Raw genomic sequence first — 51,813 nt, forward strand, 5'->3', positions numbered from 1 at the left:
TGGACGGCCAGCAGACGCCCGACCTGTTCGTCACGGCCCGCGGGGCCGGCATGACGCGGGTGATGTTCTGGATCATCGTCAAGAAGCATGCGCAGGCGGCGGGCATCCACGTGCCGCTGTCGCCGCACACGCTGCGCCATGCCTTCGCCACGCACCTGCTCAACCATGGCGCCGACCTGCGCGCGGTGCAGCTGCTGCTCGGACATGCCGACATCTCGACCACCACCATCTACACGCACGTGGCGCGCGAACGCCTGAAACAACTTCACGCCCAGCACCATCCCCGTGGGTGAGAGAGTGCCAATGCCCCGACGCCGGCAGCCGGGATGGTGTCGCGCCAGAATCGCAGGCTGTCGAAGAACACCCGAGTGCATGAAGGACACATGCCCATGACCTGGACGTTTTCTTTTCGCCTGTGCGCCGCGTTGCCGGCCCTGGTCTGCTGCATGGCGCTGTCGGCCGCCCACGCGCAGTCGGTGCCGAAGACCATCCGGATGGTGGTGGCCTATCCGACCGGCGGCGTCAGCGACCTCGTGGCCCGCGCGCTGGCCGAGAAGCTGGCCGCGCAACTGGGCAGCACGGTGGTGGTCGAGAACAAGGGCGGTGCGAGCGGCACCATCGGCATGGACGCGGTCGCCAAGGCGGCGCCCGACGGCGCCACGCTCGGCTTCTCGGCCATCAGCCCGCTGGTACTGAACCCGCACATCGCCAAGTCGCCCTTCGATCCGCTGAAGGACATTGCGCCGGTGGCGAGCGTCATGTACTCGCCGGTGCTGCTGCTGGCGACGGAAGCCACCGGCACGCGCGATTTCCGCACGCTGCTGGATGATGCGCGTGCCCGCCCTGGCGCGGTGCGCTGGGCCACCTCGGGCCGGGCCTCGCTGGGCCATATCGTGCTGGAGGAACTGCGCAGCGGGGCTGGCGTGGACATCACCCACATCCCCTACAAGGGCGGTGCACAGCAGCTGAACGACGCGCTGGGCGGCCAGTTCGAGATCCTTTCCATCAATCCGGGCCCGGCGCTGGCGCAGCACATCAGCTCCGGCAAGCTTCGCCCGCTGGCGGTGGGGGCGCCCGCGCGCCTGGCGAGCCTGCCGAAGGTGCCGACGCTGGCCGAGCTCGGGTACCCGGCCGCCAATCTCAGCTCCGTGTTCGGCATTTTCGCGCCGGCCAACACGCCCGCCATCCTGATCGCGAAATACAACGTCGAGATCAACAAGGCACTGGAGAGCCCCGACCTGCGCGCGAGGCTGGCTGCCGCCGGCAACGTGCCGACCGGTGGCAGCGCCGATGCCTTCGGCGACGAGATCGCCAGCGAGTACGAGAGCAACGAGCGCATCGTCAAGGCGGCCGGCCTGAAGAGTGATTGAGGGGCGTTGCAAGGTTGGAGAGACTACCTTATAGTAGGTAGATGGCCATTGTTTCCGCCGAATCCCTCAGCACGCGCGAGCAAATCCTGCGCGTCGCGCGCGAGCTGATCCAGACGCGCTCCTACCTGGGCTTCAGCTTCCAGGACGTAGCCGACCAGGTCGGGATCCGCAAGCCCAGCCTGTACCACCATTTCCCGACCAAGGAGGCGCTGGGCATCGAGGTGCTGCGGGCGTCGACGCAGGCCTTCCGCGACTGGACCGGGGCCAAGGTGCGCACGCCGCAGGCCTCGCTTGACGGCTATTTCCGCATGTACCGCGACGGCCTGGGTGCGGGTTCCAGTGTCTGTCCGGCGGGTGCGCTGGCGCCGGGGTGGGAGGTGATCAATGACGACCTGCGCCAGGCGGTGCGTGAGCTGCGCAGCACGCAGGTGCTGTGGCTCACGGGTGTGCTGGGCGCGCTCCTGCCGCAGCGGCAGTCCGCCGTGCCGGTGGGGGAACTGGCCGCCTACGTGTTCGCGGTCTGCCAGGGCGCGCTGCTGTCAGCGCGCATGACGGGCCGGGTGGAGGACTTCGATGAGTGCATCGCCCAGTTGAAGCGGTCGATCGAAGCGTGAGGGACATCGCGTGGCACCTGCGGGTGCCATTTTTTTGAGCCAAAGTATCTACCAATAGGTAGGTAGTTTTTGATCCAGGAGATTTCCATGAAAGCCGTCATTGCCGGATATGCCCGTTCCCCCTTCCACTTTTCCAGGAAGGGCGCCCTTGCCGAAGTGCGGCCCGACACGCTGGCCGCCGAGGTGGTCAAGGGTTTGCTGCAGCGCGCCGATCTCGACCCCGCCCTGCTGGAGGACGTGATCCTCGGCTGTGCCTACCCCGAGGCGGCGCAGGGCAACAACCTCGCGCGCATCGTCGGGCTGCTGGCCGGCCTGCCGCACGAGGTGGGCGGGATGACGGTCAACCGCTTCTGTGGATCGTCCATGCAGGCGGTGCACATCGCGGCGGCCCAGATCGAGGCCGGCATGGGCGAGGCCTTTCTGTGCGTGGGCGTGGAATCGATGACCATGGTGCCGCAGGGCGGCTTCAACTTCTCGCCCAACCCGGAGCTCAAGGCCGACACCGCCACTTACATCTCGATGGGCGAGACGGCCGAGAACGTGGCCGAGCGCTGGAAGGTAAGCCGCACCGACCAGGAGGAACTGGCGGTGCAGTCGCACCGCAAGGCCGCGGCCGCGCGCGAGGGAGGTCGACTGGCCGGCGAGATCGTGCCGATCCGCACGCCGTCCGGCGAGCTGGTCAGCGCCGACGGCTGCATCCGGCCGAGCACCTCGCTGGAGGCGCTGGCCGGCCTGAAGCCGGCCTTCCGGCCGGATGGCGTGGTGACGGCGGGTACCTCCTCGCCGCTGACCGATGGTGCCGCCGCGGTGCTGGTGGCGAGCGACACTTTCGCCTCGCGGCACGGCCTGCAGCCGCTGGCGCGCATCCGCTCCTTCGCGACCGTGGGCGTCGACCCGGCCGTGATGGGCATCGGTCCGATCCCGGCCACGCGCAAAGCGCTGGCGCGCGCCGGGCTGACGGTGGCCGACCTGGACGTGGTCGAGATCAACGAAGCCTTTTCCTCGCAGGCGCTGGCCTGCATCCGTGACCTGGGCCTGGACATGGCCACGGTCAATCTGGACGGCGGCGGCCTGTCCATCGGTCACCCGCTGGGTGCCACCGGCGCGCGCATCACCGGCAAAGCGGCTTCGCTGCTGGTGCGCGAGAAGGGGCGCTATGCGCTCGCCACGCAGTGCATCGGCGGCGGGCAGGGCATCGCCACGGTGCTCGAGCGCATCTGAGCCCTGCGTGCCAAGATCGCAGCTCCCGACGAAAGGAGAAGGCCATGGCTGCCCAGCTGTACCTGGAAGACCTGACGCCCGGCACCCGCTTCACGAGCGGCGAGCATGCGCTCGACGAGGCGCAGATCGTCGCGTTCGCGAAGGCCTACGATCCGCAGCCCTTCCACCTGGACCCCGAGACCGCGAAGAGCACCTTCTTCCAGGGGCTCGCCGCCAGCGGCTGGCACACCGCCGCGATCACCATGCGGCTGCTGGTGGAAAGCGGCCTGCCGCTGGCCGATGGCGTGATCGGCGCCGGCGGCGAGATCGAGTGGCCGCGGCCGACCCGGCCGGGCGACGTGCTGCACGTGGAGAGCGAGGTGCTGGAAGTCATCCCCTCGCGCTCGCAGCCCCATCGCGGCATGGTGGTGGTGCGCAGCGAGACGCTCAACCAGCGTGGCGAGGTCGTGCAGCGCCTGACGCCCAAGCTGCTGGTCTTCAGGCGGCCTTCCGAGACTGTTCCGAAGTAGCGGGTGAGGAAAGGGCGTCCAGCTCTTCCTCGGTGAAGCCCGCACGTGCGCGGGCTTCGAGGTTGAAGGGCGCGCGCAGCCTCGGCGCCTCGTAGCGCCTGTAGAGCACCCGGTAGTGCGCGATCGGGTCCTGCCCGTCGCGCTCGCAGAGCCAGCGATACCAGTGGTTACCGATGGCCACGTGGCCGATCTCGTCGCGCAGGATGATGTCGAGGATGTTGCAGGCCTTCATCGCGTCCGGCGTGGCCACGCGTCGCAGCTTGGCCTGGATCAGCGGCGTCGCATCCAGGCCGCGTGCTTCCAGCGTGCGCGGCACCAGCGCCATGCGGGCCAGTACGTCGTGGCGGGTCTTCTCGCACATGGACCACAGGCCGTCATGGCCCGTGAAGTCGCCATAGCGCCACCCCATGCCCTGCAGATGCGCGTGCAGAAGGGTGAAATGCTGTGCTTCCTCGTCGGCCACGCGCAGCCAGTCGCGGTAGTAGGCCTCGGGCATGCCATCGAAGCGCCAGGCGGCGTCCAGCGCGAGGTTGATGGCGTTGAATTCGATGTGGCAGATCGAGTGGACCAGGGCCGCGCGGCCCTCGGCCGTGAAGGGCGAGCGCTTTTCCACCGCGGTGGCGGCCACGCGCAGCGGGCGTTCCGGCCGGCCGGGGACGCCGGCCTCGTCGCCGTCGACACGCACCGGCTCGGCAGGCGCCGGATGCACGCGCATGCGCGCGGCGGCGGCCTGGGTGGCCGCCACCTTGGCATCCGGTTCGGTGAGGCGCAGCGCGGCCAGGGCGTCGAGGCGAGGGTGCTGCATCCCTACAATTCTAGTTTTCCCCACTCAGCAGCAGGAGCAAGGCGATGGCCCTCTACGAACTCGACGGCGTGGCGCCGCAACTCGGCCCCGGCGCCTATGTCGCCGACAGCGCGCAGGTCATCGGCAGCGTGATCATGGGCGAGAACGCCAGCATCTGGTTCGGCGTGGTGGCGCGCGGCGACAGCGACACGCTGACCATCGGGCGCAACAGCAACATCCAGGACCTGTCCATGCTGCACGCGGACGCGGGCGTTCCGCTCACCATCGGCGAGAACGTGACCGTGGGCCACCAGGTCGTGCTGCACGGCTGCACCGTGGGCGACAACTCGCTGATCGGGATCGGCGCGGTGGTCTTGAATAAGGCCCGGATCGGCCGCAATTGCATCGTCGGTGCCGGCAGCGTCGTGACCGAGGGCAAGGAGTTTCCCGACAACTCGCTGATCATCGGCGCGCCGGCCAAAGTGGTGCGCACGCTCGACGAGGCCGCCGCCGAAAAGCTCCGGCACAACGCCGAGCACTATGTGAACAACGGCCGTCGCTTCGCGAAGGGCCTGAAAAAGATAGGTTGATGCCTTGAGCGAGTTGCACAAGTTCCTGTTCGACGGTCTGCCGGTGCGCGGCATGATCGTGCGCCTGACCGACGCCTGGCAGGAGATCCTGGCACGGCGCGCGTCGAACACGGGCACGGGTGCTTATCCCGCGCCGGTGGCCGAACTCCTGGGTGAGATGACGGCGGCCGCCACGCTGATGCAGGCCAACATCAAGTTCAACGGTGCGCTGATCCTGCAGATCTTCGGCGATGGGCCGGTCAAGGTGGCGGTGGCCGAGGTCAAGCCCGACCTCAGCCTGCGCGCCACCGCCAAGGTGCTGGGCGAGATCCCGGCCGATGCCCACCTGTCCGAGATGGTCAATGCCGGTGGCAAGGGCCGCTGCGCGATCACCCTCGACCCCAAGGACAAGCTGCCGGGGCAGCAGCCCTACCAGGGCGTGGTGCCGCTGGCCGACGGGGAGGGCCGCAAGCTCGAACGCCTGAGTGAGGTGCTGCAGCACTACATGCTGCAGAGCGAGCAGCTCGACACCGCGCTGGTGCTGGCTGCGGACGACCAGGTCGCGGCCGGTCTGCTGATCCAGCGCCTGCCGGTCAAGGGCGAGGCCAATCTCGAGGGCACGGGCCGCGGCACGGGCGACCCGATCCACGTGGACCAGATCGGCCACAACGAGGACTACAACCGCATCGCCATCCTCGCGTCCAGCCTGACGCGCGAGGAACTGCTCACGCTGGATGTCGAGACAATTCTGCGCCGCTTGTTCTGGGAGGAGAAGCTGTTGCGCTTTGAGCCTCAGGCGGGGATGCTGGGCCCGCATTTCGCCTGCACCTGTGGGCGCGAGCGCGTCGCGCAGATGATCCGCGGGCTGGGCCAGGAAGAGGCCGAGTCCATCCTGGTGGAGCGTGGCGACATCGAGGTGGGCTGCGACTTCTGCGGCAAGCAGTACCGCTTCGATGCGGTCGATACGGCCCAGCTCTTCACCTCGCCGGGCGATCAACAGCCGGCCAGCCCCGTGATGCAGTAGCGTCTTGGCGCCTCGACGCTCAGCGCGAGGCGCCGGACCGGAAGTCGCCGAAGCGGATGTCGGGTGCGCTGGTGTTGTGGCGCGAGGGGATGCTGCGGCCGAAGCGCACATCCGCCGCCTCGAGCTTCGAGACTTCGGGCAGGGCGCGTGTCCGCGGCGCGGCATCCGGCGTCGTCTTCCACCAGACCTCGCTCATGTCGGCGTTGTCGGGCTCGACGTACATGGAGCGCAGCACCGCGAAGCGCGCGCCCTGCCGGCGTCCGGGCTTGAGGCTGACGTCGAGCGTCGTGCGTGCCTCGCTGACCTCGCGCACGTCGACCCGGGCCTGGCCGCCGTTCGCGAACTTCAGCGTGAAGCGCAGCGGCTGCGTGTCGATCGCGATCGACGTGATGGTCGCCACCGGCCTGCCTGCCTGCTCGACGGGACCCATCACGAAGGACGAGCCGTACACGCCGTCGCCGAAGCGCGGGGCCGGCAGCGGCTTGAGGCGCCAATAGCCGTCGGAGGGATACATCACCAGCGCTTCCAGCGGCTTGGCGCCGGTCTTGTCGAAGAGCTGGATCATGTGGAAGCCCCGGTCGCGGCGGCCGTCGATCCGCACCGGCACGCGCTGCGGGCGCCAGAAGGAAGGCAGGGTGATGCCGACGATCTGCCAGCGCGGACCGTCATGCAGCACCGCGCGCCGTTCCTTGAAGGTGTAGCGCGGGTCCGTCGGGTGCGCGCCGCCGTCGAAGTTGCAATTGGAGAAGTCGGGCGCCGTGCGGTCCTGCTCGATGGAAGCGAGGTAGGCCGGCGGCAGCGCCTCCACGCGGAAGCGGCGGATGGCGGCGCCGGCCAGGTTCAGCGAGACGTTGTCTTCCTCGGCGCAGCGGGTCGGGTGGGTTTCGTTCTCGATGGTGGCCCGCGCCGGCGCGGCCGAGGCGGTGATGCAGGCGAGGCCAAGCAAGGCCGGGGCGACGAGGGAGCGGTGCATTCGGTTCCTGGTGGGATGAAGCGCTTCCGGCGCTCAGCGGCGCTGAGCCAGGAGCTCGGTGAAGAGGCGATGCTCGCAGGTCGGGTCGGAGCACTTGTCACAGGCCCAGGACCATGTGGCGTTGGCCTCGGGAGGCGCACTGCCGCGGTCATCGGAATCCGCCGGGGCGCCAATCGCGTTCCAGGCATTGGCCAGTTGCTCTGCGCCGTCGCCGTGCACGACCGCAAAGCCCAGTTTCGCGCCGATCAGCGCTGCCCGTAGCGCGTCATCGACCGGCGTCGGCGAGGCCGATGCAACCAGCAGGATCAGGGCGTTGCGATACGCCTCGAGCGCAAGTGCATGGGGCGAGCGTTCCGACAGAGGTGCGACCACGAGCGTGGCGGCGACGCCGCGCTGTTCGAGCCGCTGCGACAGCGCTTCGGCGAGGACGGCCTTGCCGCTGTTGTCTGCGCCGAAAAGCGCGATCACTCGCACGAGGGCAGCCCTCAGCGCGTGATCTGTACGAACACTTCGTTGGGCTTGACCATGCCCAGCTCCTGGCGGGCCCGCTCCTCGACCATCTCCAGCCCTTCCTTGAGGTCGTTGACTTCGGAGTGGAGCCGCTCGTTGGCCAGCGCCGCCTTGGCGTTGGCGTCCTTCTGCTCGGCCAGCTTGTCCTTGAGCTGCGCGACGTCGCGCACGCTGCCGCGCCCGGTCCACAGCTGCCACTGGAGGATCAGCAGCAGCAGGACCAGGATGATCGGAACGATGCGCGAGCGCATGGTGCGCTGTCCGGCGGGTCAGCGCAGGTTGTAGAAGGCGGCGCGTCCGGGGTAGCTGGCGACGTCGCCGAGGTCTTCCTCGATGCGCAGCAGCTGGTTGTACTTGGCGATGCGGTCCGAGCGCGAGAGCGAGCCGGTCTTGATCTGGCCGGCATTGGTGCCCACCGCGATGTCGGCGATGGTGGAGTCCTCGGTCTCGCCCGAGCGGTGGCTGATCACGGCGGTGTAGCCCGCGCGCTTGGCCATCTCGATCGCGGCGAAGGTCTCGGTCAGCGTGCCGATCTGGTTGATCTTGATCAGGATCGAGTTGGCGATGCCCTTCTCGATGCCTTCCTGCAGGATCTTGGTATTGGTGACGAAGAGGTCGTCGCCCACCAGCTGCACGCGCTTGCCGAGGCGTTCGGTCAGCAGCTTCCAGCCGTCCCAGTCGCCTTCGTGCATGCCGTCCTCGATGCTGATGATCGGGTACTTGTCGACCCAGGTCGCCAGCATGTCGGCCCAGTTGCCGGCCGACAGGGTGAGGTTCTCGCCGGCGAGAACGTACTGGCCGTCCTTGTAGAACTCGCTGGCGGCGCAGTCCAGGCCCAGCGCGATCTGCGTGCCGGCGGCGTAGCCGGCCTTGTCGATGGCTTCCAGGATCAGCTGGATCGCGGCCTCGTGGTTCTCCACGCTGGGCGCGAAGCCGCCTTCGTCGCCGACGGCGGTGCTGATGCCGCGGTCGTTCAGGATCTTCTTGAGGGCATGGAAGACCTCGGCGCCGTAGCGCACCGCCTCGCGCAGGCTGGGCGCGCCCACGGGGATGATCATGAACTCCTGCAGGTCCAGGCTGTTGTTGGCATGCGCGCCACCGTTGATGACGTTCATCATCGGCACCGGCAGCTGCATGCCGCCCATGCCGCCGAAGTAGCGGTACAGCGGCAGCCCCGATTCCTCGGCCGCGGCGCGGGCCACGGCCATGGAGACGGCCAGCGTCGCGTTGGCGCCCAGGCGCGCCTTGTTGTCGCTGCCGTCGAGGTCGATCAGCGTGCGGTCCAGGAAGGCCTGCTCGCTGGCGTCCAGGCCCAGCACGGCCTCGGAGATCTCGGTGTTGATGTTCTCCACCGCCTTCAGCACGCCCTTGCCCAGGTAGCGGCCCTTGTCGCCGTCGCGCAGCTCGATGGCCTCGCGCGAGCCGGTGGACGCGCCCGATGGGACGGCGGCGCGGCCCATGGTGCCCGATTCGAGCAGCACGTCGCATTCGACGGTGGGGTTGCCGCGGCTGTCGAGGATCTCGCGCCCGACGATGTCAACGATTGCACTCATTCTTGCTTTGCTCCAGATATCAAAACTTGCTTGCTTGGCCTTCGTCGCGGCAGCGCTTACACGCCCTCTACGACGATCATGCGCATGATCGCAGCTCCGGCACGTGCTTCGCGTGCCTTTCCATATTCCGGCGAGGCATTAAACTTATTCGCCGCCTCCAAGCTTGGGAACTTCAGCACCACCAGTCGCTGCGGATGCCAGTCGCCTTCCAGCACCTCGACCTTGCCGCCGCGCACGCAGACTTCGGCGTTGTGCGCCTTCATGGCTTCGGAAGACCATTTCTTGTACTCCTCGTACTGCGTCGGATTTGTGACTTCGACGTTCGCGATGATGTAGGCGCTGGTCATGCTTGAAAACTGTCCTCTAGGAATGCGTTCTTCTTTGTGACGGTGTCGAGCGCCAGCAGCGTCTCGAGCAGCGCTTTCATGTGCTTGAGCGGCACGGCATTGGGTCCGTCGCTCAGGGCCTTGGCCGGATCCGGGTGCGTTTCCATGAACAGCCCCGCCACGCCCACCGCGACCGCGGCCCGCGACAGCACCGGCACCATCTCGCGCTGACCGCCCGAGCTGGTGCCCTGGCCGCCTGGCAGCTGCACCGAGTGCGTGGCATCGAAGACCACCGGCGCGCCGGTCTCACGCATGATCGCGAGCGAGCGCATGTCCGACACCAGGTTGTTGTAGCCGAAGCTGGCGCCGCGTTCGCAGGCCATGAAACTGTCCTCGGGAAGGCCCTTTTCCTTGGCGGCCGCGCGCGCCTTGTCGATCACGTTCTTCATGTCGTGCGGCGCGAGAAACTGGCCCTTCTTGATGTTGACCGGCTTGCCCGACTGCGCCGCGGCGCGGATGAAGTCGGTCTGGCGGCACAGGAAGGCGGGGGTCTGCAGCACGTCGACCACCTGGGCGGCGGCCGTGATGTCCTCTTCGGTGTGCACGTCGGTCAACACCGGCAGGGCGAGTTCGCGCTTGACCTTGGCCAGGATCTCCAGGCCCTTGTCCCGCCCCGGGCCGCGAAAGCTCGTGCCCGAGGAGCGGTTGGCCTTGTCGAAGCTGCTCTTGAAGATGAAGGGAATGCCGAGCGAAGAAGTGATCTCCTTCAGCGTGCCAGCGGTGTCCATCTGGAGCTGTTCGGATTCGACCACGCAGGGCCCGGCGATCAGGAAGAAGGGCTTGTCCAGCCCGATGTCGAATCCGCTGAGCTTCATAGATCCCCCCACGCTTGCCACTTCGTGTGCTGCGCTGCCCCCGAGGGAGCCTTGGCGGCTTGGAGCGGTCCTGCGCCGCTCATGCCACCACCTTCAATGCCTGCTTGTCCGTGCCCTGGTGTTCGAGTGCTGCCTTGATGAAGGCGTTGAACAGCGGGTGACCCCCCCACGGCGTGGACTTGAACTCGGGGTGGAACTGCACGCCGATGAACCAGGGGTGCACGTCCTGGGGCAGCTCGACGATCTCGGTCAGGTGCTCGCGCTGCGTGAGCGCCGAGATCACCAGCCCGGCGCTGCGCAGCTGGTCGAGGTAGTTGACGTTGGCCTCGTAGCGATGGCGATGGCGCTCGGTCACGACGTCGCCGTAGATGCTGTGGGCCAGCGTACCCGGCGCGACGTCGGAGCTCTGCGCGCCCAGGCGCATGGTCCCGCCGAGGTCGGACTTCGCATCGCGCTGCTTGATGGTGCCGTCGTGGTCCTTCCACTCGGTGATCAGCGCGATCACGGGGCAGCTGGTGTCGGGGTCGAACTCGGTGCTGTTGGCGTTCTTCAGGCCCGCCACGTTGCGCGCGTACTCGATGGTCGCGACCTGCATCCCCAGGCAGATGCCGAGGTAGGGCACCTTGCTCTCGCGGGCGAAGCGCGCTGCCGAGATCTTGCCCTCGACGCCGCGCTGGCCGAAGCCGCCGGGCACGAGGATGGCGTCGTACTTGCCGAGCCTGGCCACGTCCTGAGGGGAGATGGTCTCGGAGTCGACGTAGTCGATCTTCACGCGGGCGTGGTTCTTCATGCCGGCGTGGCGCAGCGCCTCGTTGAGCGACTTGTAGCTGTCGGACAGGTCGACGTATTTGCCGACCATCGCGATGCTCACTTCCTTTTGCGGATGCTCGACCTCGTAGACCAGGTCGTCCCAGCGGCGCAGGTTGGCCGGCGGCGTGTTGACGCGCAGCTTGTCGCAAATCAGGCCGTCCAGGCCCTGCTCGTGCAGCATGCGCGGCACCTTGTAGATGGTGTCCACGTCCCACATCGAGATCACGCCCCACTCGGGCACGTTGGAGAACAGCGAGATCTTGGCGCGTTCGTCGTCGGGGATGGGGCGGTCGGCGCGGCACAGCAGCGCGTCGGCCTGGATTCCGATCTCGCGCAGCTTCTGCGCCGTGTGCTGGGTGGGCTTGGTCTTGAGCTCGCCGGCCGCGGCGATCCAGGGCACGTAGCTCAGGTGCACGAAGGCCGAGTTGTTGGGGCCCATGCGCAGGCTCATCTGGCGCGCGGCCTCCAGGAAGGGCAGGGACTCGATGTCGCCCACCGTGCCGCCGATCTCGACGATCGCCACGTCCACTTCGTGCGGCGTGCCGATGCCGGCGCCGCGCTTGACGAATTCCTGGATCTCGTTGGTGATGTGCGGTATCACCTGCACCGTCTTGCCCAGGTAGTCGCCGCGGCGCTCCTTCTCGAGCACGGACTTGTAGATCTGGCCGGTGGTGAAGTTGTTGGCCCGGCGCATGCGCGTCGTGATGAAGCGCTCGTAGTGGCCCAGGTCGAGGTCGGTTTCGGCGCCGTCGTCGGTGACGAAGACCTCGCCGTGCTGGAACGGCGACATCGTGCCGGGGTCGACGTTGATGTAGGGGTCCAGCTTGATAAGGGTGACTTTGAGGCCGCGCGATTCGAGGAGCGCAGCCAGGGAGGCGGAGGCGATTCCCTTGCCGAGGGAGGACACCACACCACCGGTGACGAAGACGAATTTGGTCATGCCATGTTCCGGACCTGCGGGTCCGGGCAGTGGGAAATTGGAATTATAGGTGGGGCTCCATGGCCTCGAAGGCGAAGGGGCACCCTGCGGGTGTGGGGCTGATACATTGCCGGCTTATGCAAGACCTCGCCGGCAAACACATCGTCATGGGCCTCACCGGGGGCATCGCCTGCTACAAGTCGGCCGAGCTGTGCCGGCTGCTGGTGAAAGGCGGCGCGACCGTCCAGGTCGTGATGACCGAGGCGGCGACCCAGTTCATGACGCCGGTGACCATGCAGGCGCTGTCGGGCAGGCCGGTCTACCTGTCGCAATGGGATGCGCGCGAGCCCAACAACATGCCGCACATCAACCTGAGCCGGGAGGCCGACGCGATCGTGCTGGCGCCGGCCAGCGCGGACTTCATCGCCCGGCTGGTGCAGGGCCGCTCCGACGAGCTGCTGAGCCTGCTGTGCCTGGCGCGACCGATCGACCGGGTGCCGCTCCTGATCGCGCCGGCCATGAACCGCGAGATGTGGGTGCACCCCGCCACCCAGCGCAACCTGCGGCAGGTGGATGCCGACGGCGCCCGCGTGCTGGGCGTGGGCAACGGCTGGCAGGCCTGCGGCGAGACCGGCGATGGCCGAATGCTCGAGCCCGAGCAGCTCTACCAGGAGATCGTGGCCCGGTTCCAGCCCAAGGTACTGGCGGGGCGGCAGGTGGTGGTCACGGCCGGGCCGACCTTCGAGGCGATGGACCCGATCCGCGGCATCACCAACCATTCCTCGGGCAAGATGGGCTTCGCGATCGCGCGTGCGGCGCGCGAGGCGGGGGCCGACGTCACGCTGGTGGCGGGGCCGGTGCACCTTCCCACGCCGCGCGGCGTCGTCCGCATCGACGTGCAGTCGGCCCGGCAGATGCTGGAGGCCAGCCTGCAGGCCACGCAGAATGCATCGATCTTCGTCGCCACGGCGGCGGTGGCCGACTGGCGGCCCGCCGCGCAAAGCGAGCACAAGATCAAGAAGGACGGCAGCGGCCAGGTGCCGGTGCTGCACTTCGTGGAGAACCCCGACATCCTGCTCACCGTGGCGCAGAGCGAGCGCGCCCGTGCGGGCAGGCTCTTCTGCGTGGGTTTCGCCGCCGAGAGCGAGAACCTGGTCGCGCATGCGCGCGCCAAGCGCGAGCGCAAGGGGATTCCGCTTCTGGTCGGCAACATCGGCCCCCTGACCTTCGGGCAGGATGACAACAGTCTGCTGCTGGTCGATGCGCAGGGCGAACGCGAGCTGCCCCGGGCGCCCAAGCTCGCGCTGGCGCGTGAGCTGGTGGCCGAGATCGCGGCGCGGCTGCCCGGGAGTGCCTGATTGGACCATCAGCAATGGAACACGCCGCCGAACGGCGATTTCGCGCGCTATGTCGAGCAACTGAGCGCGCGGGCGGCCCAGTCCCGGAGGCCGGGGCAGGAGGGTGACCACCAGCTCGACGTCGGCATGACGCCAGCGCCAGAGGTCCAGGCCCAGCCCGGGGCCGTGCCAGGGATGCAGGCGCCGGTGCGTCCGGCGGCAGCCGTCGCGGGCCTGGGCCGCAACCTGATCAAGGGCCTGGCCCTGGCGTGGCTTCTGGTGCTGGTCGTGCTGCTGGCGGCCGGCGCGCCCCTGAGCATCGTGATCCTGTTGTTCGGCGGCGGCCTCTGGCTGGCCCACAAGCTGCGCCGCGTGCTGCTGCCGCCGGGCATCGAGAACTGGAAGCAATGGCTGGAAGAAGCCGCGAAGAAGCAGCAACAGTTGCAGCAACAACGAAAGAACCATTCCAAGTGAAAGTCGACGTCCGAATCCTCGATCCCCGCATGCAGGACCAGTTGCCTGCCTACGCGACCCCCGGCAGTGCCGGCCTGGACCTGCGCGCCTGCCTCGACGAGCCCGTCGCGCTCGCGCCCAACGGCTGGCAACTGGTGGGCACCGGCATCGCCATCCACCTGGCGGACCCGGGTTACGCCGCGCTGATCCTGCCGCGCTCGGGGCTGGGCCACAAGCACGGCATCGTGCTGGGCAACCTGGTGGGCCTGATCGACAGCGACTACCAGGGCGAGCTGAAGATCAGCGCCTGGAACCGCAGCGACACCCCGTTCGTGCTGCAGCCGATGGAGCGGCTGGCTCAGCTGGTGATCGTGCCGGTGGTCCAGGCGCAGTTCCGGGTGGTGGCCGAATTCCCGCCCAGCGAACGCGGCGAAGGCGGCTACGGGTCCACCGGCAAGCATTGATATCGAACCCGAAACGCCGCCTGTAGGCCCCCTCCTGCGGGGCCTCCGGTGTGTTGCTCACAGGTAAAGATCGGGAACCGGCAACGGGTGCTTCGCGTCGAAGATTTCAACATGGGGTCCCTGGTCATCTGGGCCGGCGCGCAGCGCGTTAGTGGGGCACATGGAGAGCGCGTCCCCGCGCCGAGCCTGTTACGAGGAGTACACACACCATGAAAATCCCGACTCGTCCTTTCGCCATTGGCGCTTCCGTTCTCGCGCTGGCCGCGCTGAACGCCTGCGTGGCACCCCAGCCGGTCTACCAGACCTCGCGCTACCCCTACCAGCCCACTTATCCGGTGAGCCAATCCGCCTACGTGGAATACGGCCACGTCGCCAACATCGAGGTGATCCGCAGCCAGACCTCCGGCGCCGGCACCTCGGGCGGCGGTGCGGTGGCCGGCGGCGTGATCGGCGGGGTGGTCGGCAACCAGATTGGCCATGGCAGCGGACGGGCCGCCGCCACGGCCCTCGGCGTGATCGGCGGCGCCCTGCTGGGCAACAGCGTGGAGGCGAATGCGAATGCGCCGCGCGTCTACGAAAGCTACCGCGTCTCGATCCAGACCGACAACGGCGCCTACCGTTCGTTTGACGTGCCGAGCCCGGGCGACCTGCGCATCGGCGATCGCGTGCGCATCGACGGCGGACAGATCTCTCGCTTCTGAACGGCGAGTGCCAGAAAAAAGCCGGGCATTGCCCGGCTTTTTCGTTGTCGATGCCGCTCAGTGCAGCGTGTCATTGCCCGGCGCCATCGTGGATACCTTGAAGAATCCCGTGCCGGCCGTGCCGCGGCCGATCTCCTCTTCAGTGGCTTCGCGAACGGATCGCACCGTCAGATCCAGCCGCAGCGCGATGCCGGCCAGCGGATGGTTGCCATCGAGCACCAAGTGCTCCGGATAGATCTCGCTCACGGTGTAGATCGTGTCCTTGGGCATGTCGGCGTTCACGCCCGCCGGTAGCGCGGCGCCGTCGAAGGTCATGCCTTCCTCGACGCCCTCGGGGAAGAGCGAGCGCGGCTCCAGGAAGAGCAACTGGTCGTTGAAGTCGCCGAAGGCCTGCTCCGGCTCCAGCTGGATCTGCACGCGCGCACCCGGCCCGTGACCCATCAGGGCGGCTTCGATCGCGACGAAGAGGTCGTCGCCGCCGACCAGGAACTCGACCGGTTCCTCGAGCACGTCCAGCACGTCGCCGAGGGTGTCCTTGAGCGTCCAGGTCAGGCCGACCACGCATTGTTCAGTGATTTCCATACGAGAATTCTCCCATGGAGATCGATCGACCGATGGCTTTGCTGGGTGGCCTCAGCGCCTCGCAATTCATGCGGCGGCACTGGCAGAAGAAGCCCCTGCTGATACGCCGGGCCATTCCCGACATGGTGCCGCTGCTCGCACGCGAGGAGCTGTTCTCGCTGGCCGGCCGCGAGGAGGTGGAGTCGCGGCTGATCCGGCACGGCAAGACGGGTTGGACGCTCAGGCACGGGCCGCTCCCACGCCGAGCCCTGCCTTCGCCGAAGCAGCCTGCCTGGACCCTGCTGGTCCAGGGGGTGGACCTGCACCACCAAGGCGTGCATGAACTGTTGCAGCAGTTTCGTTTCGTGCCCGATGCGCGGCTTGACGACCTGATGATCAGCTACGCCGGCGACGGAGGCGGCGTCGGCCCGCACTTCGACAGCTACGACGTGTTCCTGCTGCAGGCACAGGGGCGTCGGCGCTGGTCCATCGGCAGGCAGCGCGACCTGCGCCTGGAGCCCGGCCTGCCGCTCAAGATCCTGGCGCACTTCGAGCCCGAGCAGAGCTTCGTACTCGAGCCTGGCGACATGCTCTACCTGCCGCCGCGCTACGCGCACGACGGCGTGGCGGAGGGTGGCGATTGCATGACCTATTCGATCGGCCTGCGCGCACCGGCGGCCGCCCCGCTGGGCGCTGACCTGCTGGCCCGCATCGCGGAGGCCCAGGCCGAGGCCCTGCAGGACGCGCCGCCGGGCGCGGCCGTCCACTACCGCGACCCGGCGCAATCGGCCGTGTCCGGCCCGGCCGAGATGCCGGCCGCGCTGCAGAACTTCGCGCGCGAGGCCGTGCTCGCCGCGCTGCGCGATCCCGATGCGATCGCCCGGGCGCTCGGCGAATCGATGACCGAGCCCAAGCCCACCGTCTGGTTCGAGCAGGGCGCGGCACCTGCCGAGCTCCACGGCGTGGCGCTGGACCGCCGCACGCGCATGCTCTACGACGCGCGCCATCTCTACATCAACGGCGAGAGCTTCCGCGCCTCGGGCCGCGATGCGCGGCTCATGCGCCGCCTGGCGGACCAGCGTGCGCTGGACGCGCGTGATCTCGCCGCGGCGAGCGAGGACGCGCGCGCGCTCCTGGAGGACTGGTGCGAAGCGGGGTGGCTGCATGCCGAATGACGAATCCGTGGCCGATGGACTGCCCGATGGGGCCTTCGACGGACGCCGTGCCTTCGAGGCACACGTGCACGCCGCGCTGGCCGCCGCCGCGCGCGAGAACTGGCGCGAGATCGTGTTGGCGGATGCCGACTTCGCCGACTGGCCGCTGGGCGAACGGGCGACGGCCGAGGCCCTGCAGGCCTGGTCGGGCGCCGGCCGCGGTTTCGTGATGCTGGCGCAGCGCTTCGACGTATTCGAGCGCGAGCATGCGCGTTTCGTGCACTGGCGCCGGATGTGGAGCCACATCATCGACTGCCGGGCCTGCGACGGACCGGGACTGCCGCAGGTGCCTAGCGGCATCTGGACGTCGGGCTGGTTCCTCTCGCGCATCGATGCGCAGCGCGTGCGCGGTGTCTGCGGCCGTGACCCGGGGGGCCGCCGTGCATTGCGCGAACGCCTGGAAGAGTGCCTCCGCCACGCGAGGCCCGCATTTCCGGCAACGACATTGGGCTTGTAAGCCAATGCCGCGAATCGCAAGGGAAGAGGCTGTGCAGTCAGGGTAGAGGTCTAGAATTTTTTCTTTGAGACCTTCGTCCAGATCAAAGGAGCCCTGTAATGAGAAAGTCCGTCCTGCTCGCCTCGTTGACCGTTGCTGTGGCGCTCGCTGCCTGCGGCAAGAAGGAGGAGGCCGCGCCGGCCGTCGTGACCCCACCGCCTGCTGCCGTCACGCCCGCACCGGCACCCGCACCTGCTGCGCCCGATACGTCGTCTGCGGCACCTGCTCCATCGCCCGGCGCGCAGTCGGCGCTGGACGCGGCGAACGCTGCCACCGATGCGGCCAAGAAGAAGGAAGAGACCAAGCAGTAATCTGCGAAGCCCGAAGGCCGCCCTCGCGAGGGCGGCTTTTTTCATTGCAGGTTCACTGCAATGCAAGCCACGGCGACCCCTCGGCCGCGGTCGCGGTCAGCATCTCGTCCTCAGCGGCGCAAAGCGCTTCGGCCATCGCACGGCGGACAATCTCGGGCCGGTTGTTCTGCAGGCTCAGGTGTGCGGCCAGCACGTGCCGCATGCCCCCATGGTGCAGTGCGCGCGCGATCGCTGCAGCCGCATCGTTCGACAGGTGCCCGTAGTCGCCGCCGACGCGGCGCTTGAGGACATAGGGGTAGGCCGAACGCGACAGCATCTCGCTGTCGTGGTTGAACTCGAGCATGAGTGCATCGAGTGTCGCGAGGCGGGACAGCACGTATGGCGTCGCATGCCCGAGATCCGTCAGCACCCCCAGGCTGTGCGCGCCGTCGCTCAGACGCAGCTGCAGCGGCTCGCGCGCATCGTGCGGCACGGTGAAGGGCTGGATGAGCAGATCGCCGACCACGATGTCCACGCCATCGCGCGCGAAATGCACGCGCCCTTCGAAATTGCGTTCGCCGTTGGCCCGCCAGGTGCCTTCGCTCATCCAGACCGGAATGCGTTCTCGTCGCGACAGCGCACGCGCGCAACCGATGTGGTCGCCATGCTCGTGGGTGATGAAGACCGCATCGATGTCGCAGGCCGCAAGCCCTGCGCCTGCGAGGCGCACGTCCAACTGCTTGAGCGCGAAACCGCAATCGATCAGGAGCCGCGAGACGCGGCCCCCGCTGGTCGCCTCGACCAGCGTGGCGTTCCCGGTGCTGCCGCTGCCCAGACTGCGAAAACGCAGCATGCCCGGGCGGCGCTCAGCGCAGGTCGTCCGCGATGACCTGGACGATGCGCTGCGCGTTCGCGGACGTTTCCGCTGCGCCGCTGTCGCTCTGCACCGACACCGTGCTCGCCTCGCCCTGGCCCTTGACCAGGATGCGGTACTTCAGCGGCGCCTCGGTCTTGCTGGAGCTGAACATCTTGGCGAAGAAGCCCGGCTCCTTCTTGTCGGGGTTGGGCGCCACGTAGCGCACGAAATAGACGCCGGCGGCGCGGTCGCGGTCCTCGACGGTGAAGCCGGTGCGGTCCAGCGCCAGGCCAACGCGGCGCCATGCGCGGTCGAAGTTCTCATTGATCTGGACCACAGGCTGGCCCTCGACGGTGGCCACCCGGGCCGTGCGTGCCGGCGCGGTGGTTTGCGCGATCAGCTTCGACTGCTCCTGCGAGACGCCCAGCTTCACCATCAGGCGGCGCAGGAATTCGGTCTCCAGCTCGGGATCGCTGGGGCGCGGCTGCCAGACGGTCTGGTCCTGGCGCGCGTTGTTGTAGACCTCCTGCATGCCGCGGTGGCTGACGAAGATCTCGGTGCCGCCGCTGGCGTTGCGCTCGATGCGGGTGCGGAAGCGGTCGAGCTCGCCGGTGGAGTAGATCGCGTCGACCAGCTTGCCCAACGTGCCGCGGATGATGTCCTGCGGCAGCTTGGCGCGGTTCTCTGCCCAGTCGGTTTCCATGATGCCGAGGTTGCGCTGGTCGGTGGTCAGCAGGAAGCCGTTCTCCTGCCAGAAATCCTTCACCGGCTCCCAGAGCTGGTCAGCCGGGCGGTTGACCACGATCCAGCGCTGCGTGCCCGAGCGCTCCATCCGCACGTCGCCCATGTTGAGCACCGCCGTAGGAATGCCCGGTGCGTTCGCGACGCCGGCCTGGTAGGCATTGGCCGAGACCGCGTTGCCGGGGATGGCGTAGCGGTTCTCGCGCGACAGCTGGGTCAGGTCGGGCGGGACCTCGAGCGAAGGGGCCTTGCCGGCGCTCTTGTAGTCGATCTTGTCGCTCTCGAGGACCGAGCAGGCGGCGAGGCTGGCGACCAGGGCCAGCAGTGCAAGTCGCGGAATGGTTTTCAACGTCGTCTTCCTAGGGGGATGTTTGGCGCAATCGTCGGGCCGCAGCGCCGTCCATCAGAGCGCCGGCCTTGCAAAAGGTTTGCCGGAGTTCGTGTACGGCAGGTAAAGATGAAGAAGGTCAGTCCTTGAGCAGGCCGCTGGCACGCAGGGCGGATTCGACCACGGGGCGGGCGGACTCGGCGAGTTCGGTCAGCGGCAGCCGCAGCGCCCCGCCGCACAGGCCCATGCGGGCCATGGCCCACTTCACCGGGATGGGATTGGGCTCGACGAACAGGTGACGGTGCAGCGGCATCAGCTCGAACTGGATCTGCATCGCACGCTTCACGTCACCGGCGATGGCCGCCACGCACAGCTCGTGCATCTTGCGTGGTGCCACGTTGGCCGTGACGCTGATGTTGCCCTGGCCGCCGCACAGCATCAGGGCCACCGCGGTCGGGTCGTCGCCGGAATAGACGGCGAAGTGCTTCGGCACGTCGCGGATCAGCCACTGGGCGCGCTCGATGTTGCCGGTGGCCTCCTTGATGCCCACGATGCCGGGCATCTGCGCCAGGCGCAGCACCGTGTCGTGCGCCATATCGGCGACCGTGCGGCCGGGCACGTTGTAGAGCACGATGGGCAGGTCGCCCACCGCCTCGGCGATGGCCTTGAAGTGCCGGTACTGGCCTTCCTGCGTGGGCTTGTTGTAGTAGGGCACCACCTGCAGCTGCGAATCGGCGCCCACGCCCTTGGCGAACTTGGCGAGCTCGATCGCTTCCTGGGTGGAGTTGGCGCCGCAGCCGGCCATCACGGGCACGCGGCCCCGGGCCTGTTCGACGGAGACGCGGATGATCTCGCAGTGCTCCTCGACGTCGACCGTGGGGGATTCCCCGGTGGTGCCGACCACGCCGAGGCAGTCGGTGCCTTCGTCGATGTGCCAATCGATCAGCCGGCGCAAGGCGGGATAGTCGACGCTGCCGTCGTCGTGCATCGGCGTGACGAGCGCGACGATGCTGCCTGTCAGTTGCTCCAAGGGGGTCTCTTCGTAGGTTGCCGGAAAGCAGTCATTCTACTAAGTGGCCCAGCCCCGGCTCAGAGGGGGTAACGCGGAGGTGCTAAGTCGGCTCCCGACGCCTCCCGGACCGCCGCGATGCGCTGCACGAAGCGATCCGGCGCTGGCAGGAACCCGTCCTCGTAAGCGACCACCCGCAGGTGGGTGCAGGCGGCCAGCAATTCGCCCGGTTGCAGCAGGAAATCCGGCCGGGAGGGCTTGCCGACGCTCTCGTTGCCCGCCGCGAAGGTTTCGTAGAGCAGGACGCCGCCCGGGGCAACCGCCGCCACGATGTCGGGCAGGCGATCGCGCCACAGGTAGTTGGTCACGACCACCACGCCGAAGGACTGGCCGGCGAAGGGCCAGAGCCCATCCTCGATGTCGGCAAGCACGGTCCGGCCGAAGCGCGACGCGGAGGCCAGCGCTTCGGGCGACCGGTCCACCCCGGTCGCCGAAAGGCCGCGCTCGGCGAACCAGCGCATGTGGCGGCCGGCGCCGCAGGCGACGTCGAGCACGCTGGCGCCCGGGGCTGCCAGGTGCGACCAGCGGGCGATCCACGGGGAGGGCGAGAGGTCGTGGTTCAGAAGCAGGCCCAGAGCTGGTCGACCAGCGTCACCAGGAAAGCTGGCCGGGTGTAGAGGGCGAACACGGCCAGCAGCGCCAGCGTTGCCGCGCTCAGCCATCCGGCCCGGACGAGGTGATGGCGGATGCGCGGCTGCATGGAGGCTTCCTCAGGCTGGTTGGGCGGCAGGGCGCGCGATCGCGCCTTCCTTGACCGGCAGGTTGACCAGGGCGGCGAACACGCCCAGCGCGATCGCGATGTACCAGACGATGTCGTAGCTGCCGGTGGTGTCGTAGAGGTAGCCGCCCAGCCAGACGCCGAGGAAGGAGCCCACCTGGTGGCTCAGGAACACGAAGCCGCCCAGCATCGACAGGTGCGCCACGCCGAAGATCTGGGCCACGATGCCACTGGTCAGCGGCACGGTGGACAGCCACAGGAAGCCCATCACGGCGGCGAACAGGTACACCGACAGCGGCGAGATCGGGGCCAGCAGGAACACCGCGATGGCGACCGCGCGTCCCAGGTAGATGGCCGCCAGCAGCTTGCGCTTGGCCAGCCGGGCGCCGAGCTCGCCCGCGATGTAGGTACCGAACACGTTGAACAGCCCCACCAGCGCCAGCGCGTAGCTCGCCACTTCGGGCGAAAGCCCCCGGTCGCGCAGGTAGCTCGGCAGGTGCACGCCGATGAAAACGACCTGGAAGCCGCAGACGAAATAGCCGGCCATCAGCAGCACGAAGCTGGGATAGCGGAAGGCCTCGCGCAGGGCCTGCATGATGGTCTGGTCGCGGTGCGCGAGCGGGGTGGCGCCGTGACGCGGCTCGCGCAGGCCGAAGGCGAGGGGCACGATCACCAGCACCATCACGGCGAGCACCAGCAGCGCGCTGTGCCAGCCCAGTCCGGCGATCAGCCGGCCTTCCACCGGCACCATCAGGAACTGGCCGAAAGAGCCCGCAGCGGCAGCCACGCCCATGGCCCACGAGCGCTTCGCGACCGGGACCTGCCGCCCGATCACGCCGTAGATCACCGCGTAGGTGGTGCCGGCCTGCGCCGCGCCGATCAGGATGCCGGCGGTCAGCGCGAACGTGAAGGGCGTGGGCGACAGCGCCATCCCGGCCAGCCCGAGCGCGTAGAGCACGGCACCCGCCACCAGCACCCGGAAGGCGCCCCATTTGTCGGCCAGCATGCCGGCGAAGACACCGATCACGCCCCAGGCGAGGTTCTGGATCGCGAGCGCGAGCGAGAAGCTCTGTCGGGTCCATCCGTTCTCCTGCGTGATCGGCTGCAGCCAGAGCCCGAAGCCGTGGCGGATGCCCATTGAGAGCGTAACGATCATGGCGCCGCAGAAGAGGACTTGCTTGAGGGACAGCGGCTGGTGCGAGGGGTGCATCCGGACGAATGTATCCAAAAGAGCAAGCCCGCGTCGGCAGGGTGCGACGGGCATTGTTGATATTTCGGCCCGCCGCTGATGCGCTCCGGTCATCAGCGTGGCTCTGTATGCCCATACAGTTTTTTGCGCGTGCCACGCATACAATCCGCCCCCATGGCGACTCCCAGCAAGACTCCCCCGGCTTATTCGGAAGGCTCGATCCGCGTGCTCAAGGGCCTCGAGCCCGTCAAGCAGCGCCCGGGCATGTACACCCGCACCGACAACCCGCTGCACATCATCCAGGAAGTGCTGGACAACGCCGCCGACGAGGCGCTGGCCGGCTACGGCAAGAAGATCAAGGTCACGCTGCACGCCGACGGCTCGGTCAGCGTGGAGGACGACGGCCGCGGCATTCCCTTCGGCCTGCATCCCGAGGAGAAGGCACCGGTGATCGAGCTGGTCTACACCCGGCTGCACGCGGGCGGCAAGTTCGACAAGGGCGCCGGCGGCGCCTACAGCTTCTCCGGCGGGCTGCACGGCGTGGGCGTGTCGGTGACCAATGCGTTGTCCAAGCGCCTGGAGGTCCAGTCCTTCCGCGAGGGCTCGGCCGCGCACATCGCCTTCGGGGGCGGCGACGTGACCGAGCCGCTCCAGGTCCGGCCGATCGACAGCGGCGAGCGCCGCCAGGGCACCACGGTGCGCGCCTGGCCCGATGCCAAGTACTTCGAATCGGCCGTGCTGCCGGTGGGCGAGCTCACGCACCTCCTGCGCAGCAAGGCCGTGCTGATGCCGGGCGTGACCGTCACGCTGGTGGTCGAGAAGACGAAGGAGACGCAGCAGTGGCTCTACAAGGGCGGTCTGCGCGACTACCTGATGCAGACGCTCAACGCCGATCCGGTGATCCCGCTCTTCGAGGGCGCAGGCCATGCCGACAAGAACGCCGACAACTTCGCCGAAGGCGAGGGCGCCGAGTGGTGCGTGGCCTTCACCGAGGAAGGCCAGCCGGTGCGCGAGAGCTACGTCAACCTGATTCCCACCAGCGCCGGCGGCACCCACGAGAGCGGCCTGCGCGACGGCCTGTTCAATGCCGTGAAGAGCTTCGTCGAGCTGCATTCGCTTTTGCCCAAGGGCGTGAAGCTGCTGCCGGAGGACGTGTTCGCACGCGCCTCCTACGTGCTCTCGGCCAAGGTGCTGGACCCGCAGTTCCAGGGCCAGATCAAGGAGCGGCTCAACTCGCGCGATGCCGTGCGCCTGGTCTCCAGCTTCGTGCGCCCGGCGCTGGAACTGTGGCTCAACCAGCACGTCGACTACGGCAAGAAGCTGGCCGAGCTGGCCATCAAGGCCGCGCAGACGCGCCAGCGCGCCGGCCAGAAGGTGGAAAAGCGCAAGGGCTCCGGCGTGGCCGTGCTGCCCGGCAAGCTCACCGATTGCGAGAGCAAGGACACGGCCCACAACGAGGTCTTCCTGGTCGAGGGCGACTCCGCCGGCGGCAGCGCCAAGATGGGCCGCGACAAGGAAAGCCAGGCCATCCTGCCGCTGCGGGGCAAGGTGCTCAACACCTGGGAGGTGGAGCGCGACCGCCTTTTCGCCAACACCGAGATCCACGACATCTCGGTGGCCATCGGCGTCGACCCGCACGGGCCCGACGACACGCCCGATCTCTCCGGTCTGCGCTACGGCAAGATCTGCATCCTGTCCGACGCCGACGTGGACGGCTCGCACATCCAGGTGCTGCTGCTCACGCTCTTCTTCCGCCACTTTCCCAAGCTGATCGACACCGGCCACGTGTATGTGGCCAAGCCGCCGCTCTTCCGCGTCGATGCGCCGGCGCGCGGCAAGAAGCCGGCCTCCAAGATGTACGCACTCGACGAAGGCGAGCTCACTGCCATCCTCGACAAGCTGCGCAAGGACGGCGTGCGCGAGGGCGCCTGGACCATCAGCCGCTTCAAGGGCCTCGGCGAGATGAGCGCCGAGCAGCTGTGGGAAACCACTCTCAACCCCGACACCCGCCGCCTGCTGCAGGTGCGCCTGGGCCGCTTCGACCTGCAGGGCACGCAGGGCGAGATCACCAAGCTGATGGGCAAGGGCGAGGCCGCGGCGCGGCGCGAGCTGATGGAGCTGCGGGCGGATGACGTCGAGGTCGACGTCTGAAATGACGCTCTCCCCCAGGCTCCCCCACTTCGTGTGGTCCGCCAACCCCCTCACCGGGGGCAACACCAGCGGCCCGGCAAAGCCGGTTCCGCGAAGGATGTTGCTCTCCCCCAGGCTTCCCCACTTCGTGTGGTCCGCCAACCCCCGCGCCGGGCACCGGCGCCTCGCCCAGCGCCTGGCGCAGCACCGCCCAGTGCATCGCCTCGTCGCCCAGGATGCTGGCCGCGGCCTTGGTCAGCGCGCGGTCGTCGAAGAGCGGCACCGCGCCCAGGTAGGCGCTGACCGCGCCTTGCTCCAGCTTGGCGGCGAAGCGCAGCACGTCGGCCTGCGACTTCAACTGCGCGGTCGGGAAGTCGTACTTCGTCTTTACGGTCACGGCCTTGCCCCCGAGCTTCTCGACGGTGGCTGCGAGCAGCGCGGCATGCGTCCGGTGATGGCCCTGGAAGGTCACGGCCAGGTCGAGCACCGGCTTCTCGAGCAGCTTGCTCTCCGCGCCGACCTGATAGGCGGCGATGGCCTCGTACTCCGAGCCGAGGGCGGTGTTGAAGATCTGCACGTCGCCGGCGCCGTCGCCCCCGGCCTTGGCGGCCAGTGCGTCCTGGCCCGAAAGCAGGGCGATCGCCGTGCCCGAAAGCACCAGCCCCGAGCGGCCGAGGAAGAAGCGCCGCGCGGCGACGGGCGTGGGTGTCCGAAGGAAGGACATGGTGGTCTCCTTTTCAAGGTGGGGTGGGGAAGGGGATCAGGCGGGCGGGCGCGTGGGCGGGCCTGCGATGGAGGCCATCACGTGCGCGACGATCTCGTCGCAGCGCGCGCCGGCGAAGGAGAAGGCGTCGCCCATCGAGACGTCGATCTCGCGCGAGAGCGCTTCGCGCAGCAGGCCGCGGGCGCGGAAGAAGCGCGTCCGCACGGTGGCTTCGGGAATCTCCAGCGCCGCGGCCACTTCCTCGATGCTCAGGTCCTCGACCGCGCGCAGCACGAAGACCGTGCGAAAGGCCTCGGGCAGCGCATCGATGCCGGCCTCGCCCTGCGCGGCCCGCGCCGCGAGTTCCGCATCGGGCAGGCCGGCGTGTCCATCGGCAGTGCGGTTTCGTTCGAGTGGCTGCATTCGTGACCTCTTGTTGCCATTGGATGGAGGGACTTGCCGGCCTGTTCCCGCACGGATGCGTGCGCATCGACGACAATTGCGCCCCCGGCGATGAATCCCAGACACGCTCCCGGCCGCTGGTGGCGGCTCCCGCTCTTCCTGCTCTTGGCCCTGTGCGCATGGCTGTCGCCTGCGCACGCCTCGGACATCTTCGGTTACATCGACGAGAAGGGCACGGCCCATTTCGCGTCGGAGAAGCTCGACGAGCGATACCAACTCTTCTTCCGTGGCGGCCAGGCCTTCGACACCGCTCAGGGCATCGGCCCGCTGGCGCGCGGCCGCGCGGGCGCGATCGACGGCAAGGTGCCGCGCGCATCGCAGTCGCTGCTGGCCCTGTTCGAGGCCTCGCCCAGCTACAAGCCTGCGCAGAAAGCCCTGCGCGAAGCAGCGCAGCGGCATGACATCGACTACGAGCTCCTGCAGGCCCTGGTCGCGACGGAATCGGGCTTCGATGCCCAGGCCGTCTCGCCCAAGGGCGCGCTGGGCCTGATGCAGCTGATGCCCGCGACCGCGCAGCGCTATGGCGTCGGCCCCGACAAGCGCGGCTCGATCGAGAAGAAGCTCTTCGATCCGTCCATCAACATCGGCGCCGGCGCGCGTTACCTGCGCGACCTGATCGCGATGTTTCCGGACGACATCTCGCTCGCACTCGCGGCCTACAACGCCGGCGAGGGCGCCGTGCAGCGCGCGGGCAACAAGATTCCGAACTACCGCGAGACGCAGAACTACGTGAAGACCGTGCTGCAGCTCTACGCCTACCTCAAGCCCTCGGCGGCCGCGGGCGGCGGCAAGGCGCCGGGCCGCGTGCGCATGGAGCTCGCGGCACCGCGCGGCGGCGCATTGGGGCGCGGCAACATGCCGTCGTCGCCGGGCGCGATGCCCGCCATGCCGGACCTGGCCGCAGCGCCGCAGGCCGCGGCCGAAGCGGATGCGAACCCGGCCTCGCTGAAGCTCTCGAATCGAATTTCCGGACAGTAAGGGAGGCCGCGATGCAGCGCCGACGACTGGTCCTCGCGTGCGCGGCCCTGGCCCTCGACGGCACCGCGCGCGCGCAACCACTGCCGCATGCGCCGTCCTCGCCCGATCCCTACGCGCGCCTTCAGGGCGGCGTGCCGCATCACATGACGCCCGAGCAGGAGGCGCAGCGCGTCACCGACAGCCCCGCGCCGGCCGGCACGCCCGGGCGCTGGGTGGGACGCGCGGCGCTGCCGATCCCGCGCAGCGAGATGGCCTGGGCCACTGCGACGCAAGGCCGCATGCACATCGTGGGCGGCTACGGCGAGGGCGCGGTCAACCGCGACTACCACCACGTCTACGACCCGGCCGCCGACCGCTGGTTGTCCGGCGCACCGCTGCCGCGCGGCGCCAACCACGTGGCAGTGGCGTCCGAAGGCGGGCGCGTGTGGGCCTTCGGCGGCTTCACCGAGCAGAACCGGCGCTCCGACGACAAGGCCTTCGTCTACGAGATCGCCGATGACCGCTGGACCGCGATCGCCCCGCTGCCGCGCCCGCGCGGGGCTGGGGCGGCCGTGGTGCTCGACGGCATGCTGCACCTGATCGGCGGCGCCTCCGAGCCGGCGGCCGAGCGCGCCAGCGTGGGCTGGCACGAGGTCTACGACCCGAAGGCGGACCGCTGGTCCGCGCGCAAGCCGCTGCCCGGCGCGCGCGACCACGTGGGCTGCGTGGCCCATGACGGGCGCATCCACGTGATCGGCGGCCGATTCAACACCTTCGAATACAACACCGACCTGCACCACGTCTACCTGCCGGCGCGCGACACCTGGGAACTGCGCGCGCCCTTGCCCACCTCGCGCTCGGGCCATGGGCTGGTGGTGTACCGCGACCGCTACTACGCCATGGGCGGCGAGGGCGGCTTCCTGGTCGGCGGCGTGCCGCGGCAGGCCAAGGTCTTCGGCCAGATGGAGAGCTACGACCCGCGCACCGACCGCTGGCAGCGCCATGCGCCGATGACCACCCCGCGCCATGCGGTGGGCGCGGCGGTGATCGGCGACTGGATCTACGTCGCGGGCGGTGGCGCCGTGCTGGGCGGCAGCGTCCAGTCGGCGGTGCACGAGGCCTTCACGCTCGCCTGAGTGGCCGATGGCCGGCCGGAGGCCGGGAGAGGGCCGACGCGGCCACTACACTTGCCGCTCTCACAGACTCTCTCGCCATGGATTCCCAACCTCCCCTCGATTTCCAGAGTCCCGAAGAGGACGGGGCCCTCACGCTGGCCGATTACGCGCAGACCGCCTACCTCGAATACGCGCTTTCGGTCGTCAAGGGCCGCGCGCTGCCGGACGTCAGCGACGGCCAGAAGCCGGTGCAGCGGCGCATCCTCTATTCGATGTCGCGCATGGGCCTGGGCTTCGGCGGTGCCAACGGCACCGTCGGCGCCAAGCCCGTCAAGAGCGCGCGCGTGGTCGGCGACGTGCTGGGCCGTTTCCACCCGCACGGCGACCAGGCCGCCTACGACGCGCTGGTGCGCATGGCGCAGGACTTCTCGCAGCGCTATCCGCTGGTCGACGGCCAGGGTAACTTCGGCAGCCGCGACGGCGACGGCGCCGCGGCCATGCGCTACACCGAGGCCCGGCTCGCCCGCATCACCAGCCTGCTGCTCGACGAGATCGACGAAGGCACGGTCGACTTCATCCCCAACTACGACGGCTCCACCGACGAGCCGCGCCTGCTGCCCGCGCGCCTGCCCTTCACCCTGCTCAACGGCGCCAGCGGCATCGCGGTCGGCCTGGCCACCGAGATCCCCAGCCACAACCTGCGCGAGGTGGCCGACGCCTGCGTGGCGCTGATCAAGTCCAACGGCAAGCTCCCCGACGAGGAACTGTTCGCCCTGGTGCCCGGCCCCGACTACCCCGGCGGTGCGCAGATCATCAGCAGCCCGGCCGAGATCGCCGAGGCCTACCGCGGCGGCCGCGGCTCGCTCAAGGTGCGCGCGCGCTGGAAGATCGAGGACCTGGCGCGCGGCCAGTGGCAGCTGGTGGTGCATGAGCTCCCGCCGGGCGTCAGCTCGCAGAAGGTGCTGGAGGAGATCGAGGAGCTCACCAACCCCAAGGTGCGCGCCGGCAAGAAGGCGCTGAGCGCCGAGCAGACCCAGCTCAAGGCGGCCGTGCTCGCGGTGCTCGACGGCGTGCGCGACGAGTCCAGCAAGGACGCGCCGGTGCGCCTGGTGTTCGAGCCCAAGACCTCGCGCATCAGCCAGGAGGAATTCATCACCACGCTGCTGGCGCAGACCTCGCTCGAGAGCTCCGCGCCGATCAACCTCACGATGGTGGGCATCGACGGCAAGCCGACGCAGAAGTCGCTGCGCCAGATGCTGAACGAGTGGATCGCCTTCCGCGAGCTCACCGTCGAGCGGCGCTCGCGCCATCGCCTCGGCAAGGTGCAGGACCGCATCCACATCCTCGAGGGGCGGCAGCTGGTGCTGCTCAACATCGACGAGGTGATCGCGATCATCCGCGCCTCGGACGAGCCCAAGGCCGCATTGATCGCCCGCTTCGGCCTCACCGATCGGCAGGCCGAGGACATCCTGGAAATCCGCCTGCGCCAACTCGCGCGGCTGGAGGCCATCAAGATCGAGCAGGAGCTGAAGAACCTGCGCGAGGAGCAGAAGAAGCTGGAAGACATCCTCGGCAGCCCGGCCGCGCTGCGCCGCCTGCTGGTCAAGGAGATCGAGACCGATGCCAAGACCTTCGAAGACCCGCGCCGCACGCTGATCCAGGCCGAGAAGCGTGCCGTGGCCGAGGTGCGCGTGGTGGACGAGCCGGTCACGGTGATCGTCTCGCAGAAGGGCTGGGTGCGCACGCAGAAGGGCTGGGCCAGCGAGCGGACCAACGGCGCGGGCGCGCCCGAGTACAGCTTCAAGTCCGGCGATGCGCTCTACGGCGCCTTCGAATGCCGCTCGGTCGACACGCTGCTGGTCTTCGGCACCGCCAAGGACAAGAGCGTGCGCGTCTACAGCGTGGCCGTGGCCTCGCTGCCGGGCGGCCGCGGCGACGGCCAGCCGATCACGACGCTGATCGACCTGGAGAGCGGCACGCATCCCGCGCACTACTTCGCGGGCCCGGCCGGCGCCGCGCTGCTGCTGGCCAGCACGGGTGGCTTCGGCTTCATCGCCTCGGTCGAGAACATGATCTCGCGCCAGCGCGGCGGCAAGGCCTTCGTCGACGTGGGCGAGGGCGAACAGCTGTGCCGGCCCTCGCTGGTGGGCGGCGCGAGCGGCGCCGAGCCGATGCCGCCGGCCACCCATGTGGCCTGCGCCTCCGCCGGCGGGCGCATCCTGACCTTCGAGATCCTCGAGATGAAGGCGCTGCCCAAGGGTGGCCGCGGCCTCACGCTGATCGACCTCGATGCCAAGGACACCCTGGCGGGTGCCGCGGCCTACACGCGCAGCGTGAAAATCGAAGGCATCGGCCGCGGCGGCAAGGAGCGCGAGGAGACGCTGGAGATCCGCAGCCTCAACAACGCCCGCGGCAGCCGCGCGCGCAAGGGCAAGGCGGCGGACCTGGGCTTCAAGCCCAGCGGCATCGTCCGCGTGCTCTGAGGAGGCGCACATGGACTTCGGGCCGGTCGGCATCTTCATCCTGGTCGTGACCTGCGCCTGCAGCTTCCTGCTCGCGCGTTGGCTGTCGAAGCGCACGCGCGACAAGCGCAGTGAGCGCGAGCGCCAGGCCAGGGAGGCCTCGGACAGCCGCCAGGTGCGGCGCGCCCGCGAGCGGCGCCGCGCGGGCCGCTAGAAGCGCCGGCGCATCTCGATCTGGCGAAGTGCGGGGGGCAGGCCCCGAGGCTGTCCCAGAGCCCACAGTCTTCGTAAGCCCGGTTTCCAGCCGTCCACGCGAAGCCCTCGGCCTAGAGCCAGCCCTTGATCCGGGCCGTCATGGTTTCCGTCGAAATGCCGTAGCGGTCGTGCAGCGTCGGCAGTGCGCCCGCATCGAGGAACGCATCCGGCAGCGCGATCTGGCGGAACTGCTTCGGTGCATTGCCGGTGTTCAGCAGCAGGCCGGCCACTGCCTCGCCCAGGCCGCCAATGACCGAGTGGTTCTCCGCCACCACCACGAGGCGGCCAGCGCGCTTGACTTCCGAAAGGATCGTCGCCTCGTCCAGCGGTTTGATGGTCGGCACATGCAGCACCGCAGCCTTGACGCTGTCTTTCTCCAACGCCTGCGCGACTTCGAGCGAGCGCATGGTCATGAAGCCGCTGGAGATGATCAACACGTCCTGACCGTCGCGCAGCAGCTTGGCTTTGCCCAGCTCGAACTTGTAGTCGTATTCGTCGAGCACCAGGGGCACATTGCCACGCAACAGGCGCATGTACACCGGGCCCGGGTGGTCGGCAATCTGCGGCACGGCCTGCTCGATGTCCAGCGCGTCGCAGGGGTCGACGATGGTCAGCCCCGGGATGCCCCGCATCAGTGCCAGGTCCTCGGTGGCCTGATGGCTGGGTCCATAGCCGGTGGTCAGGCCCGGGAGCGCACAGCACATCTTGACGTTGAGGTTCTCCTCGGCGATCACCTGATGCACGAAGTCGAAAGCGCGACGCGTTCCGAACACGGCGTAGGTGGTGACGAAGGGAATGAACCCTTCCTTCGCCATGCCGCCGGCGGCGCCCATGAGCAGTTGCTCCGCCATGCCCATCTGGAAGAAGCGTTCGGGATAGGCCTGGCCGAACAGGTGCAGGTCGGTGTACTTGGCGAGGTCGGCCGTCATGCCGACGATCTCGGGGCGCTCGCGGCCCAGTTCGACGAGGGCCTTGCCGAAGGGGGCAGCCTTCACGCGCTGGCCCTCGCCGGCAATGGAGGCGATCATGGCCGAGGTCGTCAGGCGTGGCTTGGCCGGGGTGGTCGTGGTGTTCATTGCATGTCCTCTCAGGGGCGGTTCTGGTCCAGGTGGTCGATGGCCTGCTGCCATTCGGGCGGATCGACGCGGATGAAGTGGTTCTTGTCGCGCGTCTCGAGGAAAGGAACGCCTTTGCCCATCAGCGTGTCGAAGAGGATCACGCGGGGCTTCGCGACCTTCAGGTTCTTGGCAGCATCGAAGGCAGCCACCACGGCAGGCAGGTCGTTGCCGTCCACGCGCTGAACGTGCCAGCCGAAGGCGGCCCACTTGTCGGCCAGCGGCTCGAAGCCGAGTACCTTGCCCGAGGCGCCGTCGGCCTGCTGATTGTTGATGTCGACCAGACAGATCAGGTTGCCCAGCCCATGGTGGGCGGCGGACATCGCAGCCTCCCAGGTCGAGCCCTCGTCCAGCTCGCCGTCCGACATCGAGTTGTAGACGAACGAGGCGCTGCCCTTGTGGCGCAGGCCGAGCGCCATACCGACCGCGATCGGCAGGCCCTGGCCCAGCGAGCCACCCGACATTTCCATGCCGGGCGTGTAGGTCGCCATGCCCGACATGGGAAGTCGGCTGTCGTCGCTGCCGTAGGTTTCGAGTTCTTCCTCGGGCACGATGCCGGCCTCGATGAGCGCGGCGTAGAAGGCAATGGCGTAGTGGCCGTGCGAGAGCAGAAAGCGATCGCGGCCTTCCCAGCGCGGGTCTTCCGGCCGGTAGTTCATGGCGTGGCCGTAGGCGGCGGCGAGCACATCGGCCCAGCCGAGCGCCTGGCCGATGTAGCCCTGGCCTTGCACTTCGCCCATGCGCAGGGCGTAGCGGCGGATTCGATGAGCCCGCTCGGAAAGTGCGGAGAGGTCGGTCATTTGTGTTTCCATGAAGATGAGGTGGTCAACGGATGGTCAGCCAGGGGAGATACGCGAAGCCGAGCAGCAGCGCGATGGCAACCCCATAGAAGGGAATCAGCTCCTTCACGACATCGCCGATACGCACCTTGGCGATCGAGCTGGTGATGAAGAGCGTGGTGCCGATGGGCGGGTGGTACAGCCCGATGGAGAGGTTCACGATCATCATGATCCCGAGCTGCACGGTGTCCATGCCGACGGCTGCAGCCAGCGGAACGAACATGGGCGTGAGCAGCAGCACGGCTGCGGGCAGGTCGATGAACATGCCGGTGGCCAGCATGATCAGGTTCATCGCCAGAATGATCATCCAGGGCGACTGGAGCGTCTCCTTGGCGAAGCGGGTGAACTCGGCCGGCAGTTGTTCGTAGGTGACGATCCATCCCACCACGCTGGAGGCCATGATGATCAGCAGGACCACGCCGGTGGAGATGCCGGCCTCGATCGCGGCATGCTTGAGCTTGGCGAGCGTCAGGTCGCGGTAGATGACGCCGGCCACCACCAGTGCGTACAGCGTGGACATCACGCTCACCTCGGTCGGCGTCGCGATGCCGAAGCGCAGGAAGACGATGATCAGCACCGGCATGAGCAGGGCGGGGCCCGCAAAAGCCAGCTGCTTGCCGAAGGCGCTCCACTGGAAGGGCGTGGTGTCGCGTGGGAAGTTGCGCCGCCGCCCCTGAACGTAGCAGACCAGCATGAAGCCGCCGCACATCAGCAGGCCGGGCAGGATGCCCGCGACGAACAGTGCGCCGATCGACGCGCCCGAGACCAGCGCGTACACGATCATCGGGATCGAGGGCGGGATCAGGATGTCGATGGTGGCGGCTGCGGCCAGCGTGCCTGCCGCGAACGGAGCGGGGTAGCCGAGGCGCTTCAGCCAGGGGATCAGCATCGAGCCGATGGCCGAGGCATCCGCCACCGCCGAGCCCGAGACGCCGCCGAAGATGGTGGAGGACAGCACACCTACCTGTGCCGGCCCGCCGTGCACGCGGCCGATCATCATCGACAGCAGGTCGACCAGGCTCTTGCCGAGTCGCCCGCTGACCATCAGTGCGCCGGTCAGCATGAAGAAGGGAATGGCGATGAGCGGAAAGCTCTGGGTCTGGGCCAGCATCTGCTCGATCGCCAGGTGCACGGGCACCCGGTCGATGAGCAACAGACCACCCACGGAGGCCAGCACCAGCGCATGGGCGATCGGGATCGACAACAGCGCCGCGGCGACGAAGAGAACGATGATCACTGCGGTCATTTCATGCTCCGTGCGCGGCGGCTTCCGCCTGTTCTTCGGTGCTTTCCTGGACGCCCCGCCACACTTTGGGCAGGTGACAGAGCGTAGTGAGGGCCAGCAGGCCGAAGCCCAACATCAGGCACCAGACGCTGTAGGAGCCAGGCACCTGCAGCATTGGCGTCCGCTCGTCGGCTGCGACCTCGGCCAACGGCCAGGCCATTGCGGCCAGCGAGCCGTACAGCACCGCCACCACCAGCGAGCCGCCTCCCAGCACCCAGCGGCGTGCAGTGCCGAGCTTCTGTGTGAGAAGCACCACGGCGATGTGCGAGCCGTGCTGCGCGGCCAGCACGACGCCGGCCATGATCATCCAGGGGAACAGCAGTTCCGGCAGTTCGGAGGCCGAGGCCAGGCTGGTGCCCGAGACGTAGCGAAGGAACACGTTGGCGCTGAGGATCGCGAACACCACCGACAGCGTGAGGTAGAGCACGCCGCGGCACAACGTGCCGATCGTGCGGTCGATCAAGTCAAGAACTTGCATACGAGCTTCCCGGTGCGGCCTACTGGGCATGCTGCATCACGCGCTTGACGAAGTCGCCGGTCGCGCCGCTCGACCACTTGTTGTAGACGCTGCGGGTGGCCTCGACGAACGGGCCGCGCTGAACCGTTTCGACCTGCACGCCCTTGGCCTTGAGTTCGGCCAGCAGCTTCTCGTCGGCTTCCTTGGACAGCTTGCGCTGGTACTGCGTCGCCTCCACCGCCGCTTCCTGGAACAGCTTCTGGTCGGCGGGATTCAGGCGGTCCCAGGAGCGCTTGCTCATCACGAATGGGTTCGCCTGGTAGTTGTGGCCGGTCAGCGACAGGTACTTCTGCACTTCGTACAGCTTGGCCGAGGCAATGTTGGCGAGCGGGTTCTCCTGCCCATCTACCACGCCCTGCTGCAGCGCCACGTACAACTCGGAGAACTTGATCTGCTGCGCGTCCGCACCGAGCGCCTGCATGATGTCCATGGTCATGGCGTCCGGGGGCGTGCGGATCTTCAGGCCCTTCATGTCGGCCGGCGACTTGATCGGGCGCTTGCCGTTGGTGATGTGGCGAATGCCGTTGTCCCAGTAGCCCAGCACCACCATCCCCTTCGCCGCGGTGCGCTTGGCCAAGTCTTCGCCGACGGGGCTGTCGAGCAGCTTCCAGGCGCTTTCGATGTCCTTGAACAGGAAGGGCAGGCCGAGCGCCGCGTATTCCGGCACGACGTTGGCGATCGCGCCCTGGCTGTTGGCGGACATGTCCAGCGTGCCGGAGCGCAGTGCCGTCACCATGGCGGCGTCGTCGCCGAGCTGCGACGAGTGCGCGACCTGCACCTCGTAGCGGCCGCTGGTCCTGGCCTTGATGGATTCGGCGAACTTGATGGCGGCCTCGTGCCGCGGATTTCCAGGCGCTGCGCCATGGCCCAGCGTGAGCTTGGTGGTCTGCGCCTGTGCCGTCGCCGCGACAGCGGATGCGATCAAGGCGGCGAGGACGAGATGTCTGCGTTGCATGATGTTTGTCTCCAGTGGTGGTCGAAATCGGTCGGTCGGGTCAGTGGATCAGCATGCCGCCATTGACATCGAGGGTGATGCCCGTGCAGTACGCCGAGAGCGGGCTGGCCAGAAAGACGCAGGCGCCGGCGATGTCCTCCGCGCGGCCCAGCCGAGCGAGTGGAATCGTCTCGGCGATCTCGCCCTTCTTCTCCTCGGTGAGCTTGCCCTTGATGATGTCCGTGCCGATCAGGCCGGGCGTGATGCTGTTCACGCGGATGTGGTCGGCGCCGAACTCGCGCGCCATCGCGCGGGCCAGGCCGAGCACGCCGGCCTTGGCGGCGGAGTAGTGCGGGCCGCCGAGAATGCCGCCGCCCCTTTGTGCCGACACGGATGAGATGCAGATGATCGAACCCTCCGACTGGCGCTGCATCTGCGGCAGGACCGCCTGCGACATGTACAGCGTGCCGCGCAGGCTCACATCGAGGATGCGGTCGTAATCCGACGCGGTGATGTCGAGCGTCTTCACCGGCTGGGTAATGCCGGCGTTGTTGACCAGCGCGTCGATGCGTCCGAAGCGCTCGATCACCGCCGCGATGGCCGCGTCGCAGGACGCCTTGTCGGTCACGTCGGCCACCAGGCCCAGGTGCTCTGCGCCGATCGACGCGGCGGCGGCTTGCGGCTCTGCACGTGCCAGGTCGAGGATCGCCACGCGGGCGCCATGGGCCGCCATGAGGCGCGCGGTCGCGAAGCCCAGGCCGTTGACACCAGCGCCCCCGGTGATGACGGCAACCTTGTTTTCGAGAAGCATTTGAGTTGTCTCCTGATGAATTGAGAAAGGGGTGAAGCCAGGCGCCAGCACGTCGATCGGAAGGCGCGTCATGGCGCGAAGGCCGATGCCTGGCGTGGCGTCCTGCGTATGGTTGCGGCGAACGAACATGACGACAAGCGAAGAGTTATCAGACTAAGATGACGATCCGTCATTCAAAGACCGGGTTGACCCCATGCCGCTATTGCCGCCCATCGTCAATCTGCAGGCCTTCGAGGCTGTCGCGCGACGCCGCAGCTTCGCGCTCGCGGCGTCCGAGCTTCACTTGACTGCTTCGGCAGTGAGCCACCAGGTGGCCCGCCTGGAGTCTCAACTCGGCGTGCGGCTGTTCGAGCGCAGTGCGCATGGCGTTCGGCTGAGCATGGCCGGAGATCAATATCTATCGCGCGTGGGCGGCGCGCTGTCGGCGATCTCCGTCGCCACCGACGACTTGCGCCAGGGCGTGAGCAACAGCCTCTACGTGCATTCGGCGCCCAGCATCGGCAGCCTGTGGCTGATCCCCCGGCTCAAGGCCTTCGCGCTGGCCTGCCCGGACATCGCACTGAACCTCTCGGCGGCTCATACGCAGAGCGACTTCGCACTCGGTCAGGCCGACATCGACATCCGTTACGGCATCCCGCAGTGGCCGGACCTGATCGTCGAGCCGTTGTTCGAGGAGTACATCCTTCCGCTCGCGAGTCCATCGTTCATCCGCGAGCACCGCCTCAAGCGGCCCGAGCAACTGTTTCAGGTGCCGTTGATCCAGAGCAACGTGAGCATCGTCCAGTGGTCGGACTGGTTCGGCGGCCTGACGAAGCTGCGCGCGCCGGATCGGTTCGCGGTCCGCTTCGACCGTGCGCAGATGTCACTGGATGCCGCCACGCAGGGACTGGGGGTGGCACTGGAGAGCGCGACGACCGCCAACATGCACTTGGCGGAGGGCAAGCTCAGGCCCGTCTTCCCGCCCGACATGGCGATCAAGATCAAGGCTCATTTCGCCGTGTACCCGCCCCGGCATGCGAAGCGTCCGCCGGTGGAGGCATTCCTGAGCTGGCTGCATGGCGAAGCAGTCCGAAGTTCCGGCGCGGCGCCGTTGAAGCGCGCCTAGCTAGAAGCGCCGGCGCATCTCGATCTGGCGAAGGGCGGGCGCCAAGCCCCGCGCCTTCGCCGCACCCAACAGGAGGCTGCCGTCGGGCTCGTCGACCAGGCGCCAGCGGGTGCCGGACCGCGTGGCGGAAAGCGCATCCAGCAGGGCGTGCGCGGCGGCCTCGTCGATGGCCGCGGCATCAAGCAGCGTGCCGTCGTGCAGAGCCGGGTCGGGCAGCAGCGCATAGCCTGTGATCTCTCCCGCCCGCTGCACGCCGATGGCGACCGCGTCCTCGTGCTCGATCGCGTCCAGCACAGTGCGCCATTCGCGGCGCCAGGTCGGGCGCACGATGGTGCTGCAGTGGTCATGCACGGCTGCCAACTGCGCCATATCCAGGGTCTTGGATTCCGTGGTGCGCATCTCCAGCGTGCCCTCCAGCAGTTCCAGCGGCCGCAGCGCCTCGAAGCCGGCTTCGGCATAGAGCAGGCGGGCGGGGTTCTGCTCGATCACTTCCAGCGCCACCTCCTGCGTGCCGGCCGCCGATATGGCCGCGAGCTGCACCTCGATCAACCGGCGCGCCAGCCCGCGACGTCGTTGCGCGCTCGCGATACCGAAGCCCGCGAGATAGGCCCGCGACTGCCGCCGGCCCACCAGCGACAGGCCCGCCGGCTCACCGTCGGCCACCAGCACGCGGGACTGCGCCAGGTCCACGTCCGCGCGCCGCAGGTGCCGCGCGAGGCGCTGCTCGTCGAAGGCCACCGGCACGAAGTAGTGCTCGTAGGCCCGGTTCCACAGGGCTGCCAACTCGGCGCGGGTGAAGCTGTCGGCGGATTGGAAAGCGATGTCGGGGGTCTTCATGCGCGGATGGCGTTCCTCGTCAGGTACACCCTGGCGATCATGTCACCCCCGGCGCCTTCGCCGGGCGCGACCCTCAGCGGCGCAGGGCCGCCAACGCCTCCGGATTGACGGCTTCCGTCAGCGAGCCCTCGGCAAAGCGATTGACGTGGTCGAAAGCGATGCCGAAGTAGCGCTCGTAGTTGTCGCGCTCCACGCCGCGCGCGGTGCAGGCCTCCAGGTCCACGTGGCCTGCGAGCTTGCCGGTCTGGCTGATGAGGCGCAGGCGCGGCAGCCGCTCGAGCAGCGCCGCGTCGATGCGCGGCCTTGCCCATCGCGACCAGCTCCTGCAGCGTCTTCGCGGGAAAGTCCGGCCGCACCACCACCGCATGCGGAATGAAGCCCACCACGGTGAGCGGCGCGAAGTCGCGCAGCGTGTCGCCACGTCGGGATAGCTCTTCAAGCCGCCAATCTCGGCGGCGCGCGGATTCACCGGATAGATCGTGCCGCTGAAGCCATGCTTCTGCAGGTAGGCCACCGGCCGGCCTGCCGTCTTGCCCGGGTCGGCCGAGGCGCCGATCACCGCCACGCTGCGCGGCTTCAGCAAGCGCGCGATGGGGTTCTGTTCGCTCATGCCTGCTTCTCCTTGCTCGCGTTCAGGAAAACCAGCACCGCGTCGCGATGCTCTTGCGTCGTGTAGCAGATGCCCTGCGCCTGGCTGCCCTGCGCGAAGACCTGCTCGGCCGGCAGCTCGAAGCTCTTGTCGATGATGGACTTGCTCAGCGCCAGCGCCGCGGCCGAGCCCGCGCTGAGCTCACGCGCCCAGGCCTGCGCATCGGTAAGCAATGCATCCGGCCGGCTCATGCGGTCGGCGATGCCGAGCGAGAGCGCCTCCGCGGCTTCCACCTTGCGCCCGGTGAAGATGAGTTGCTTCGCGAGTGACAGCCCTACGCGCCGCGGCAGGAAATACATGCCGCCGCCATCCGGAATCAGCCCGCGCTTGATGTAGCTCCAGGCGAAGCTCGCATCCTCCGGGGCGATCACGAAATCGCAAGCCAGCGCCATGTCCGCGCCCAGGCCGTTGGCCGAGCCGTTCACCGCCGCGATCACCGGCTTGGGCATCGTGTGCAGCAGGGCGATCGAATGGTGCACGCGTTGCTGCCGCGTCCATAGAGCCCGTACCAGCTCTCCGCCGCGTAGCCCGCGACGCCGGCCTCGGCCAGCGTGGGCACGTCGGCGTAGGCCGGCGATCGCTGCGCTGTGGTCACTGCCAGCGCGCGCATTTTTCCGGCGCTGACGAAGGGGCGGGCCGCGGCCGCGGTGGCGAACATCATGTCGACCTGGCCGCCGAGCAGGTCGGTCATGGCCGGCCCGGCGCCGCGGTAGGGCACGTGCGTGATGTCCACCTTGGCCAGGCTCTTGAAGAGTTCGCCGGCCAGGTGCGCCGAGGTGCCGTTGCCCTGCGAGGCGAAGGTCAGCTTGCCGGGCTTGGCCTTGGCTGCGGCGAGGACGTCGGCCACCGTCTTGTAGGGCTGGTCGGCCCGCACCACCAGCACGTTGGGCGAGATGCCGATCAGCGCCACCGGCGCGAAGGCCTTGTCGGTGTCGTAGGGCATCTTCGGTTGCAGCGACGGGTTGACCGCATGCGCGAAGGTCGACATCACCAGCGTGTAGCCGTCGGGCGCGCTCTTGGCGACCGCGTCGGTGTCGATGACGGTGCCGGCGCCCGGCTTGTTGTCCACGATCACCGGCTGGCCCAATGCCTGCGACATGCCGATGCCCAGGGCGCGCGTGATGGCGTCGGTGCCGCCGCCGGGCGCGAAGGGGACGATGATTGCGCAGAGGCTTGTCGGGAAAGGCCGCGTGGACCAGGGGGCTGGCAGCCGCCAGCATCGCGAGGGCGGCCGATGCGGCGAGCCGACGGAAGCCGCGGCGGTGCACGGAATGGCGAGGGGATGCGCGCATGGATGTCTCTTCTTCGCCCGGTGGTGCAGGGCATGGGCGAAGCTTAGGCGGCATGCGCCGGGTGCGCAGCCATCCAATTCCATTGGATGGAATTTGATGACCTCGGATCGATCCGCTACGAGCGCAAGACTTAAGCGGCGCCCGGCTGATCGGTGCGGTCGCCCGGTCCCGCGCCCACGTAGTCGCGCCACACGCGCGGGAGGATGCCGCCGTGCCGCCAGTACTCGACATCCTCGGCGGTGTCCAGCCGCACGGTCAGGGGCACCGTCCGGATGCTGCCGTCGGCGCGATGGATCACCGCCTGCACCGTGGCGCCGACCTCGAGGTCCTCGCGGAGACCGACGACATCGATGGTCTCGCTGCCGTCCAGGCCCAGCGACTCGGCCGTGGTGCCGGGCTCGAACTGCAGCGGCAGCACGCCCATGCCCACCAGGTTGGTCCGGTGGATGCGCTCGAAGCTCTCGGCGATCACCGTCTTCACGCCGAGCAGGGCCACGCCCTTGGCCGCCCAGTCGCGCGAGGAGCCGCAGCCGTAGTTGCGGCCGGCGATCACCGTCAGCGGCACGCCGCGGCGAAGGTACTCGTTGGCGGCCTCGAAGATGCGCAGGGTGCTGCCCTCGGGCATCAGCCGCGTCATGCCGCCCTCGACCCCCGGCACGATGCGGTTGCGCAGGCGGATGTTGGCGAAGGTCGCGCGCACCGCGACCTCGTGGTTGCCGCGGCGGGTGGTGTAGTTGTTGAAGTCGCGCTGCTCGATGCTCTTGGCCAGCAGGAAGTCGGCCGCGGGCGTGCCCAGGCTGATGGCGCCGGAGGGCGAGATGTGGTCGGTGGTCACCGAGTCGCCCAGGATGACCAGGGGGCGCATGCCGACGATGTCCTGCACGGCTTCGGGCTGGCGCGTGAGTTGCTCGAAGTAGGGGGGGCGGCGCACGTAGGTGCTGTTCTCCTGCCAGGCGAAGCGCTCGCCGCGCTCGCCGGCCAGCGCGTCCCAGGGCGCGCCGCCGTCGAACAGGTCGGCGTACTTGGCGCGGAAGATCTCCGGCTCGTAGGCCCCGTCCACCGCCGCCGCGATCTCCTGCGACGTGGGCCACACGTCGCGCAGGTACACCGGCTGCCCGTCGGTGCCGGTGCCCAGGGGCTCGCGCGTCACGTCGATGGTGACCGATCCGGCCAGCGCATACGCCACGACCAGCGCGGGCGATCCCAGGTAGGCGGCGCGCACGTTGGGATGGATGCGCCCTTCGAAGTTGCGGTTGCCGGACAGCACGGCGGTCGCCACCAGCTTCTCGCGCTCGATCGCCTCGGCCAGCGCTTCCGGCAATGGGCCGGAGCCGCCATTGCAGGTGGTGCAGCCGAAGCCGGCGACGTGAAAGCCGAGCTGGTCGAGCGCCTGCTGGAGGCCTGCCTTCTCGAGCACCGCGGCCGTGACGTGGCTGCCCGGCACCAACGAGGTCTTGACCCAGGGCCGGGTGCGCAGGCCCAGCGCGACCGCCTTCTTCGCCACCAGCCCGGCGGCCATCATGTTCACCGGATTGGCGGTGTTGGTGCAGCTGGTGATGGCCGCGATGACCACGGCGCCGTCGTGCAGGCTGAAGTCCTCGCCCGCCACGGGGACGGCGCGGGCGGGATCGACCGGACGGCCGGCGATCTCCTGGTGATGGCCCAGGAAGGCTGTCGGCACGGTTTCCAGGTCGAGCCGGTCCTCGGGGTTGCGCGGGCCGGCGAGGCAGGGGCGGATGGCGTCGAGGTCGAGCGTGACCACCTCGTCGAAGGCGGGTGCGGGCGTCGTCTCGTCGCGCCAGAGCTTTTGTGCGCGGGCGTAGGCCTCCACCAGCGCCAGCTGGACTTCGTCGCGGCCCGTCATGCGCAGGTAGTCCATGGTGCGGCGGTCGACGGGAAAGTAGACCGCCGTCGCGCCGTACTCCGGCGCCATGTTGGCGATCATGCCGCGGTCGCCGAGCGACAGGGCTTCCAGGCCGCTGCCGAAGAACTCGACGAACTTGCCGACCACGCCCAGTCCGCGCATCTTCTCGGTGATGGCGAGCACCATGTCGGTGGGCAGCACGCCTTCGCGCAGCCGGCCCTTCACCTCGATGCCCACGACCTCGGGCAGCGCCAGCGCGACCGGCTTGCCGACCATCACTGCCTCGGCCTCGATGCCACCCACACCCCAGCCCAGCACGCCCAGGCCGTTGATCATGGGCGTGTGGCTGTCGGTGCCGACGCAGGTGTCGGGCATCGCCAGTTCGCCCTGTGCGTCCGTCTCGGTCCACACCACCTTGCCGATGTGCTCGATGTGGAGCTGGTGCATGATGCCCTTGCCCGGCGGCACGATGCGCACGCCCTCGAAGCTGCTGCTGCACCAGCGCAGGAAGGCAAAGCGCTCTGCATTGCGTTCGTACTCGCGCTCAAGGTTGATGCGGCGGGCGTCGGGGCTGGCCCAGCGGTCGACCTGCAGCGAGTGGTCGATGATCACGTCCACCGGCACCTTGGGGCGCACCGCGGACGCATCGCCGCCGGCGTCGGCCACGGCATCGCGCAGGCCGGCCATGTCCACCAGCATCACCTGGCCCAGGATGTCCTGGCCGAAGACGCGCACGGGATAGAAGCTCAGGCCGCTGCCCACGCGCCGGGCCAGCAGCGCATCGATCTCGGCCTGCGCGTCGACCCCGCGGCTCGCCTGCCGCAGCAGGTTCTCCAGCAGGATGCGCAGCGAGAAGGGCAGGGCATCGACGCCAGGCACCTCGGCGATGGAGACGTAGCGCACCGAACGGCCGGCGAGCGGAAGGTGCTGGATGACGGGTGGGGTTTTCATCGTGGCTCTTTCGACGGGGCGCTCAGATCAGGCCGACCTTGGTCATCACGGCACGCAGGCGCTCATGCTCGTCGTCCACGAACTTGCCGAACGCGTCGCCGCTGATGACGCTGGGCGACCAGGCGTTGGTCTTCAGCGCGTCCTGCCACACCTTGGTCTGGGTGGCGGCGAGCACGGCGTCGGTGAGTTCCTTGCGCTGCGCGGGCGTGAGGTTGGCGGCGCCGTAGACACCGCGCCAGTTGCCGATCTCGATGTTGTAGCCGGCCTCTTTCAGCGTCGGCGCATCCACGCCCGGCATGCGCGTGGGCGAGCCGACGGCGAGCACGCGGAACTGGCCGCCCTCGATGTACTTGGCAAGTTCGGCATAGCCGCCGGTGATGGCGGAGACATGCCCGCCCAGCGTTGCCGAGATCACCTCGCCGCCACCGCCGAAGGGGATGTAGTTGACCTTGGCAACGGGCACGCCCGCCGCGCCGGCGAGTTCGGCAGTGCCGATGTGGTCGACCGAGCCCTTGGAGCCGCCGGCCCACTTCACGCCCGAAGGGTTCTTCTTGAAGTCCGCCATCAGCTCGTCGAAGCTGCGGTAGGGCGAGTCCTTGCGCACGGCGATCACGTTGTATTCGGTGAAGAGGCGCGCGATGGGCGTGACGTTCGCCAGCGTGATCTGCGGCTTGTTCTGCACGATGCCGGTGACCATGATGGCGCCCATCACGCACAGGGCGTTCACGTCGCCCTTGGCGCTGTTGGTGAACTGCGCCAGCCCCAGCGTGCCGCCGGCCCCGTTCTTGTTGTCGTACATCGCGCTCTTGGCGGCGCCGGCCTCGACGAGGGCCTTGCCCAGCGTGCGGGCCGTCTGGTCGTAGCCGCCGCCCGGCGAGCCGGGCGCCATGAAGCGCACCATGTCCAGCGCATGTGCCGATGGGGCCGCGGCGAGGATGCCTGCGGTGGCCGCGATGCCGAGAAGACGTCGAATGGAAGCACGCATGGGGGATCTCCTTGTGGGGTGTTCATGAGTGGCCCGGCTGGACCATGACGCGAAGGCTTTGCGCTCTCGGTTGATTGTATTTTGTGATCAATATCGTCAAAAACAGCCGAGGGTTTTCCCCGGCTTCATGCCAGCGCCCCGCGGCACTCAGGCTGCGTGCGAGAAGACTTGCGGATCGCGCAGCTTGGCCCGGCGCGCGCCGTCCAGGTGGGCGCGCATCAGGCTGGCCGCCTGCACCAGGTCCTGCTGCTCGATGGCATCGAGGATGGCCAGGTGCTCGGCGGCCTGGGTGTGCCGCGCGCGGCGCTGCGCGGCCTGGCGGTACTCGATCAGGCGCCGCAGCTGGTTGATGCGGCGCACCGACTGGAGCACGAAGCGGTTGTGCCCCCACTCGGCCAGCGTCTCGTGGAAGTGGCTGTTCGATTCGAAGAGCTCGATGGGCGTCATCGTCTCGAAGCCGCCATCGACGATGCGCTGCTGTTCCCGGCGCAGCTGCTTGAGCTGGGCGGGCACGGCCACGAAGGATGGGCCCAGCAGGGCGCCGGGCTCGATCGACTGGCGGAAGAGATAGCTCTCCTCGTACGCATCCGGCGAATCGATCATCGAGAGAAAGCGCCAGCCGTGGCCCATGCTCTGCTCGATCCAGCCTTCTTCGGAGATGCGCGACAGCACCTTGCGCAGCGTGCTGCGCGCCACGCCGTAACGGCGCATCAGCTCGGCCTCGCTCAGCTCGTCGGGCAGCGCGCCGGCCTGCCGGTCCTCGGCGATGCGCAGGTAGAGCGGGTCGTCGGTCGAGAGCAGGCCGGCGACCGCGCCGTCCCAGTCCTTGGCGTCCACGCTCAGGAAGTAGCCGCGGTTCACGTCCTGCTGCAGCACGCCCAGTTGGGCGAGGTGCCGCAACGCCGACTGCACCGGCGAGCGCGAGGTGCCGATGCGCTGGGCGATGTGCACCTCGGGCAGATGGTCGCCGGCCAGGCGGTTGTCGCGCCGCACGAGCGCGACGATCTCGCGCACCACGCGCTGCTGCAGCGAGGTCAGGTCAGGGGTGGCGGGGGCGTTGGCCTTGGGCATCCCGCTAGTCTAGGGTGCCGGGCGCTCAGTCGATCTTCATGCCGTACTGCTTGATCAGCGCGGACCAGCGCTGGCCCTCGCGTGCGATCAGCGCACCGAACTCCTTCGGCCCCGCGCCGACGGGCTCGGTCATGCCGGCGGCCAGGCGCTCGGCCACGTCCTTGTCCTTCAACGCCGCGGCGGCGGCCGCATGGAGGGCCTGGATGGCGGCGTCTGGCGTTCCCTTGGGCACGACCAGGCCCATCCACGAGGCGAACTCGTAGCCGCCCACGCCGCTTTCGGCGACCGTCGGCACGTCCGGCAGCGCCCGGGATCGCTGCTTGCCCGTCACGGCCAGGGCCTTGAGTTTGCCGGCGCGGATGTGCGGCAGCGCGGCCAGCGGGAAGGCGACCACCGCACTGATCTCGCCGCCGAGCGCCGCGATGATGGCCGGCCCGCCGCCCTTGTACGGCACGTGCGTGATGTCGACCTTGGCCATCGACTTGAGCATCTCGCCGGCCAGATGGTTGGCGCTGCCGTTGCCGGCGGTGCCGTAGGTGTACCTGCCGGGCGCCTTGCGCGCGAGATCGAGGAACTCCCTGAGGTTGGCGGCCGGTACCGAGGGGTGCGCCACGATGACCAGGTCGATCGACGTCAGCCAGGTGACCGGCGCCAGCGCGTCCACCTTGTAGCCCGGGTTGGGGTAAAGCGCGGGGTTGAGCGCCATGGTGCCCTGGTTGACGAAGGTGACGGTGTAGCCGTCCGGCGCCGCCTTGGCGCCGAGCGCGGTGCCGATGTTGCCGCCGGCGCCGCCGCGGTTGTCGATCACCACCGGCTGGCCCAGGACCTCCTGCATCTTCGTCTGCAGGCTGCGGCACACCACGTCGGCATCGCAGCCGGCCGGCTGCGGAACGATGAGGGTGACCGGCTTGCCCGGGAACTTGTCCTGGGCGGCGCCTGGCCGGAGGCCGAGCGCCAGGGGAAGGGCGGCGGCGGTGGCGTGCAGGAGCGTCCTGCGGCGGATGGTCGTCATAGGGCTTGTCTCCGATTGATGAATTGTGAAATGTCTAAAGTGATCATAAAATTCATTTCATCACAGCGTCAAGCCATGAATCCGAACGCCAGCCTCCAACCGCCGAACTGTCCGGGCCGGGCCTATGTCGGCTGCCGCACGACGCGCGAGCGCCATGCCCGCGGGCGGGGGATCGAGGTCTTCGATGTGGAAGCCGATGGCCGATGGGTCCATGCCCGCACGATAGAGGCCGGCGACAACCCGTCCTACCTCGCCATCGACCGTGCCGGGCGCTGCCTCCACGCCGTCCATGGCGACGGCGACGCGGTCAGCAGCTTCGCGATCTCGCCGGACGGTGCGCTCTGCCCGATCGGCAGGCGCGGCACGCAGGGCCGCAACCCGGTCCACCTGGTCTTCAGCCCCCGGGCGCGCTGGGTGCTGGTGGCCAACTACGCGACCGGCAGCGTGGTGTCGCTCCCGGTGCAGGACGACGGGTCCCTGGGCGACGTGGCCCACCGCCTGGCCTTGCCGGAACGGATGGGCCCGCACCGCAGCCAGCAGCGCGGACCGCACCCGCACCAGCTCGTCTTCGATCCGTCGGGGCGCTGGCTGCTCGTGCCGGACAAAGGCGCGGATGCGGTGCACACACTTGCGTTCGACGAAAGGTCCGGGCGCCTGTCGCTCACAGCGTCGCTCGAGGTGGCGCCGGGCGGCGGTCCGCGCCACATGGTCCTGTCGCCCGAAGGCCGGCACGCCTGGATCGTGCTGGAGCTTTCGAGCCAGGTCCTCGGCGCATCCTTCGACCGCGACAGCGGCAGGCTCGCGCCCTTCCAGCGCGTCCCGAGCGTTCCCGAAGACTTCGCCGGCGAGAACACGGCCGCGGGCATCGTGTACCTCGCGCAGCAGAACCTGCTGTTCGTTTCCAACCGCGGCCACGGGAGCGTGGTTCGCTTTGCCGTCGAGCCCGGGCGTGGCGCATTGAGCGCGCCCTCGTGGATCGGCACGGGCGGCCAGGTGCCGCGCTTCATCGCCGGCCTGCCGGGCGCATCGACGCTGCTGGCCGCCAACGAGGACGCCGACACCATCGTTGCCCTGCCGGGCGGCGACGCGCAGGCGCAGGTGCAACCCATCGCGCAGACGGGCAGTCCGGTGTGCATTGCATTCACCCAAGGAAAACCATGAACACGATAACGCCCCAGATCGCCGTCCGCGCCACGTACATGCGCGGTGGCACCAGCAAGGGGGTGTTCTTCACGCCCGACGACCTGCCCGAAGCGGCACGGCAGCCCGGCGCCGCGTGCGATGCGCTGATGCTGCGTGTGACGGGCAGCCCCGACCCCTACGCCAAGCAGATCGACGGCATGGGGGGCGCGACCTCCAGCACCAGCAAGGTGGTCATCGTCGGGCCCAGCACGCGCGAGGACTGCGACGTCGACTATCTCTTCGGCGCAGTGGCGATCGAGTCGCCCGTGGTCGACTGGAGCGGCAACTGCGGCAACCTCACCTCCGCCGTCGGGCCCTTCGCCATCGCGCGCGGCCTGGTGCAGGCGCCTGCCGACGGCATCGCCACGGTGCGGATCTGGCAGGCCAACATCCAGAAGAAGATCGTGGCGCACGTGCCGATGCAGGGCGGCCAGGTGCAGGAGACCGGCGACTTCGAGCTCGACGGCGTCACCTTCCCGGCGGCGGAGATCAAGCTGGAGTTCCTCGAGCCCGGCGCGGACGAGGGCGGCGAGGGCGGCGCGATGTTCCCCACGGGGCGTCAGGTCGACGTGATCGACGTGCCGGGCGTGGGCGCCGTCGAGGCGACCCTGATCAACGCTGGCAACCCCACCATCTTCATCGACGCGGCCACGCTGGGCCTGACTGGGGCGGAACTGCAGCGCGGCTTCAACGACGACACGGCGCTGCTCGCGCGCTGCGAGGCCATCCGTGCGCACGCGACCGTGGCCATGGGCCTGGCGAGATCCGCCGAGGAAGCGACGGCGAAGCGCCCGCACACGCCCAAGCTCGCCTTCGTCGCGGCGCCGCGCGGCTACACCGCGTCGAGTGGCAAGCCGGTGCGCGAGGCGGACATGGACCTGTGCGCCCGCATCCTCTCGATGGGCAAGCTGCACCACGCGATGACCGGCACCGGCGCGGTCGCGATCGCGGTGGCGGCTGCGATCCCGGGCACGCTGGTCTCACGCCTGCTCGGCCAGGGGCGCCACGACGAGGTGCGCTTCGGTCATCCCTCGGGCACGCTGAAGGTGGGCGCCGAGGCGTCGGAAAGCGCAGGCACGTGGACCGTGACCAAGGCGGTGATGAGCCGCAGCGCCCGCCGCCTGATGGACGGGCAGGTGTACGTGCCGGGCGACTGGCAGCGCTGAGGCTTCAGTTCTCGGCCAGCTCGTCCAGGATCGGGCAGTCGGGCCTGTGGTCGCCGTGGCAGCAGTCGGCCAGGCGCTCCAGCGTGCGCTTCATCGCCTCCATCTCCTCGATCCGCCGACGCAGATCCGCGGCGTGGGCCAGTGCGATGCGCTTGACGTCCGCGCTGGCGCGGCGCTTGTTCTGCCAGAGCTTCAGCAGCTCGGCGATCTCCGCCATGCTGAAGCCGAGGTCCCGCGCCCGCCGGATGAAGCGCAGCGTGTGCACGTCGTTGCCGGTGTATTGCCGGTAGCCTGACTCGGTGCGGTGCACCCTGGGCATCAGGCCCAGCGATTCGTAGTGCCGCACCATCTTGGCCGAGACACCCGAGCGCGCCGCGGCCTCGCCGATGTTGAAGGGTTCCATGTTCATCGTGCCTTTCCCGTCCAGCGCCGCAACAGCAGCGCATTGCCCACCACGCTGACGCTGCTGAAGGCCATGGCCGCGCCCGCGATCACCGGGCTCAGCAGGCCGAGAGCGGCCAGCGGGATGCCCACCACGTTGTAGACGAAGGCCCAGAACAGGTTCTGGCGGATCTTCGCGTAGGTGCGTCGCGAGATGTCGATCGCATCGGCCACCAGCGAGGGGTCGCCGCGCATCAGCGTGATGCCCGCGGCATGCATCGCGACGTCGGTGCCGGTGGACATCGCGATGCCCACGTCGGCCGCGGCGAGCGCCGGCGCGTCGTTGATGCCGTCGCCCACCATCGCGACCCGCTGGCCCTCCGCCTTGAGCGCGGCGATGACGGCCGCCTTGTCCTCGGGCAGTACCTCGGCACGCACGGTGTCGATCTTCAGTTGCCGTGCCACGGCCTCCACGCTGCCGCGGTTGTCGCCGCTGACCAGCGCGGTGCGGATGCCCTGCGCGTGCAACTGCGCGATGGCCGCCGCGGCCTGCGGCTTGGGCGCATCGCCGAAGGCGAGCAGGCCGAGCAGAACGGGGCCTTTGCCCGTGTCTGTCACGTCGGCCAGCCAGGACAACGTGCGGCCCTCGGCCTGCAGCCGCGTCGCCAGCGCATCGAAGCGGCCCAGCGGCACCGAGAGCTCGCGCATGAAGCGGGTGCTGCCCAGGCGCAGCGCGCGGCCCTCGACGTCGGCGGCCATGCCGCGTCCGGCCACCGCGCGCAGCTCCGCGGCGCGCGGGATCGCGATGCCGTCTTGCCGCGCGCGTTCCAGCACCGCATGCGCCAGGGGGTGTTCGCTGCCGGCCTGCAGCGACGCGGCGGCGTGCAGCAGCCCGGCGGTGTCGCCGTTCGCCGCCTCCAGGGCCACCAGCTGCGGCCGGCCCTCGGTCAGCGTGCCGGTCTTGTCGAAGGCCACCACCTGCACCGCATGCGCGACCTCGAGTGCCTCGGCATCCTTGATCAGCACCCCGTGGCGCGCGGCCACGCCGGTGCCGGCCATGATCGCGGTCGGCGTCGCCAGGCCGAGCGCGCAGGGGCAGGCGATCACGAGCACCGCCACCGCGTTGAGGATGGCGCGCTCCCAGTCGCCGGCGCCCAGGCCCCAGCCCAGCAGGGTCGCGAGCGCGATGACGATCACCACCGGCACGAAGACGCTGCTGACCCGGTCGACCAGGCGCTGGATCGGCGCCTTCTTCGCCTGGGCCGATTCGACCAGACGCACGATGCGGGCCAGGGTGGTCTCGGCGCCCACGGCCGTGGTCTGCACCAGCAGCAGCCCCTGGCCGTTGACGGAGCCGCCTGTCACGCCGTCGCCCGCCTGCTTGGCAACCGGCAGGCTCTCGCCGGTGATCAGCGATTCGTCGACCTCGCTCGCGCCTTCCAGCACGCGTCCATCGACAGGCACGCGCTCGCCGGGCCGCACCACCACAAGGTCGCCTAGCTTCACGTCGGCGAGGTGCACGTCGCGGTCGACGCCGCCGCGGCGCACGCGCGCGCGATCGGGTCGCAGGGCATTCAGCGCGCGGATGGCCTCGGTGGTCTGGCGCTTGGCGCGGCCTTCGAGCCACTTGCCCAGCAGCACCAGCGTGATCACCACCGCGGAGGCCTCGAAGTAGAGATGCGGCGGCATGCCGTGGCCGGCATGGTCGATGAGCAGATAGACGCTCAGCCCGTAGCCGGCCGTGGTGCCGAGCGCGACGAGCAGGTCCATGTTGCCTGCGCCAGCCTTCAGCGCCTTCCAGCCTGCGCGGTAGAAGCGCGCGCCCAGCCAGAACTGCACCGGCGTGGCCAGCGCGAGCTGCACCCAGCCATCGAGCACCCAGTCCTGCCCCACGAGCAGGCCCAGCATGGGCAGGATCAGCGGCAGCGAGAGCAGGGCGGAGAGGATGACCGGCCACGCATCGAGCCAGCCGTGTGCGGACGGTGCGGCCGCGGGTGCGGCCTCTTCTTCGACGCGGTGCGCCTCGTAGCCGGCTTTCTGCACGGCGGCGATGAGGCTCTGCACGTCGAGCGCGCGATCGGCCAGCCGAATCTCCGCCTTCTCGGTGGCCAGGTTGACGGTGGCCGAGGCCACGCCGGGCACCTTGGCGAGCGCCTTCTCCACGCGCATCACGCAGGACGCGCAGGTCATGCCCTCGATCTGCAGCGATTGCGTGGGCGCACTGCTGCCGGCAGCGGTGGGGAGGGTCAAGGCGTCGCTCATGGGAGTCCTGTTCCTGATGGGTGCGGGAAGTCTCAACCCTACCATCATGGGAAGGTCAAGCGGCGTGATTGGCCTGCTATCGACAGGCCCTCACCCGCACCGCTGCTCGATCCTGGGAAGCGCCGTTCAGCATTGTTTCTGAGTTGACACCGCAACAATTGATCAGATTCTGCCGAGAAGAACTGCCCCAGAATCGCGCCCCGCAACGGGAGCGAGGCAGCAACAACGCTGAAGCCATGAGCTTGATCTCCCCGGATGCACAGGGAGATCAAGAACTTGAACAGGCACCTTCACCGTATCGTCTTCAACGCCGCACGCGGCATGCGCATGGTCGTGCACGAAGCCGCCATGAGCGCGGGCAAGGCCAGCGGGGCGACTTCGGCGGTGCTCGCGACGGCGCTGCTCGCCGCGGCACCGGCGCCCGCCCAGATCGTCGCCAATCCCATGGCCCCTGGGGGCACACGCCCGACGATCCTCGTGGCGCCCAACGGGATTCCAGTCATCAACACCACGACGCCGAGTGCGGCGGGCGTCTCCAGGAACCAGTACGTCCAGTTCGACGTCTCGGGTCGAGGCGTGATCGTCAACAACTCGCGCATGAACGTGCAGTCGGGCATCGGCGGCTGGATAACCGCAAACCCCTATCTCGCGACAGGCCCGGCGCGTGTCATCGTCAACGAGGTCAGCTCCAGCAACCCGTCTTACATCAATGGACCGGTCGAGATCGCGGGCCAGCGGGCGGAGTTCATCCTTGCGAACCCAGCCGGCGTATCGGTCAGTGGGGGCACCTTCATCAATGCTGCCGGCGTGACGCTCACGACGGGCACGCCGCAATACAACGCCCTTGGCGGACTCGACAGCTACGTGGTGCGCGGCGGCACCGTGACCATCGACGGCCTGGGCCTCGATGCCAGCAAGTCCGACTACGCCGCCATCCTCGCGCGTGCCGTGCAGGTCAATGCGGCGATCCATGCCAACGACCTCCAGGTCGTGACCG

Annotated in this window: 51 protein-coding genes and 5 pseudogenes (1 of these 56 cut by a window edge); 23 read left to right on the forward strand and 33 right to left on the reverse strand. The window is 68.7% G+C overall.

What is annotated here, in order from left to right; all coding sequences use genetic code 11:
• The 5 genes from xerD to A8M77_RS18420 form a co-directional block, all read left to right on the forward strand.
• Window positions 1–293, forward strand: partial view of a site-specific tyrosine recombinase XerD gene (gene xerD / locus A8M77_RS18400; RefSeq protein ID WP_086922955.1) — the 3' end only. It extends 622 nt beyond the left edge of the window; 293 of the gene's 915 nt are visible here — the last part of the coding sequence; its start codon lies off the left edge, out of view; it ends in the stop codon at window positions 291–293.
• 96 nt (window positions 294–389) lie between these two features.
• The gene (locus A8M77_RS18405; protein ID WP_086922956.1) at window positions 390–1,370 is read left to right on the forward strand and encodes a Bug family tripartite tricarboxylate transporter substrate binding protein; all 981 of its coding nucleotides are present in this window, start codon (window positions 390–392) and stop codon (window positions 1,368–1,370) included.
• Between the two features lie 41 nt (window positions 1,371–1,411).
• Complete coding sequence (locus tag A8M77_RS18410) at window positions 1,412–1,984, forward strand: TetR/AcrR family transcriptional regulator (RefSeq protein ID WP_086922957.1); 573 nt, start codon at window positions 1,412–1,414, stop codon at window positions 1,982–1,984.
• Window positions 1,985–2,071: 87 nt separating this feature from the next.
• A complete protein-coding gene (locus A8M77_RS18415) occupies window positions 2,072–3,205 on the forward strand; it encodes a thiolase family protein (protein WP_086922958.1) in 1,134 nt (377 codons plus the stop codon).
• Between the two features lie 44 nt (window positions 3,206–3,249).
• Complete coding sequence (locus A8M77_RS18420) at window positions 3,250–3,714, forward strand: MaoC family dehydratase (RefSeq protein WP_086922959.1); 465 nt, start codon at window positions 3,250–3,252, stop codon at window positions 3,712–3,714.
• Here the strand turns inward: A8M77_RS18420 and A8M77_RS18425 are convergent.
• Window positions 3,683–4,519, reverse strand: a complete 837-nt coding sequence (locus tag A8M77_RS18425; protein WP_086922960.1) for a ferritin-like domain-containing protein — start codon at window positions 4,517–4,519, stop codon at window positions 3,683–3,685. The genes A8M77_RS18420 and A8M77_RS18425 overlap by 32 nt on opposite strands.
• A 44-nt stretch (window positions 4,520–4,563) precedes the next feature.
• Between A8M77_RS18425 and A8M77_RS18430 the strand changes: the two genes are divergently transcribed.
• Window positions 4,564–5,088: a gamma carbonic anhydrase family protein gene (locus tag A8M77_RS18430; RefSeq protein ID WP_086922961.1), complete on the forward strand. Its 525-nt coding sequence runs from the start codon at window positions 4,564–4,566 to the stop codon at window positions 5,086–5,088.
• Window positions 5,089–5,092: 4 nt separating this feature from the next.
• Window positions 5,093–6,091: an Hsp33 family molecular chaperone HslO gene (gene hslO / locus A8M77_RS18435; protein WP_086922962.1), complete on the forward strand. Its 999-nt coding sequence runs from the start codon at window positions 5,093–5,095 to the stop codon at window positions 6,089–6,091.
• Between the two features lie 19 nt (window positions 6,092–6,110).
• Here the strand turns inward: hslO and A8M77_RS18440 are convergent, their stop codons facing one another.
• The 7 genes from A8M77_RS18440 to A8M77_RS18470 form a co-directional block, all read right to left on the reverse strand.
• Window positions 6,111–7,064 (reverse strand): hypothetical protein, encoded by a 954-nt coding sequence (locus A8M77_RS18440; protein WP_086922963.1) that lies wholly within the window; start codon window positions 7,062–7,064, stop codon window positions 6,111–6,113.
• A 33-nt stretch (window positions 7,065–7,097) separates the two neighbouring features.
• The gene (locus A8M77_RS18445; RefSeq protein ID WP_086922964.1) at window positions 7,098–7,532 is read right to left on the reverse strand and encodes a hypothetical protein; all 435 of its coding nucleotides are present in this window, start codon (window positions 7,530–7,532) and stop codon (window positions 7,098–7,100) included.
• A 17-nt stretch (window positions 7,533–7,549) separates the two neighbouring features.
• Complete coding sequence (gene ftsB / locus A8M77_RS18450) at window positions 7,550–7,825, reverse strand: cell division protein FtsB (protein ID WP_086922965.1); 276 nt, start codon at window positions 7,823–7,825, stop codon at window positions 7,550–7,552.
• Between the two features lie 18 nt (window positions 7,826–7,843).
• A complete protein-coding gene (eno, locus tag A8M77_RS18455; protein WP_086922966.1) occupies window positions 7,844–9,127 on the reverse strand; it encodes a phosphopyruvate hydratase in 1,284 nt (427 codons plus the stop codon).
• Window positions 9,128–9,183: 56 nt separating this feature from the next.
• On the reverse strand, window positions 9,184–9,474 hold the full coding sequence (locus A8M77_RS18460) for a DUF1330 domain-containing protein (RefSeq protein ID WP_086922967.1): 291 nt from the start codon (window positions 9,472–9,474) through the stop codon (window positions 9,184–9,186).
• Window positions 9,471–10,328, reverse strand: coding sequence for a 3-deoxy-8-phosphooctulonate synthase (gene kdsA, locus A8M77_RS18465; RefSeq protein ID WP_086922968.1), 858 nt, complete (start codon window positions 10,326–10,328; stop codon window positions 9,471–9,473). Before kdsA ends, A8M77_RS18460 begins: the two co-directional genes overlap by 4 nt.
• Window positions 10,329–10,407: 79 nt before the next feature.
• Window positions 10,408–12,078, reverse strand: a complete 1,671-nt coding sequence (locus A8M77_RS18470; RefSeq protein WP_086922969.1) for a CTP synthase — start codon at window positions 12,076–12,078, stop codon at window positions 10,408–10,410.
• A 116-nt stretch (window positions 12,079–12,194) separates the two neighbouring features.
• On the opposite strand from A8M77_RS18470, the gene coaBC reads away from it, so the two are divergent.
• The 4 genes from coaBC (at window position 12,195) to A8M77_RS18490 (ending at window position 15,012) form a co-directional block, all read left to right on the forward strand.
• A complete protein-coding gene (gene coaBC, locus A8M77_RS18475) occupies window positions 12,195–13,415 on the forward strand; it encodes a bifunctional phosphopantothenoylcysteine decarboxylase/phosphopantothenate--cysteine ligase CoaBC (protein WP_086922970.1) in 1,221 nt (406 codons plus the stop codon).
• Window positions 13,416–13,868, forward strand: a complete 453-nt coding sequence (locus A8M77_RS18480) for a hypothetical protein (RefSeq protein ID WP_086922971.1) — start codon at window positions 13,416–13,418, stop codon at window positions 13,866–13,868.
• Entirely contained in the window at window positions 13,865–14,311 is a 447-nt protein-coding gene (gene dut / locus A8M77_RS18485; protein WP_086922972.1) for a dUTP diphosphatase, read from the forward strand. Before A8M77_RS18480 ends, dut begins: the two co-directional genes overlap by 4 nt.
• Window positions 14,312–14,520: 209 nt before the next feature.
• Window positions 14,521–15,012, forward strand: coding sequence for a glycine zipper 2TM domain-containing protein (locus tag A8M77_RS18490; RefSeq protein ID WP_086922973.1), 492 nt, complete (start codon window positions 14,521–14,523; stop codon window positions 15,010–15,012).
• Between the two features lie 57 nt (window positions 15,013–15,069).
• Here A8M77_RS18490 and A8M77_RS18495 read toward each other — a convergent pair whose 3' ends face one another.
• Window positions 15,070–15,594 carry an FKBP-type peptidyl-prolyl cis-trans isomerase gene (locus tag A8M77_RS18495; RefSeq protein ID WP_086922974.1) on the reverse strand — a complete coding sequence of 175 codons (525 nt, stop codon included), beginning with the start codon at window positions 15,592–15,594 and terminating at the stop codon, window positions 15,070–15,072.
• A 14-nt stretch (window positions 15,595–15,608) separates the two neighbouring features.
• On the opposite strand from A8M77_RS18495, the gene A8M77_RS18500 reads away from it, so the two are divergent.
• The 3 genes from A8M77_RS18500 (at window position 15,609) to A8M77_RS18510 (ending at window position 17,594) form a co-directional block, all read left to right on the forward strand.
• The gene (locus tag A8M77_RS18500; RefSeq protein WP_086922975.1) at window positions 15,609–16,748 is read left to right on the forward strand and encodes a JmjC domain-containing protein; all 1,140 of its coding nucleotides are present in this window, start codon (window positions 15,609–15,611) and stop codon (window positions 16,746–16,748) included.
• Window positions 16,738–17,244, forward strand: coding sequence for a hypothetical protein (locus A8M77_RS18505; protein ID WP_086922976.1), 507 nt, complete (start codon window positions 16,738–16,740; stop codon window positions 17,242–17,244). Before A8M77_RS18500 ends, A8M77_RS18505 begins: the two co-directional genes overlap by 11 nt.
• A 98-nt stretch (window positions 17,245–17,342) precedes the next feature.
• Window positions 17,343–17,594 carry a hypothetical protein gene (locus tag A8M77_RS18510; protein ID WP_086922977.1) on the forward strand — a complete coding sequence of 84 codons (252 nt, stop codon included), beginning with the start codon at window positions 17,343–17,345 and terminating at the stop codon, window positions 17,592–17,594.
• A gap of 52 nt (window positions 17,595–17,646) precedes the next feature.
• Here the strand turns inward: A8M77_RS18510 and A8M77_RS18515 are convergent, their stop codons facing one another.
• From A8M77_RS18515 to A8M77_RS18535, 6 genes are all read right to left on the reverse strand, one after another.
• Complete coding sequence (locus A8M77_RS18515) at window positions 17,647–18,426, reverse strand: MBL fold metallo-hydrolase (protein ID WP_086922978.1); 780 nt, start codon at window positions 18,424–18,426, stop codon at window positions 17,647–17,649.
• 13 nt (window positions 18,427–18,439) lie between these two features.
• Complete coding sequence (gene bamC, locus A8M77_RS18520; protein WP_086922979.1) at window positions 18,440–19,519, reverse strand: outer membrane protein assembly factor BamC; 1,080 nt, start codon at window positions 19,517–19,519, stop codon at window positions 18,440–18,442.
• Between the two features lie 118 nt (window positions 19,520–19,637).
• The gene (gene dapA / locus A8M77_RS18525) at window positions 19,638–20,528 is read right to left on the reverse strand and encodes a 4-hydroxy-tetrahydrodipicolinate synthase (RefSeq protein WP_086922980.1); all 891 of its coding nucleotides are present in this window, start codon (window positions 20,526–20,528) and stop codon (window positions 19,638–19,640) included.
• 59 nt (window positions 20,529–20,587) lie between these two features.
• The gene (locus tag A8M77_RS18530; RefSeq protein ID WP_238136874.1) at window positions 20,588–21,130 is read right to left on the reverse strand and encodes a class I SAM-dependent methyltransferase; all 543 of its coding nucleotides are present in this window, start codon (window positions 21,128–21,130) and stop codon (window positions 20,588–20,590) included.
• On the reverse strand, window positions 21,127–21,267 hold the full coding sequence (locus A8M77_RS36880) for a hypothetical protein (protein WP_238136871.1): 141 nt from the start codon (window positions 21,265–21,267) through the stop codon (window positions 21,127–21,129). Before A8M77_RS36880 ends, A8M77_RS18530 begins: the two co-directional genes overlap by 4 nt.
• Before the next feature lie 10 nt (window positions 21,268–21,277).
• Window positions 21,278–22,495: an MFS transporter gene (locus A8M77_RS18535; RefSeq protein WP_086922982.1), complete on the reverse strand. Its 1,218-nt coding sequence runs from the start codon at window positions 22,493–22,495 to the stop codon at window positions 21,278–21,280.
• Between the two features lie 153 nt (window positions 22,496–22,648).
• Here A8M77_RS18535 and A8M77_RS18540 point away from each other — a divergent pair, with 153 nt between their 5' ends.
• Window positions 22,649–24,625, forward strand: a complete 1,977-nt coding sequence (locus tag A8M77_RS18540) for a DNA topoisomerase IV subunit B (RefSeq protein ID WP_086922983.1) — start codon at window positions 22,649–22,651, stop codon at window positions 24,623–24,625.
• Between the two features lie 139 nt (window positions 24,626–24,764).
• Here the strand turns inward: A8M77_RS18540 and A8M77_RS18545 are convergent.
• Both A8M77_RS18545 and A8M77_RS36460 read right to left on the reverse strand, forming a co-directional pair.
• A pseudogene (locus A8M77_RS18545) lies at window positions 24,765–25,328 on the reverse strand (ferritin-like domain-containing protein); the annotation flags it as partial.
• A 36-nt stretch (window positions 25,329–25,364) separates the two neighbouring features.
• Window positions 25,365–25,646 (reverse strand): annotated as a pseudogene (locus A8M77_RS36460) (sigma factor-like helix-turn-helix DNA-binding protein); the annotation flags it as partial.
• 174 nt (window positions 25,647–25,820) lie between these two features.
• Between A8M77_RS36460 and A8M77_RS18555 the strand changes: the two are divergent.
• The 4 genes from A8M77_RS18555 to A8M77_RS18570 all read left to right on the forward strand — a co-directional run bounded on the left by A8M77_RS18555 (window position 25,821) and on the right by A8M77_RS18570 (window position 30,517).
• Window positions 25,821–26,747: a lytic transglycosylase domain-containing protein gene (locus A8M77_RS18555; protein ID WP_086922986.1), complete on the forward strand. Its 927-nt coding sequence runs from the start codon at window positions 25,821–25,823 to the stop codon at window positions 26,745–26,747.
• A gap of 11 nt (window positions 26,748–26,758) precedes the next feature.
• Window positions 26,759–27,862, forward strand: coding sequence for a Kelch repeat-containing protein (locus A8M77_RS18560; protein ID WP_086922987.1), 1,104 nt, complete (start codon window positions 26,759–26,761; stop codon window positions 27,860–27,862).
• A gap of 77 nt (window positions 27,863–27,939) precedes the next feature.
• Window positions 27,940–30,324: a DNA topoisomerase IV subunit A gene (gene parC / locus A8M77_RS18565; protein ID WP_086922988.1), complete on the forward strand. Its 2,385-nt coding sequence runs from the start codon at window positions 27,940–27,942 to the stop codon at window positions 30,322–30,324.
• 10 nt (window positions 30,325–30,334) lie between these two features.
• Window positions 30,335–30,517, forward strand: coding sequence for a hypothetical protein (locus A8M77_RS18570; RefSeq protein WP_086922989.1), 183 nt, complete (start codon window positions 30,335–30,337; stop codon window positions 30,515–30,517).
• Between the two features lie 112 nt (window positions 30,518–30,629).
• Here A8M77_RS18570 and A8M77_RS18575 read toward each other — a convergent pair whose 3' ends face one another.
• Genes A8M77_RS18575 through A8M77_RS18600 form a run of 6 tightly spaced genes read right to left on the reverse strand, consistent with a single transcriptional unit; the run spans window position 30,630 to window position 36,059 of the window.
• On the reverse strand, window positions 30,630–31,634 hold the full coding sequence (locus A8M77_RS18575; RefSeq protein ID WP_086922990.1) for a transketolase family protein: 1,005 nt from the start codon (window positions 31,632–31,634) through the stop codon (window positions 30,630–30,632).
• Window positions 31,635–31,645: 11 nt separating this feature from the next.
• Window positions 31,646–32,473 carry a transketolase gene (locus A8M77_RS18580; RefSeq protein WP_086922991.1) on the reverse strand — a complete coding sequence of 276 codons (828 nt, stop codon included), beginning with the start codon at window positions 32,471–32,473 and terminating at the stop codon, window positions 31,646–31,648.
• 25 nt (window positions 32,474–32,498) lie between these two features.
• A complete protein-coding gene (locus A8M77_RS18585; RefSeq protein ID WP_086922992.1) occupies window positions 32,499–33,758 on the reverse strand; it encodes a TRAP transporter large permease in 1,260 nt (419 codons plus the stop codon).
• 1 nt (window position 33,759) lies between these two features.
• On the reverse strand, window positions 33,760–34,275 hold the full coding sequence (locus A8M77_RS18590; protein WP_086922993.1) for a TRAP transporter small permease: 516 nt from the start codon (window positions 34,273–34,275) through the stop codon (window positions 33,760–33,762).
• Window positions 34,276–34,294: 19 nt separating this feature from the next.
• The gene (locus tag A8M77_RS18595) at window positions 34,295–35,269 is read right to left on the reverse strand and encodes a TRAP transporter substrate-binding protein (RefSeq protein ID WP_086922994.1); all 975 of its coding nucleotides are present in this window, start codon (window positions 35,267–35,269) and stop codon (window positions 34,295–34,297) included.
• 40 nt (window positions 35,270–35,309) lie between these two features.
• On the reverse strand, window positions 35,310–36,059 hold the full coding sequence (locus A8M77_RS18600) for an SDR family NAD(P)-dependent oxidoreductase (RefSeq protein ID WP_086922995.1): 750 nt from the start codon (window positions 36,057–36,059) through the stop codon (window positions 35,310–35,312).
• Between the two features lie 193 nt (window positions 36,060–36,252).
• Here A8M77_RS18600 and A8M77_RS18605 point away from each other — a divergent pair, with 193 nt between their 5' ends.
• Entirely contained in the window at window positions 36,253–37,164 is a 912-nt protein-coding gene (locus tag A8M77_RS18605) for a LysR substrate-binding domain-containing protein (protein WP_086922996.1), read from the forward strand.
• On the opposite strand, the gene A8M77_RS18610 is transcribed toward A8M77_RS18605, so the two are convergent.
• From A8M77_RS18610 to A8M77_RS18645, 8 genes and pseudogenes are all read right to left on the reverse strand, one after another.
• Window positions 37,165–38,001: a GNAT family N-acetyltransferase gene (locus tag A8M77_RS18610; protein ID WP_086922997.1), complete on the reverse strand. Its 837-nt coding sequence runs from the start codon at window positions 37,999–38,001 to the stop codon at window positions 37,165–37,167.
• 412 nt (window positions 38,002–38,413) lie between these two features.
• Window positions 38,414–38,611: pseudogene (locus A8M77_RS36600) on the reverse strand (CoA-binding protein); the annotation flags it as partial.
• Window positions 38,608–39,252: pseudogene (locus A8M77_RS18620) on the reverse strand (enoyl-CoA hydratase/isomerase family protein); the annotation flags it as partial. The pseudogenes A8M77_RS36600 and A8M77_RS18620, both read right to left, overlap by 4 nt.
• Window positions 39,147–39,870, reverse strand: a pseudogene (locus A8M77_RS18625) (tripartite tricarboxylate transporter substrate binding protein); the annotation flags it as partial. The pseudogenes A8M77_RS18625 and A8M77_RS18620, both read right to left, overlap by 106 nt.
• A gap of 202 nt (window positions 39,871–40,072) precedes the next feature.
• Complete coding sequence (gene acnA / locus A8M77_RS18630; protein WP_086922998.1) at window positions 40,073–42,757, reverse strand: aconitate hydratase AcnA; 2,685 nt, start codon at window positions 42,755–42,757, stop codon at window positions 40,073–40,075.
• A gap of 22 nt (window positions 42,758–42,779) precedes the next feature.
• A complete protein-coding gene (locus A8M77_RS18635) occupies window positions 42,780–43,742 on the reverse strand; it encodes a Bug family tripartite tricarboxylate transporter substrate binding protein (protein ID WP_086922999.1) in 963 nt (320 codons plus the stop codon).
• A gap of 147 nt (window positions 43,743–43,889) precedes the next feature.
• Window positions 43,890–44,813: a GntR family transcriptional regulator gene (locus A8M77_RS18640; RefSeq protein WP_086923000.1), complete on the reverse strand. Its 924-nt coding sequence runs from the start codon at window positions 44,811–44,813 to the stop codon at window positions 43,890–43,892.
• Between the two features lie 25 nt (window positions 44,814–44,838).
• Window positions 44,839–45,825: a Bug family tripartite tricarboxylate transporter substrate binding protein gene (locus tag A8M77_RS18645; RefSeq protein ID WP_086923001.1), complete on the reverse strand. Its 987-nt coding sequence runs from the start codon at window positions 45,823–45,825 to the stop codon at window positions 44,839–44,841.
• Window positions 45,826–45,900: 75 nt separating this feature from the next.
• On the opposite strand from A8M77_RS18645, the gene A8M77_RS18650 reads away from it, so the two are divergent.
• Both A8M77_RS18650 and prpF read left to right on the forward strand, forming a co-directional pair.
• On the forward strand, window positions 45,901–46,986 hold the full coding sequence (locus tag A8M77_RS18650; RefSeq protein WP_158100947.1) for a lactonase family protein: 1,086 nt from the start codon (window positions 45,901–45,903) through the stop codon (window positions 46,984–46,986).
• Window positions 46,983–48,173: a 2-methylaconitate cis-trans isomerase PrpF gene (gene prpF, locus A8M77_RS18655; RefSeq protein ID WP_086923003.1), complete on the forward strand. Its 1,191-nt coding sequence runs from the start codon at window positions 46,983–46,985 to the stop codon at window positions 48,171–48,173. The genes A8M77_RS18650 and prpF overlap by 4 nt, the downstream gene beginning before the upstream one ends.
• Before the next feature lie 4 nt (window positions 48,174–48,177).
• On the opposite strand, the gene cueR is transcribed toward prpF, so the two are convergent.
• Window positions 48,178–48,582 (reverse strand): Cu(I)-responsive transcriptional regulator, encoded by a 405-nt coding sequence (cueR, locus tag A8M77_RS18660; protein ID WP_086923004.1) that lies wholly within the window; start codon window positions 48,580–48,582, stop codon window positions 48,178–48,180.
• Window positions 48,579–50,816 carry a heavy metal translocating P-type ATPase gene (locus A8M77_RS18665; RefSeq protein WP_272947444.1) on the reverse strand — a complete coding sequence of 746 codons (2,238 nt, stop codon included), beginning with the start codon at window positions 50,814–50,816 and terminating at the stop codon, window positions 48,579–48,581. The genes cueR and A8M77_RS18665 overlap by 4 nt, the downstream gene beginning before the upstream one ends.
• 276 nt (window positions 50,817–51,092) lie before the next feature.
• On the opposite strand from A8M77_RS18665, the gene A8M77_RS18670 reads away from it, so the two are divergent.
• Window positions 51,093–51,813, forward strand: a 721-nt coding sequence (locus A8M77_RS18670; RefSeq protein WP_143694653.1) for a two-partner secretion domain-containing protein, incomplete at its 3' end; no start/stop codon positions are given.

Origin of the sequence: Variovorax sp. JS1663, from assembly GCF_002157355.1 — a bacterium.
Taxonomy (GTDB): Bacteria; Pseudomonadota; Gammaproteobacteria; order Burkholderiales; family Burkholderiaceae_C; genus Variovorax.

Coding starts and splice junctions, on each gene's coding strand:
- eno (WP_086922966.1), bottom strand. CDS start 9,127: ATGAGTGCAATCGTTGACATCGTCGGGCGCGAGATCCTCGACAGCCGC.
- A8M77_RS18425 (WP_086922960.1), bottom strand. CDS start 4,519: ATGCAGCACCCTCGCCTCGACGCCCTGGCCGCGCTGCGCCTCACCGAA.
- cueR (WP_086923004.1), bottom strand. CDS start 48,582: ATGAACATGGAACCCTTCAACATCGGCGAGGCCGCGGCGCGCTCGGGT.
- A8M77_RS18515 (WP_086922978.1), bottom strand. CDS start 18,426: ATGCTGCGTTTTCGCAGTCTGGGCAGCGGCAGCACCGGGAACGCCACG.
- A8M77_RS18640 (WP_086923000.1), bottom strand. CDS start 44,813: ATGCCCAAGGCCAACGCCCCCGCCACCCCTGACCTGACCTCGCTGCAG.
- A8M77_RS18610 (WP_086922997.1), bottom strand. CDS start 38,001: ATGAAGACCCCCGACATCGCTTTCCAATCCGCCGACAGCTTCACCCGC.
- A8M77_RS18580 (WP_086922991.1), bottom strand. CDS start 32,473: ATGACCGACCTCTCCGCACTTTCCGAGCGGGCTCATCGAATCCGCCGC.
- A8M77_RS18665 (WP_272947444.1), bottom strand. CDS start 50,816: ATGAGCGACGCCTTGACCCTCCCCACCGCTGCCGGCAGCAGTGCGCCC.
- A8M77_RS18430 (WP_086922961.1), top strand. CDS start 4,564: ATGGCCCTCTACGAACTCGACGGCGTGGCGCCGCAACTCGGCCCCGGC.
- A8M77_RS18495 (WP_086922974.1), bottom strand. CDS start 15,594: ATGGAAATCACTGAACAATGCGTGGTCGGCCTGACCTGGACGCTCAAG.
- acnA (WP_086922998.1), bottom strand. CDS start 42,757: ATGAAAACCCCACCCGTCATCCAGCACCTTCCGCTCGCCGGCCGTTCG.
- A8M77_RS36880 (WP_238136871.1), bottom strand. CDS start 21,267: ATGCAGCCGCGCATCCGCCATCACCTCGTCCGGGCCGGATGGCTGAGC.
- A8M77_RS18420 (WP_086922959.1), top strand. CDS start 3,250: ATGGCTGCCCAGCTGTACCTGGAAGACCTGACGCCCGGCACCCGCTTC.
- A8M77_RS18570 (WP_086922989.1), top strand. CDS start 30,335: ATGGACTTCGGGCCGGTCGGCATCTTCATCCTGGTCGTGACCTGCGCC.
- A8M77_RS18635 (WP_086922999.1), bottom strand. CDS start 43,742: ATGCGTGCTTCCATTCGACGTCTTCTCGGCATCGCGGCCACCGCAGGC.
- A8M77_RS18575 (WP_086922990.1), bottom strand. CDS start 31,634: ATGAACACCACGACCACCCCGGCCAAGCCACGCCTGACGACCTCGGCC.
- A8M77_RS18605 (WP_086922996.1), top strand. CDS start 36,253: ATGCCGCTATTGCCGCCCATCGTCAATCTGCAGGCCTTCGAGGCTGTC.
- A8M77_RS18415 (WP_086922958.1), top strand. CDS start 2,072: ATGAAAGCCGTCATTGCCGGATATGCCCGTTCCCCCTTCCACTTTTCC.
- A8M77_RS18470 (WP_086922969.1), bottom strand. CDS start 12,078: ATGACCAAATTCGTCTTCGTCACCGGTGGTGTGGTGTCCTCCCTCGGC.
- A8M77_RS18405 (WP_086922956.1), top strand. CDS start 390: ATGACCTGGACGTTTTCTTTTCGCCTGTGCGCCGCGTTGCCGGCCCTG.
- A8M77_RS18540 (WP_086922983.1), top strand. CDS start 22,649: ATGGCGACTCCCAGCAAGACTCCCCCGGCTTATTCGGAAGGCTCGATC.
- A8M77_RS18645 (WP_086923001.1), bottom strand. CDS start 45,825: ATGACGACCATCCGCCGCAGGACGCTCCTGCACGCCACCGCCGCCGCC.
- A8M77_RS18410 (WP_086922957.1), top strand. CDS start 1,412: ATGGCCATTGTTTCCGCCGAATCCCTCAGCACGCGCGAGCAAATCCTG.
- parC (WP_086922988.1), top strand. CDS start 27,940: ATGGATTCCCAACCTCCCCTCGATTTCCAGAGTCCCGAAGAGGACGGG.
- A8M77_RS18555 (WP_086922986.1), top strand. CDS start 25,821: ATGAATCCCAGACACGCTCCCGGCCGCTGGTGGCGGCTCCCGCTCTTC.
- A8M77_RS18595 (WP_086922994.1), bottom strand. CDS start 35,269: ATGCAACGCAGACATCTCGTCCTCGCCGCCTTGATCGCATCCGCTGTC.
- A8M77_RS18460 (WP_086922967.1), bottom strand. CDS start 9,474: ATGACCAGCGCCTACATCATCGCGAACGTCGAAGTCACAAATCCGACG.
- A8M77_RS18535 (WP_086922982.1), bottom strand. CDS start 22,495: ATGCACCCCTCGCACCAGCCGCTGTCCCTCAAGCAAGTCCTCTTCTGC.
- ftsB (WP_086922965.1), bottom strand. CDS start 7,825: ATGCGCTCGCGCATCGTTCCGATCATCCTGGTCCTGCTGCTGCTGATC.
- A8M77_RS18590 (WP_086922993.1), bottom strand. CDS start 34,275: ATGCAAGTTCTTGACTTGATCGACCGCACGATCGGCACGTTGTGCCGC.
- A8M77_RS18440 (WP_086922963.1), bottom strand. CDS start 7,064: ATGCACCGCTCCCTCGTCGCCCCGGCCTTGCTTGGCCTCGCCTGCATC.
- A8M77_RS18490 (WP_086922973.1), top strand. CDS start 14,521: ATGAAAATCCCGACTCGTCCTTTCGCCATTGGCGCTTCCGTTCTCGCG.
- A8M77_RS18600 (WP_086922995.1), bottom strand. CDS start 36,059: ATGCTTCTCGAAAACAAGGTTGCCGTCATCACCGGGGGCGCTGGTGTC.
- A8M77_RS18510 (WP_086922977.1), top strand. CDS start 17,343: ATGAGAAAGTCCGTCCTGCTCGCCTCGTTGACCGTTGCTGTGGCGCTC.
- coaBC (WP_086922970.1), top strand. CDS start 12,195: ATGCAAGACCTCGCCGGCAAACACATCGTCATGGGCCTCACCGGGGGC.
- A8M77_RS18650 (WP_158100947.1), top strand. CDS start 45,901: ATGAATCCGAACGCCAGCCTCCAACCGCCGAACTGTCCGGGCCGGGCC.
- A8M77_RS18505 (WP_086922976.1), top strand. CDS start 16,738: ATGCCGAATGACGAATCCGTGGCCGATGGACTGCCCGATGGGGCCTTC.
- kdsA (WP_086922968.1), bottom strand. CDS start 10,328: ATGAAGCTCAGCGGATTCGACATCGGGCTGGACAAGCCCTTCTTCCTG.
- prpF (WP_086923003.1), top strand. CDS start 46,983: ATGAACACGATAACGCCCCAGATCGCCGTCCGCGCCACGTACATGCGC.
- A8M77_RS18585 (WP_086922992.1), bottom strand. CDS start 33,758: ATGACCGCAGTGATCATCGTTCTCTTCGTCGCCGCGGCGCTGTTGTCG.
- A8M77_RS18560 (WP_086922987.1), top strand. CDS start 26,759: ATGCAGCGCCGACGACTGGTCCTCGCGTGCGCGGCCCTGGCCCTCGAC.
- A8M77_RS18500 (WP_086922975.1), top strand. CDS start 15,609: ATGGAGATCGATCGACCGATGGCTTTGCTGGGTGGCCTCAGCGCCTCG.